At 68.1% G+C, this 56,981-nt stretch carries 53 protein-coding genes, 1 pseudogene and 2 CRISPR repeat arrays (2 of these 56 cut by a window edge); of the genes and pseudogenes, 21 read left to right on the top strand and 33 right to left on the bottom strand.

Going from position 1 to position 56,981, the window contains the following annotated elements:
- The 4 genes in view from GUY59_RS01230 to GUY59_RS01215 are tightly spaced (each overlapping or abutting the next) and all read left to right on the top strand, a layout consistent with a single transcriptional unit that may run on beyond the window.
- Positions 1-202: the 3' portion of a TadE family protein gene (locus GUY59_RS01230; protein ID WP_161714327.1), read on the top strand. 173 nt of this gene lie to the left of the window's left edge; the window shows 202 of its 375 coding nt (coding positions 174-375); the start codon falls outside the window, past its left edge; it ends in the stop codon at positions 200-202.
- The gene (locus GUY59_RS01225; protein ID WP_201760375.1) at positions 199-624 is read left to right on the top strand and encodes a TadE family protein; all 426 of its coding nucleotides are present in this window, start codon (positions 199-201) and stop codon (positions 622-624) included. Before GUY59_RS01230 ends, GUY59_RS01225 begins: the two co-directional genes overlap by 4 nt.
- Positions 621-1,031 (top strand): pilus assembly protein TadG-related protein, encoded by a 411-nt coding sequence (locus GUY59_RS49745; RefSeq protein ID WP_161714326.1) that lies wholly within the window; start codon positions 621-623, stop codon positions 1,029-1,031. Before GUY59_RS01225 ends, GUY59_RS49745 begins: the two co-directional genes overlap by 4 nt.
- The gene (locus tag GUY59_RS01215; protein ID WP_138198577.1) at positions 1,028-3,811 is read left to right on the top strand and encodes a LysM peptidoglycan-binding domain-containing protein; all 2,784 of its coding nucleotides are present in this window, start codon (positions 1,028-1,030) and stop codon (positions 3,809-3,811) included. Before GUY59_RS49745 ends, GUY59_RS01215 begins: the two co-directional genes overlap by 4 nt.
- An 84-nt stretch (positions 3,812-3,895) precedes the next feature.
- A CRISPR array of direct repeats spans positions 3,896-6,784; the repeat unit is 30 nt; unit sequence GTTGCGATCCCTCCAGGGGTGATGAGCGAC.
- 103 nt (positions 6,785-6,887) lie between these two features.
- Here GUY59_RS01215 and cas2 read toward each other — a convergent pair.
- The 14 genes from cas2 to GUY59_RS01150 all read right to left on the bottom strand — a co-directional run bounded on the left by cas2 (position 6,888) and on the right by GUY59_RS01150 (position 21,977).
- Positions 6,888-7,151 (bottom strand): CRISPR-associated endonuclease Cas2, encoded by a 264-nt coding sequence (gene cas2 / locus GUY59_RS01210; RefSeq protein WP_138198576.1) that lies wholly within the window; start codon positions 7,149-7,151, stop codon positions 6,888-6,890.
- Positions 7,152-7,153: 2 nt separating this feature from the next.
- Positions 7,154-8,134: a type I-B CRISPR-associated endonuclease Cas1b gene (cas1b, locus tag GUY59_RS01205; RefSeq protein ID WP_138198575.1), complete on the bottom strand. Its 981-nt coding sequence runs from the start codon at positions 8,132-8,134 to the stop codon at positions 7,154-7,156.
- Positions 8,131-8,622 carry a CRISPR-associated protein Cas4 gene (locus tag GUY59_RS01200; protein ID WP_212746121.1) on the bottom strand — a complete coding sequence of 164 codons (492 nt, stop codon included), beginning with the start codon at positions 8,620-8,622 and terminating at the stop codon, positions 8,131-8,133. The genes cas1b and GUY59_RS01200 overlap by 4 nt, the downstream gene beginning before the upstream one ends.
- Positions 8,619-11,633 carry a CRISPR-associated helicase Cas3' gene (gene cas3 / locus GUY59_RS01195; RefSeq protein WP_138198574.1) on the bottom strand — a complete coding sequence of 1,005 codons (3,015 nt, stop codon included), beginning with the start codon at positions 11,631-11,633 and terminating at the stop codon, positions 8,619-8,621. The genes GUY59_RS01200 and cas3 overlap by 4 nt, the downstream gene beginning before the upstream one ends.
- Positions 11,634-11,638: 5 nt before the next feature.
- Positions 11,639-12,703, bottom strand: a complete 1,065-nt coding sequence (gene cas7i / locus GUY59_RS01190) for a type I-B CRISPR-associated protein Cas7/Cst2/DevR (RefSeq protein WP_138198573.1) — start codon at positions 12,701-12,703, stop codon at positions 11,639-11,641.
- Positions 12,703-14,115 (bottom strand): hypothetical protein, encoded by a 1,413-nt coding sequence (locus GUY59_RS01185; RefSeq protein WP_201760374.1) that lies wholly within the window; start codon positions 14,113-14,115, stop codon positions 12,703-12,705. The genes cas7i and GUY59_RS01185 overlap by 1 nt, the downstream gene beginning before the upstream one ends.
- Positions 14,103-14,792, bottom strand: a complete 690-nt coding sequence (gene cas6, locus GUY59_RS01180; protein WP_138198572.1) for a CRISPR-associated endoribonuclease Cas6 — start codon at positions 14,790-14,792, stop codon at positions 14,103-14,105. The genes GUY59_RS01185 and cas6 overlap by 13 nt, the downstream gene beginning before the upstream one ends.
- A 916-nt stretch (positions 14,793-15,708) precedes the next feature.
- Positions 15,709-16,520: a CRISPR direct-repeat array (repeat unit 29 nt; unit sequence GTTGCGATCCCTCCAGGGTGATGAGTGCC).
- Positions 16,521-16,629: 109 nt separating this feature from the next.
- Positions 16,630-17,400, bottom strand: coding sequence for a DUF2637 domain-containing protein (locus tag GUY59_RS01175; protein ID WP_236666709.1), 771 nt, complete (start codon positions 17,398-17,400; stop codon positions 16,630-16,632).
- Positions 17,401-17,740: 340 nt separating this feature from the next.
- A complete protein-coding gene (locus GUY59_RS01170; RefSeq protein WP_138198571.1) occupies positions 17,741-19,123 on the bottom strand; it encodes a recombinase family protein in 1,383 nt (460 codons plus the stop codon).
- Positions 19,120-19,269, bottom strand: a complete 150-nt coding sequence (locus GUY59_RS01165) for a hypothetical protein (protein ID WP_161714325.1) — start codon at positions 19,267-19,269, stop codon at positions 19,120-19,122. Before GUY59_RS01165 ends, GUY59_RS01170 begins: the two co-directional genes overlap by 4 nt.
- Positions 19,270-19,498: 229 nt before the next feature.
- A complete protein-coding gene (locus GUY59_RS01160; protein ID WP_138198570.1) occupies positions 19,499-20,353 on the bottom strand; it encodes a TRM11 family SAM-dependent methyltransferase in 855 nt (284 codons plus the stop codon).
- Positions 20,350-20,595: a hypothetical protein gene (locus tag GUY59_RS01155; protein WP_138198569.1), complete on the bottom strand. Its 246-nt coding sequence runs from the start codon at positions 20,593-20,595 to the stop codon at positions 20,350-20,352. Before GUY59_RS01155 ends, GUY59_RS01160 begins: the two co-directional genes overlap by 4 nt.
- Positions 20,483-21,220, bottom strand: coding sequence for a DNA methyltransferase (locus GUY59_RS51195; protein WP_354532620.1), 738 nt, complete (start codon positions 21,218-21,220; stop codon positions 20,483-20,485). The genes GUY59_RS01155 and GUY59_RS51195 overlap by 113 nt, the downstream gene beginning before the upstream one ends.
- Positions 21,221-21,602: 382 nt before the next feature.
- Complete coding sequence (locus tag GUY59_RS01150) at positions 21,603-21,977, bottom strand: hypothetical protein (RefSeq protein ID WP_138198568.1); 375 nt, start codon at positions 21,975-21,977, stop codon at positions 21,603-21,605.
- 2,415 nt (positions 21,978-24,392) lie between these two features.
- Between GUY59_RS01150 and GUY59_RS01145 the strand changes: the two genes are divergently transcribed.
- Both GUY59_RS01145 and GUY59_RS01140 read left to right on the top strand, forming a co-directional pair.
- Positions 24,393-25,367 (top strand): PrgI family mobile element protein, encoded by a 975-nt coding sequence (locus GUY59_RS01145; RefSeq protein ID WP_138198567.1) that lies wholly within the window; start codon positions 24,393-24,395, stop codon positions 25,365-25,367.
- 552 nt (positions 25,368-25,919) lie between these two features.
- On the top strand, positions 25,920-26,528 hold the full coding sequence (locus tag GUY59_RS01140; RefSeq protein WP_161714324.1) for an NlpC/P60 family protein: 609 nt from the start codon (positions 25,920-25,922) through the stop codon (positions 26,526-26,528).
- Positions 26,529-26,655: 127 nt separating this feature from the next.
- Here the strand turns inward: GUY59_RS01140 and GUY59_RS01135 are convergent, their stop codons facing one another.
- The 3 genes from GUY59_RS01135 to GUY59_RS01125 all read right to left on the bottom strand — a co-directional run bounded on the left by GUY59_RS01135 (position 26,656) and on the right by GUY59_RS01125 (position 28,803).
- Positions 26,656-27,675, bottom strand: coding sequence for a hypothetical protein (locus GUY59_RS01135; RefSeq protein ID WP_138198565.1), 1,020 nt, complete (start codon positions 27,673-27,675; stop codon positions 26,656-26,658).
- A 173-nt stretch (positions 27,676-27,848) separates the two neighbouring features.
- Positions 27,849-28,175 (bottom strand): hypothetical protein, encoded by a 327-nt coding sequence (locus tag GUY59_RS01130; protein WP_161714323.1) that lies wholly within the window; start codon positions 28,173-28,175, stop codon positions 27,849-27,851.
- Positions 28,176-28,245: 70 nt separating this feature from the next.
- A complete protein-coding gene (locus tag GUY59_RS01125; protein ID WP_138198563.1) occupies positions 28,246-28,803 on the bottom strand; it encodes a hypothetical protein in 558 nt (185 codons plus the stop codon).
- An 88-nt stretch (positions 28,804-28,891) separates the two neighbouring features.
- On the opposite strand from GUY59_RS01125, the gene GUY59_RS50460 reads away from it, so the two are divergent.
- The 5 genes and pseudogenes from GUY59_RS50460 (at position 28,892) to GUY59_RS01100 (ending at position 31,647) form a co-directional block, all read left to right on the top strand.
- Positions 28,892-29,065: a DUF1905 domain-containing protein gene (locus tag GUY59_RS50460; protein WP_201760373.1), complete on the top strand. Its 174-nt coding sequence runs from the start codon at positions 28,892-28,894 to the stop codon at positions 29,063-29,065.
- Positions 29,062-29,436 (top strand): VOC family protein, encoded by a 375-nt coding sequence (locus GUY59_RS01115; RefSeq protein WP_138198562.1) that lies wholly within the window; start codon positions 29,062-29,064, stop codon positions 29,434-29,436. Before GUY59_RS50460 ends, GUY59_RS01115 begins: the two co-directional genes overlap by 4 nt.
- Positions 29,364-29,966 (top strand): annotated as a pseudogene (locus tag GUY59_RS51190) (hypothetical protein); the annotation flags it as partial. The gene GUY59_RS01115 and the pseudogene GUY59_RS51190, both read left to right, overlap by 73 nt.
- 223 nt (positions 29,967-30,189) lie before the next feature.
- The gene (locus tag GUY59_RS01105; RefSeq protein ID WP_138198560.1) at positions 30,190-31,056 is read left to right on the top strand and encodes a hypothetical protein; all 867 of its coding nucleotides are present in this window, start codon (positions 30,190-30,192) and stop codon (positions 31,054-31,056) included.
- Between the two features lie 72 nt (positions 31,057-31,128).
- Positions 31,129-31,647 carry a hypothetical protein gene (locus GUY59_RS01100; RefSeq protein ID WP_161714322.1) on the top strand — a complete coding sequence of 173 codons (519 nt, stop codon included), beginning with the start codon at positions 31,129-31,131 and terminating at the stop codon, positions 31,645-31,647.
- A gap of 27 nt (positions 31,648-31,674) precedes the next feature.
- Here GUY59_RS01100 and GUY59_RS01095 read toward each other — a convergent pair whose 3' ends face one another.
- Together GUY59_RS01095 and GUY59_RS01090 are read right to left on the bottom strand one after the other, a co-directional pair.
- Positions 31,675-31,848, bottom strand: coding sequence for a hypothetical protein (locus tag GUY59_RS01095; RefSeq protein WP_201760372.1), 174 nt, complete (start codon positions 31,846-31,848; stop codon positions 31,675-31,677).
- 206 nt (positions 31,849-32,054) lie between these two features.
- Positions 32,055-32,345: a hypothetical protein gene (locus tag GUY59_RS01090; protein ID WP_138198558.1), complete on the bottom strand. Its 291-nt coding sequence runs from the start codon at positions 32,343-32,345 to the stop codon at positions 32,055-32,057.
- A gap of 332 nt (positions 32,346-32,677) precedes the next feature.
- Between GUY59_RS01090 and GUY59_RS01085 the strand changes: the two genes are divergently transcribed.
- From GUY59_RS01085 to GUY59_RS01055, 7 genes are all read left to right on the top strand, one after another.
- Entirely contained in the window at positions 32,678-33,337 is a 660-nt protein-coding gene (locus GUY59_RS01085; RefSeq protein ID WP_138198557.1) for an RraA family protein, read from the top strand.
- Positions 33,334-34,530, top strand: a complete 1,197-nt coding sequence (locus tag GUY59_RS01080) for a pyridoxal phosphate-dependent aminotransferase (RefSeq protein WP_138198556.1) — start codon at positions 33,334-33,336, stop codon at positions 34,528-34,530. The genes GUY59_RS01085 and GUY59_RS01080 overlap by 4 nt, the downstream gene beginning before the upstream one ends.
- 107 nt (positions 34,531-34,637) lie before the next feature.
- Complete coding sequence (locus tag GUY59_RS01075) at positions 34,638-35,255, top strand: TetR/AcrR family transcriptional regulator (RefSeq protein ID WP_138198555.1); 618 nt, start codon at positions 34,638-34,640, stop codon at positions 35,253-35,255.
- Between the two features lie 379 nt (positions 35,256-35,634).
- Positions 35,635-36,444, top strand: a complete 810-nt coding sequence (locus GUY59_RS01070; protein ID WP_138198554.1) for an alpha/beta fold hydrolase — start codon at positions 35,635-35,637, stop codon at positions 36,442-36,444.
- 67 nt (positions 36,445-36,511) lie between these two features.
- A complete protein-coding gene (locus tag GUY59_RS01065) occupies positions 36,512-37,660 on the top strand; it encodes a DUF3500 domain-containing protein (RefSeq protein ID WP_201760371.1) in 1,149 nt (382 codons plus the stop codon).
- Between the two features lie 387 nt (positions 37,661-38,047).
- Complete coding sequence (locus GUY59_RS01060) at positions 38,048-39,442, top strand: MFS transporter (protein ID WP_138198553.1); 1,395 nt, start codon at positions 38,048-38,050, stop codon at positions 39,440-39,442.
- Positions 39,439-40,653, top strand: coding sequence for an FAD-dependent monooxygenase (locus GUY59_RS01055; protein WP_138198552.1), 1,215 nt, complete (start codon positions 39,439-39,441; stop codon positions 40,651-40,653). Before GUY59_RS01060 ends, GUY59_RS01055 begins: the two co-directional genes overlap by 4 nt.
- A gap of 52 nt (positions 40,654-40,705) precedes the next feature.
- On the opposite strand, the gene GUY59_RS01050 is transcribed toward GUY59_RS01055, so the two are convergent.
- Positions 40,706-41,167 (bottom strand): MarR family winged helix-turn-helix transcriptional regulator, encoded by a 462-nt coding sequence (locus GUY59_RS01050; RefSeq protein WP_138198551.1) that lies wholly within the window; start codon positions 41,165-41,167, stop codon positions 40,706-40,708.
- Positions 41,168-41,275: 108 nt separating this feature from the next.
- On the opposite strand from GUY59_RS01050, the gene GUY59_RS01045 reads away from it, so the two are divergent.
- A complete protein-coding gene (locus GUY59_RS01045) occupies positions 41,276-41,893 on the top strand; it encodes an NAD(P)-dependent oxidoreductase (protein ID WP_138198550.1) in 618 nt (205 codons plus the stop codon).
- Between the two features lie 121 nt (positions 41,894-42,014).
- Here the strand turns inward: GUY59_RS01045 and GUY59_RS01040 are convergent, their stop codons facing one another.
- A complete protein-coding gene (locus tag GUY59_RS01040) occupies positions 42,015-42,884 on the bottom strand; it encodes a ferredoxin--NADP reductase (RefSeq protein ID WP_252374788.1) in 870 nt (289 codons plus the stop codon).
- Here GUY59_RS01040 and GUY59_RS01035 point away from each other — a divergent pair.
- Positions 42,768-43,412: a LysR family substrate-binding domain-containing protein gene (locus tag GUY59_RS01035; RefSeq protein WP_252374790.1), complete on the top strand. Its 645-nt coding sequence runs from the start codon at positions 42,768-42,770 to the stop codon at positions 43,410-43,412. The two genes, GUY59_RS01040 and GUY59_RS01035, sit on opposite strands and share 117 nt — an antisense overlap.
- A 204-nt stretch (positions 43,413-43,616) precedes the next feature.
- On the opposite strand, the gene GUY59_RS01030 is transcribed toward GUY59_RS01035, so the two are convergent.
- From GUY59_RS01030 to GUY59_RS00975, 12 genes are all read right to left on the bottom strand, one after another.
- Complete coding sequence (locus tag GUY59_RS01030) at positions 43,617-44,321, bottom strand: IclR family transcriptional regulator (protein ID WP_138198547.1); 705 nt, start codon at positions 44,319-44,321, stop codon at positions 43,617-43,619.
- Positions 44,322-44,403: 82 nt separating this feature from the next.
- A complete protein-coding gene (locus GUY59_RS01025; RefSeq protein WP_138198546.1) occupies positions 44,404-45,915 on the bottom strand; it encodes an FAD-dependent oxidoreductase in 1,512 nt (503 codons plus the stop codon).
- Positions 45,916-45,925: 10 nt separating this feature from the next.
- Positions 45,926-46,795: an amidohydrolase family protein gene (locus tag GUY59_RS01020; protein WP_138198603.1), complete on the bottom strand. Its 870-nt coding sequence runs from the start codon at positions 46,793-46,795 to the stop codon at positions 45,926-45,928.
- The gene (locus GUY59_RS01015) at positions 46,795-47,217 is read right to left on the bottom strand and encodes a MaoC/PaaZ C-terminal domain-containing protein (protein WP_138198545.1); all 423 of its coding nucleotides are present in this window, start codon (positions 47,215-47,217) and stop codon (positions 46,795-46,797) included. The genes GUY59_RS01020 and GUY59_RS01015 overlap by 1 nt, the downstream gene beginning before the upstream one ends.
- On the bottom strand, positions 47,214-47,651 hold the full coding sequence (locus tag GUY59_RS01010) for an FAS1-like dehydratase domain-containing protein (RefSeq protein WP_138198544.1): 438 nt from the start codon (positions 47,649-47,651) through the stop codon (positions 47,214-47,216). Before GUY59_RS01010 ends, GUY59_RS01015 begins: the two co-directional genes overlap by 4 nt.
- The gene (locus GUY59_RS01005) at positions 47,648-49,282 is read right to left on the bottom strand and encodes an AMP-binding protein (RefSeq protein WP_161714319.1); all 1,635 of its coding nucleotides are present in this window, start codon (positions 49,280-49,282) and stop codon (positions 47,648-47,650) included. The genes GUY59_RS01010 and GUY59_RS01005 overlap by 4 nt, the downstream gene beginning before the upstream one ends.
- Before the next feature lie 16 nt (positions 49,283-49,298).
- Complete coding sequence (locus GUY59_RS01000; RefSeq protein WP_138198542.1) at positions 49,299-50,471, bottom strand: acyl-CoA dehydrogenase family protein; 1,173 nt, start codon at positions 50,469-50,471, stop codon at positions 49,299-49,301.
- 22 nt (positions 50,472-50,493) lie between these two features.
- The gene (locus tag GUY59_RS00995) at positions 50,494-51,693 is read right to left on the bottom strand and encodes an FAD-dependent oxidoreductase (protein WP_138198541.1); all 1,200 of its coding nucleotides are present in this window, start codon (positions 51,691-51,693) and stop codon (positions 50,494-50,496) included.
- On the bottom strand, positions 51,693-52,808 hold the full coding sequence (locus GUY59_RS00990; protein WP_201760370.1) for an alpha/beta hydrolase: 1,116 nt from the start codon (positions 52,806-52,808) through the stop codon (positions 51,693-51,695). Before GUY59_RS00990 ends, GUY59_RS00995 begins: the two co-directional genes overlap by 1 nt.
- Before the next feature lie 85 nt (positions 52,809-52,893).
- Positions 52,894-53,394 carry a VOC family protein gene (locus tag GUY59_RS00985; RefSeq protein ID WP_138198539.1) on the bottom strand — a complete coding sequence of 167 codons (501 nt, stop codon included), beginning with the start codon at positions 53,392-53,394 and terminating at the stop codon, positions 52,894-52,896.
- Between the two features lie 93 nt (positions 53,395-53,487).
- On the bottom strand, positions 53,488-54,573 hold the full coding sequence (locus GUY59_RS00980) for an alcohol dehydrogenase catalytic domain-containing protein (protein WP_138198538.1): 1,086 nt from the start codon (positions 54,571-54,573) through the stop codon (positions 53,488-53,490).
- A 27-nt stretch (positions 54,574-54,600) separates the two neighbouring features.
- Positions 54,601-56,103: an aldehyde dehydrogenase family protein gene (locus GUY59_RS00975; RefSeq protein ID WP_138198537.1), complete on the bottom strand. Its 1,503-nt coding sequence runs from the start codon at positions 56,101-56,103 to the stop codon at positions 54,601-54,603.
- A 147-nt stretch (positions 56,104-56,250) separates the two neighbouring features.
- Here GUY59_RS00975 and GUY59_RS00970 point away from each other — a divergent pair, with 147 nt between their 5' ends.
- Positions 56,251-56,981 carry the 5' portion of an aldo/keto reductase gene (locus GUY59_RS00970; RefSeq protein ID WP_201760369.1) on the top strand. It continues 289 nt past the right edge of the window, so the window shows 731 of its 1,020 coding nt (coding positions 1-731); its start codon is at positions 56,251-56,253; its stop codon lies beyond the right edge, outside the window.

Genomic DNA, 56,981 nt, shown 5'->3' with positions numbered 1-56,981 from the left:
CTCGGCGGGGCAGGCGAGTGCCGAACGCTTCATCCGTCAGGCGGGCGGCTCCTTCCTCACCCACCCCGACGTCGCCATCACCCACGACACGGACACCCTCGAAGTGTCGGTCAGCGGCCAGGCCGTCAGCCTGGTCCCCCTGCTCACGCTCCCCGTGACCCAGGTCGCCCGCGCCCCCATCGAGAAATGGACCACCGGATGACCCACGAGCGCGGGTCCATCGCCCTGGAGATGGCGATCATCGCACCGGCACTGATCGCGCTGCTGGTGATGGTCATCGGGCTGGGCCGCGTCTCCTTCGCCCACAGCGCCATCGAAGCCGCCGCCCGGGACGCCGCCCGCCAGGCCTCCATCTCCCGTGACCCGGCGACCGCACGATCAGCCGCCTTGAGCAGCGCACGGGCGGCGCTCGCCCGCGAAGGGCTGGCCTGCACGCCGTCGGTGACCGTGGACACCACCGGCCTGTCCGCCCCGCTCGGCAGGCCCGCGACCGTGGTCGCCCGGGTCTCCTGCGAGGTGCAGCTGGCCGACCTCGCCGTACCGGGAATTCCCGGCACCAAGAACCTCACCAGCAGCTTCACCAGCCCGATCGACCCATACCGAGCCCGCGGAAACCAGTCGTGAACGGCGAGCGAGGTTCGGTCACGGTGTTCACCGCAGTGATCGCGTTCGCTCTGCTGCTGTGCGCGGGCCTCATGGTGGACGGCGGCGCCAAGATCCGCGCCTACCGGGAGGCGTACGCCGCAGCAGAGGAAGCCGCCCGCGCCGGAGCCGGACAGCTGAACACCGCACGCGCCTACGCTAGCGGCCAGTTCGAGACCGACCCCGCCCGAGCTTCCGCCGCGGCCCGCGCCTACCTGTACACAGCCGGCCACGCCGGCGCCGTCGCCACGACCGGCAACCAGGTCCGGGTCACCGTCACCGTGTCCCGGCCCGCCTTCCTGCTTTCCCTGATCGGCATCGACACCGTTACCGCCACAGCCTCCGCCGCCGCGCGGATGTTCCACGGCATCGAACAAGGACAACCATGACGATGTACGGGCTGCGTCATCCGCTACTCGCCAGAACCGCCGCCGGCACGGCACTCATCGCCCTGCTGGGCGGGATGCCCGCCATCCTGCTGATTTTCTTCTGGCCTGTCGACCTGCCCACGCTCGATGACCTGGCCACGCCAGGCGAGCCCGTCGTCATCAAGACCCTGCTGCTCGCCACCGTGTGGACCTGCTGGGCGCTGTTCGCCTTCGCCGTGGCGGTGGAGCTGGTGGGCACGGTCCGTGCCCGGCGCAACCACGTACGCCTGCCTTTCCAGCGACTGGCCGCGTACCTGATCACCACCATCACCGTCGCCGCGACCGCCCCCATCGCCGCGCCCCGCGCCCTGATCCCAGCCGCAGCGGTCACCGCCACCTCCACGGAACTGCCCGAACACGCGGCAACCGTGGAACCGGCCGGCAGCGTCGCCGAGAAGCCCTACGTCACCTACGTCGTCCAGCAGCGGGACACCCTGTGGACCATCGCCGACAAGCAGCTCGGCGACCCGATGCGCTACCGCGACATCATCGCCCTGAACCAGGGCCGCACCATGGACGACGGCCGCCCCTTCACCCGCGGCGAGTGGCTCGAACCCGGCAGCACCCTGCGCCTGCCCGCCGACGCCAGAAAGCCCGAGCGCGCACGGACGCATACCGTCGCTTCCGGCGAGACGCTGTGGGGCATTTCCAAGCAGCATCTCGGCAAGGGCAGCCGCTACAAGAAGATCTTCAAGCTCAACAAGGGACGCCCACAGCCCGGCGGGATGCGGCTGACCGACCCCGACGTACTGGAGCCGGGATGGCGTCTCGTCCTGCCCAAGCAGGGGCGCGACGCCCGAAGAGCGAAGCCGGTCCTGCGCCGTACCCTTCCCCGGCTCACCACCAAGCCGCATCACCAAGCCCCCACGAACGAGCCGCCTCACTTCTGGGCCTCCTCGTCGCGCCTCATCACCGAGCCGGAGCCCCACCAGCCATCCCGCGGCGAAACCACGGCTACCACCGAGGCCCTCTCGCCACGCCCTCTGGCCGCACTCGCGAAGCCCAACGCGGAAGCGACCTCTTCCGAGGTGGTCGTCCTCCCCCAGGGCGGGATGATGGCGCTCTCCTTCGCCGCCGGCATCGCCGTCGCACTCGCCGCCACCCGGCTCCACCGCAGACGCCGTCTGACCACTCCTGCCATCGACGAGCCCATCAGCGTCCCCGCCCCCGAGCCCCAGCCTTCAGCCGTACGGGCACTGGAACAGGCGTACCGAAGCACCCGACCAGAGGCGGCACCACCAGCCGATCTTGACCTGGTCAGTTCGGCCTTCGAGATAGACCCACCCGTCACGCTCAAAGCCGGAACCCGCGACGACAAGCCCGTAAACCTGCCGCTGTCCGGGCTGAACCTGGCCCTCACCGGCCCGGGAGCCGACGACTGCGTCCGAGCCATCGTCCTCGACCTGCTCACCCAGGCCGACGCCTACCGCGCCGACGTCCTCATCCCCGTCCAGGACGCCGAACGCTGGTTCGGCGACACCATCACCACCCTGACCGCCCACCTGCCCGAACTCCAGCTGACCGCCACCCTCGACGAAGCCCTCAACCACCTCGAAGAACAACTCGTCGGCCGCCGCGGCCTCCTCCAGGACTACGAGGCCGACGACATCCACCAGCTCCGCCAAACCGAACCCGGCGAGCCCTTGCCCGCGCTGCTGCTGGCCGCGTCCTGCCCCGACGGCCAACCGTACCTCGACAACCTCCTGACCATGGCATCCAGCCTCGGAGTCGGCGCCGTACTGACCGGCCACGCCCCATCAGGAACCACCTGCGAGCTCAACCAGAACCACCGCATCACCGAAGCGACCGGCCCCATGGCCGCAGAACTCCGCGACGCGACGCTCTTCCACCTACCGCCAGGGGCGGCGACCTCGCTGCTCCACACGCTCGCCACCGGCAACGGCATGCCGGTCGACCACCCCGAACACCCAGCCGACTTCCCCGTCCCCGAGCCGTCCACAACACCACAACCGGTACGGGTCACGCTCCTCGGCGAACCCGCCATCGACGTACACGGCACCCCCGTAGACCTGTCCCGGCGAACCAAGGCACTCGAACTTCTCGTCCTCCTCGCCCTCCACCCAAAGGGACTGAGCCGCGAACAGATCTGCGACCACCTCTGGCCCGACCTCGAGGAAACGCTGGCCGGCTACCGCTTCCACGCCGCCCTCAAGGACCTGCGCACCGCCCTGCGCGACGCCTGCCCTCCGGACGACAAGAAGGCCCACTTCATCGAACGCAGCGGCAGGACCTACCGCATCGAACCCCAGCACATCCACATCGACCTGTGGACCTACCACCAGGCCCTCGCCGACGCCCGCACCGCCACCGACGAGCACGCGAAACGCGCCGCCCTCGAAACCGCCGCAGCCCTATGCCACGGACAACTCGGCCAGGGCCTGCGCTACGACTGGCTCGACCAGGACCACCGCTGGCCACTCACCATCTCCAGCGTCAAAGCCCTGCTCCAACTAGGCGCCCTCCACGAACGCGCAGGCCACAACGAACGAGCCCTGGAAATCTACGACCAAGCCTGCGCCCTCGACCCTGACATGGAAAGCGCCACCCGCTCCGCCATCCGCCTCCTCCTCGATCTCGGCCGCACCGACGAAGCCCGCCAACGCGCCCGCCACCTCGACGCCCGCCTCAACACCCTCGGCGTCGCCCCCTCTCCCGAAACCCAGGCCGTCCTACAACGACTCAACACACGACGCGCATCAGGACCCGGCCAGCAGCACTAATGCCGTGGACTGCGTGGCAACGGTGACACTCAGTAGCCAGCGATACGTCCTCGCTCCTGCGCAATACCCAGGCGAAAGGCCATTGACGGAATCCCTCCAGGGGTGATGAGCGACGCGGAGCACGACGCGGCCGTGATCCGGCAGCTCATAGGTTGCGATCCCTCCAGGGGTGATGAGCGACGCGAGCCCTCGCCGATTTGGGGGCCGTACTGATGGCAGTTGCGATCCCTCCAGGGGTGATGAGCGACGCGGCTGCCGAGCCGGCCGTGGCCGCTTCCCCGCTGTTGCGATCCCTCCAGGGGTGATGAGCGACGCGTGACGTCGGCGATCGTGTGGAACCGGCGGCACACCTGTTGCGATCCCTCCAGGGGTGATGAGCGACCACCTCACAGAACGGGGCGGCGATCCGCGCCATCGTTGCGATCCCTCCAGGGGTGATGAGCGACTCGCCCGCATGGCGATGCCCCAGCACGAGAGCTGCGTGTTGCGATCCCTCCAGGGGTGATGAGCGACTTCCACCCAGGCACAGCATCGGAGCTGCGAACCGACCCACCGTTGCGATCCCTCCAGGGGTGATGAGCGACCGGCCAGCAGTTCGCCCGCACCACCTGCCGGGACTGGTTGCGATCCCTCCAGGGGTGATGAGCGACTGGTTCTACGGCACCAGCCCCGAAGACGGGCACGGGTTGCGATCCCTCCAGGGGTGATGAGCGACCTGCGAGAGCTGACCATGGGGTCGGAGATCCTCGTCACGTTGCGATCCCTCCAGGGGTGATGAGCGACGGCGACGCGGGATGCTCCCTCAGGTGATTCCTCGCCTTGTTGCGATCCCTCCAGGGGTGATGAGCGACGGTAGTCGGGTTCCGCATGTTGAACATCAGGTGGTCGCGTTGCGATCCCTCCAGGGGTGATGAGCGACGGATGGCCGAAGAAGAGGGCATCGACCTCCAGGTGTCTCGTTGCGATCCCTCCAGGGGTGATGAGCGACGGGCGTCCCGAGCCTGGCACGCACCCAGCTGCCGCCGCTGTTGCGATCCCTCCAGGGGTGATGAGCGACCTCACTCACCGTAACCGAGGAGAGATGACTTCCAAGGTTGCGATCCCTCCAGGGGTGATGAGCGACCGGAGTCGGTGGCCGCGTACGCGCTCGCGTCGCGGTTGCGATCCCTCCAGGGGTGATGAGCGACGGTTTGACCCGGTGCGACCAGCCGCCAGGCCGCACCGGGTTGCGATCCCTCCAGGGGTGATGAGCGACCTGTGCGGCGAGCCGATCCTGCACCGCACGGTTGTTGCGATCCCTCCAGGGGTGATGAGCGACGGATGGCCGCGCTCACCGTCACGGGGACGCTCGACGGCAAGTTGCGATCCCTCCAGGGGTGATGAGCGACTCGCCTTGGATGGCGTTGGCGGCTTCCTTCCACGGTTGCGATCCCTCCAGGGGTGATGAGCGACACCGCGACCGCCCGGTCCGGCTCGGCGGGCAGCTTCGTGTTGCGATCCCTCCAGGGGTGATGAGCGACAAGCACTCGGCAAGCACGCAGAACCCACCCCCTGACTCTGTTGCGATCCCTCCAGGGGTGATGAGCGACGGTCCGACAGCCGGATCATGCTCCAGGCGTCATCGCGTTGCGATCCCTCCAGGGGTGATGAGCGACAGCGACCGCTCACGTGGGCCAAGCAGAGCATCGGCACGGGGTTGCGATCCCTCCAGGGGTGATGAGCGACCGTCATCTTTGGCTCCGCAGCCGGACACAACCGCCGGTTGCGATCCCTCCAGGGGTGATGAGCGACCGACGCCCCGAAGCGGCGGCCCGAAGCGGCAGACCGGTTGCGATCCCTCCAGGGGTGATGAGCGACCCGATATGGCAGCGGAGAAGAAGGGCCCGCTGACCACGTTGCGATCCCTCCAGGGGTGATGAGCGACCGGACGTCGTCCACCCGATGGCCCCAGTGGTGGACGGGTTGCGATCCCTCCAGGGGTGATGAGCGACCCACCGCCATCAGGTGGCCGCCGCAGACCTGATCAAGTTGCGATCCCTCCAGGGGTGATGAGCGACCGTGAACCAGCCGCTCAGCGGCCAGATGAGCCTGTTGTTGCGATCCCTCCAGGGGTGATGAGCGACCCCGGGAAGGTTGGGTACGTCTGCGGCCTCCGCAAGTTGCGATCCCTCCAGGGGTGATGAGCGACCGTCAGATGTATCGGGTGATCGCCCTGGTAGCCGCACGTTGCGATCCCTCCAGGGGTGATGAGCGACGCGGGCAGCGCGTCGAGGACAGCGCCGGACCCGCAGTTGCGATCCCTCCAGGGGTGATGAGCGACGCAACAGCCCGTCGTGGCGGCTGGTGTTGGACACGGCGTTGCGATCCCTCCAGGGGTGATGAGCGACCCGGAGCGCTCGCCGTCGTCGAGGCGGACTACCGGTTGCGATCCCTCCAGGGGTGATGAGCGACCGGAACTGGGCGCCGTCATGGCCGCACTCGCGGCGTTGCGATCCCTCCAGGGGTGATGAGCGACCCGGGCCACGCTCGGCGTCGCACGTGAACGGCTGCGGTTGCGATCCCTCCAGGGGTGATGAGCGACCTTCGAGGGTGACGGGGACGGGGTCTATGGACATGTTGCGATCCCTCCAGGGGTGATGAGCGACTGCGCGGCGCGGTACTCGTCGGCCACGTCCTGCGGCAGTTGCGATCCCTCCAGGGGTGATGAGCGACCTTGCTGCTGCCGACCTGCCGGTCTACGTGTACCCGGGGTTGCGATCCCTCCAGGGGTGATGAGCGACCTGAAAATGGGGCACCCCTCGGCTGATCGCGGGTTGCGATCCCTCCAGGGGTGATGAGCGACCTGGAGGTGTTGGCCGACTGGAGACACCGTTGGGGTTGCGATCCCTCCAGGGGTGATGAGCGACCACAGAGCTGGTTCCGCTCACTCGGCGAATCCGGTCAGTTGCGATCCCTCCAGGGGTGATGAGCGACCCCAAGGTAAAGTCGCAGGTCAGAGACACCTTGCATGGCGCCGGAGCGAGGTGTTTTGCAGCGACCCGCCGGTAGTGCAGAAGCCCAGGTCAGAAGGGGTGGTTCACAGAACGGGGTCGGTGTTGCCGAGGGCTTGGCCGATGAGGTCGGTCTGGATGTTGTGGGGGCCTTGGGTGCGGTATATGAGGATGCTGTCATAGCTCGGGTCGATCTGGGCCGTGATAGCGCTGACGAACTTGCGGTGCTGTGCCGTGGAGAGTTCGCCTTGGAAGACGCTCCGCTGCACCCAGTGCAGGTATTGCCGGCAGGTTCTGAGGACGGCGGGATTGCGTTCAGCGAGGGTGTCGTAGACGACGATGACGAACACGGTTACCACCAGGGCCGGAACGGCTTGTAGGCGGCGTCCTCCAGGCAGAGCCGGACCAGTTTGAGAGCTTCGAGGTGAATGAGCTCCTCGTAGGAGACTTTCCGGCGTAGCGCCCGATGGTGGACGGTGGTGGCCAACTCGGTGCGGATGAGTTCGGAGACCTTCTTGCGGCCGTCCCGGCTGAGGGAGGCGTTGCCGACGTCGGACTCGAAGTCGCTGGGACGCAGGTACTTCTGGGCGGCGGCGCGTTTGAGCAGACGTTCGGCGAACAGCGGTTTGAAGGGTTCCGCCAGGTCCAGGGCGAGGGTGTTGCGGCGCCGATCGGTGTCGGCGTGGAGGAAGCCGAGGGCCGGGTGCAGGGGTGTGCAGCGGAGTGCGGTCAGCACTCGGGCGTAGGTGATGGCGTTGGCGTAACTGATGAGGGCGTTGCCTGCGTTGGCAGGTGGGCGGCGGCTCCGGCCTTCGAGGCGGAGCCATGTAGGGAGGATGGTGTCCAGAACGCCCCAGGCCGTACGGCGGTAATTGCCTTCTGCGCCCATGAGTTGCTCGCTGGTCTGGCAGGTGGGGAGTTGTTCCTCCAGCCGGGCGAGCGGGGTGTCGAGCAGGTCGGTGTCCATGGCCCACCGGACGTTGGCCGCTGTGGCGGCGATGAGCGCGCGGCCGATCTCCAGGCGCTTGTCTTCCGTGCTGGCGAGGGTGACTTGGCGGCGCAGGACATGAGCGGAACTGGTGTCTTCGGCGGGAGCGATAGCGCCGGCGTAGTTCCCGTAGTGGTCGAGAATGTGCACCATGACGCCGTGGCGGCTGAGTAGTGAAACCGCCGAGGTGTTGATGTCGACGTGGTCGAAGGCGATCAGGTCGCGGATGTCGGTGATGGGGACGCGCACCGGGGCCTGGTCGGCCCGTTCGATGCGTACGCTGTTGTCCTCGCGGCGGATGCGACAAGGCTGGGTGAGCCAGTAGGTCCGGCCGGCGGCGCTCATGAGTCTCCCCAGCAGTAGTCGGTGTAGGAGCACCCACGACAGCGTGGGCGGTCCAATCTGAGTGGTGTGTCGGAGGCGCTGATCACGGTCCGGGCCTGCCGTTCGGTGTCTTCGGCGAGGGCGCGGGCCTGCCGGTCCCAGGCGACGGTGACCGTACGGCGAATGAGCGGGTAGTGGATGATGCCGTGCTGGACAGTCACGCCTCTGCGTTCCAGCAGCAGGCAGTAGTGGCGCACCTGGGCCTCATGCTGTTCCGAGGGCGCTCGGGATGACTTGGTTTCGTGGATGACGGCGCCTGTCGTGACCCAGTCGATCTTCGCCTCACCGAGGTCGATATCCCGTCGGCGCGTATAAGTGGTGTCATCCACAGCTTCGCCGTAGGCGACCGCGTCACTGCGCTGCTCGGGGCGGTAGCCACGCATGTAGAGCCAGAGCTGGCGCGGGCAGTGCAGCAGGTACTTGATGTGGACCCCGCCGATGTCGCTCACAGAACGGTCTCCGGAACAGGCGCGGGCTGGACCTGCAGATCCAGTCCGAGGACGGGACTGTATTCGGCGTCGATGACCCAGAGGCGCAGGTCGCCTTTGACGAATTCGGCCCGCCCTGCGGCGCGGAGAGCTGCGAGTTGCGTGTAGCGGATGGGGATCAGCAGGCCTGCTGCGAGGAGTGGATTTTTCTCAGCTTCGGTCCGGTACGTATCCAGGTCCGCGCTGAGCAGCACCTCGACGGTGTCAAAGGCCTCATCAAGTTTGGCGGCGAACTCACTGCGGTCGTGGAACGGGTCGGGGAAGGTGAGGAAGTCCCGGCTGAATTCGTCGCGGTGACGCTCGGCCTCGGCGGCCCAGCGCTGGCCCCATGCCGTGGAGTAGGCGACGTCCAGCCAGGTTTCGATGGTCTCTTCCGAGATCTCCGGCCCGGGTGCACTGGTCAGTGCGGTGAGCGAGGCGTCCAGTGCGCCCTCGTCGTACGGCCGGTTGGGAACGACCTTGGTGTGGACCCGGAACTCCACCAGGCCGTCGGGGTGCCGGCCACGCCGGTTGATGCGCCCGGCTCGCTGGGCGATGGCTTCGATCGGCGCGAGTTCAGTGACTCCCCGGTCGAAGTCCAGGCACAACGAAACCTCCACGGCTTGGGTGGCCACGACCAGTCCACCGCGCAGGGTGGTCTCTCCTGGTTTTCGTTCGGGGTAGCGCTGGAGGATGCGGCGTTCTATCTCAGCCCGGTCCTGGGAGCGGAAGCGCGAGTGCAGCAACATCACGTCTGGATGGTCGAACCTCGTGTAGAGCTCCTGCGCCGTAGCGACCGTATTGGCGATCACCAGGACGCTCTGTCCCTCCTCCAGCCACCTGCGGATGCGCTCAATGCTGGGGCCGGAGTCGATCGGGTCTTCGTCCAGTGTGAGCCGATGACGCGGGGGCGCCGTGCCCGTCGGAGCCCGGCGTACCTCGACCGAGCCGAGAGTGTCGCGAATCAACGTGATCATCGGTTGGGCAAGGGTCGCGGACAGGACCGCCACCCGGCTACCCAGCTGCTGCCACAGCCGCATGCAGGCGCAGATCCGGCCGAACGTCGCAGGATCGTAGGCATGCAGCTCGTCCAGGATCATCAGGGCATTGGCCTGTTCGAGCAGGACGCTGGAGTAGCGGGTTCCTGCGATGGCCGCACGCAACAGTTGGTGCGGGGTGGCGACCCTGACCTGCTGGCTGAACAGCCGCATCGCGCCGGCTCGGGCCCGGGCACGGCGAGCGTCGGCCGGGCCGGGCGTGCAGTCGTCGGCGATCGCCCGGGTCAGCAACGTGCGTGCCGCGGTGGCGTGGAGCACGCCGATGTCCGGCCGCTCCTGGCCGGGGGCGGGGTCGAGGTTGGCGATGAAGCGATCCCGCGCGGCATCGATGGAGGCCCGGTACGGCAGGAGCCAGACCAGGCGCGGCTGGGCCGGCATGTCATCGAGCTGCCGCGAGGCCCAGGACAAGCCGGCCTCCGTCTTACCGCTCCCCGTGGGGGACACCAAGATGAGATGTTGTGCGGTATCTGCTGCCTGCCGCTGGTGGGGATACGGCGTCGGTAACCGGCTCAGGAAGTTTCGGGGCAGCGGCATGTGCGTCTGCAGAGGTACGTGAGCCGAGCCGGAGTGGTCCGCGAGGGTAACGGCACCCTGCAGCAGCACAGCGACCAGGCCCTCCTCTTCGCTGACCGGATTGATCCACTCGGCAGACAGCCGGGCGAAGGCATCACGGGCGAGCTCCCACAGGCGGCGGTCGTTCGCTGGGACGGGAACAGCAAGCCGGCGCGCGAGCCAGGCCAGCCATTCTCGGTGGCGGGCAGCCGGAACCTGTATGCGGGCCCGCCCCAGTACCGGAGCAGGATCGTGGCCGAATTTGCGCTCCCACGCCGCCACTGGGGGATACATGGAACGTAGGTCACCGCTGCGGTGCGAGACGAGCGGCCGGTGGTGGAACGCCACACCGGCCGCGATCATCTTTCTGTCGTGTCCGTCCAGGTTGCGGGTGAGCAGGTCCACGTAGGCGAGCGAAAGGACCTCATGCCGTTCGCCCCAGCTTTCACCGCCAGGGCGGAGCTGGCGTTGGAAGCCCTCAGCGACCTTCCCGGCGTCGTGCAGCAGCGCGGCGCTCTCCGCCCACGACCAGAATCGCGGATGGGTGGCAAGCACTCCGGGAGAGCCGATCCGGCCCGCGACCGCCCTCGCAGCGTCCCGAACGGCGAGGCTGTGCTCGGTCAGCAGTTCCGGCCGCCCCAATCCTGACCCGCTGGCAGACTTGGCCAGCACTTGGGACAGCTCCGTCCCGTCCTCATCCGAGGCGACCGGCGAACTCAGCCAGACCGCCTGGTCCTCGTCGCGGTACGCCTCTGCAACGGCATGTTCACCCGCCGGCTCGGAACACCACTGGTAGCTGCGGTACTCCGTGCGGCCACGGTCGGAACTGATCGATTCAGCCAACCTCAACGTGGTGGCCAGCGGTGCTTCGTGCCCTCCCACCGGAGCCAGAGCGTGCCCCACCGTGGCCCGCTCGGTGGGCTGCAGGGTGACCTGTCGGATGGAAACGATGTGCACGAGGTCTTGGGTACGTCCCAGCCGCAGACCCCACACCGGCCTGCGCAGAGCCTGCGCTATCCGGTCTCCCTCGGGACCGGGAATCCAGATCGTCAGGCGGACGCCGATGAGAAACGGCCTGTCCCGGATGGTCATGCCACCTTTGCCGGCCGCCACCCTGCCTGCGACGGCAGGGTTGGAACCGTCGGCGGCTATGGGGTGGTAGGTCTCGGCATCGAGGCCTCGTCCTTCGGCCCACGCAGCCAGCCCCAGCGCGACCGGCTCGCTGGCGCGGCCGGTCGCGGCGGCAAGCATGCCACGGACAGTGGAAGGCGGTGGCACCGGTAGGCATCGGCTGACACCGGGGAACATCGGATCCCGAAAGGAGGCGACCGGCGCGTACAGCTCAACCCGGACCGCCTGGACGGGGCCCGGCCTGCTGCTCATCTGGCTCACCTGGCCGGGTCGTCGAACCAGGCGTCATGCTGCCCGGTACGGATCTCCTCCGCCAGGCTGCGCAGCATCGATCGCGGATGGTCGATGACGATCTGCCCCTCCTCGACCAGATCGGCGAGGTCGTGTTCGAACTCTTTCCGGCTTCTCTCCTGGAAGCCCGGCCGCCACCCCAGCCGTACGGGTGCCTCCCATTGCCCCTGCCATGCCTGCAGTTCCTGGCGCAGCACCTTGCCGCTCACCGTCAGACCGGTGCCGTCGGTAGCACCATCGATCGCAAAGGTCAGCGGATTCACCCCACCCGCCATCGGAAGCGCGGCCACCAGCGCCGGGGTGCGGTCGCCGTAGTGCAGCGCCTTCTTGGCTCCACCGGTCAGCTCGGCCAGCGCCTCCAGCAGCATCGCCACGCGTTCCCTGCGCGTCTCCAGTGGCAGCCGAACCGCAGGATGGCCGCGGAAGGTGATCACTTCGGCGCCCATGTTCACGGCCTGCGCCACGCTCAGAGCCGCATCGGCCGACAGGTAGTTCGCCCTCCCGCTGCCGTTGGAAGCGGGCAGGGTGAAGGTGCCCACCCGAGGTACGTCGAGCAGGAACGGCGCGGCCAGGTCAGCGGTGTAGAACTCGTGGCCGTGCAGCACCGGGTCCTCGACGCCGCGAGACATCACGCCGAAGTCCTCGGTTGGGCGTGCCGGCTCCACCGACATGAACGTGCCGACCATGAACGGCGTGTCCCGCAAGGTCGTCGCCTCATCGGCGCTCTTGGCACCCGCCTTCATGTAGCCGAACAAGTCATCATCGGCGTAGCGGATGGGGTCCGCCGCCGTGTTCGCCTTCTGCGCCTTGCCCTGCGCCTTGCCCACCCGCTCGGTCGGGGAGGCGACCATGCCCATGCCGGTCATCGTGTCGCGCAGCCATCGCCGGAACGCCTGAGCCGACACGTACGGATACAGCTGGCCTCGAATACGGGCCTTCTTCACCGGTGTGGTCGTGGTGTTCTCGCCACGTCCGTTGTTGGGCGCGCCCGCGCTGACGGCCAGCGCTATCTTTCCTGCCAGATAAGCCATCAGGCGTACTCCTCGACCTCGTCTTCGGTGGTGTCGAACCTGATCTCGCTGTCGTCCTCGTCGCTGCCGCTGTCCGTCCCGATGACCACCTTCCTGTCATGCAGGGCCTCGATCACCTCGAAGAACAGCAGCGTGCGCTCCCGCCAGCCCTGCGAGCCGCCTGCCAACAGGTCGCCCAGCAGGTCAGGGTTGACCCGCTGCTCCTTGCCGTCCAGGTAGAGCCTCGCCGCTGCCATCATCAGCAGCTTGTGCAGCTCGTAGCCACTACCGGCGGCTCGGTGGTACAGATTGAACCGGCCACGATGCGAATCCTGGGCGATCCAGTCGGCCAGCAACTTGGCGACGGGCTTGAGCCGATCAGAGTCCATGTCGTACATCACCTCCGTATAAAGGCGGCACAAGGCTCTCCACCGCACATGCGTGTAGCGCGAAAGCTTCTCTACGTCTGCCGACCGCGCCCACAACTCCATCGGCAGCCGATCCGACCCATCCCCCTCGCGGTCGAACAGCAGCCGTGCCGCAGCAGTCGCCCCGTTCACCACAACTTTGTCTTGCCGGTCCCTGCGTTCCAGCATCCGCTTTAGGTCTCGCCAGCCCTTCGCGCAGTCGGGGTCGGCCAGCATCCGATGCACGAATCGGGCTACGCCCGTCCGTGTACCCGTCACCCGAAGCCAGGGCTCCTGGTTGTCGTTCTTGAACATCCACAAGTTGGTCGCCGCCGGTGCATCGCTGGCGTGCTCGCGCAGCGCCTGCAGAGTGACCGCCTCAGGGCCTGCCGCAGCCGGCAGGCTCTCGAAGCCGAACTGACGAATTCGACCCGCCCGCCGTACGTTCCGTACCACAAACTGCCGCTCGACCAGCGGATTGTCACACATCAGCACCGTCGCTGAACCCGCGGTCAGCCAGGCTCCGTACGGCAGCGCCCACAACGCCAGCCGACAACCCCGACACACCGGCCACCCCGCCGTCCCTGGAGGCAACGTGTTCAGTGCCCGGATCGAATCGAACATCGGAAGCGTCGACTTCGCCCACAGCACACCACTCGCCTGTCCGCAGAACGTGCAGGCCCGCACAGGCCCGTCCACTCTGTCCGGAGCAAACAACTGGGCTACTTCTTGGCCCAGTACCGTACGGTCTCTTTCCCGCTTCGCATGGGTCGGCTTGGAGTTCGGGTATAGCGCGAACAACACCTTCCACCAGTCGTAGGCGCCGCTGCCTTGCCGGGCCACAGCCGCCTCAGCTACATCACCAACGATCCGTTGCGCAACGCCTTCGAAGGACTCCGTTGTGACGTGCTCGACCTGCTCGCAGCCGGCCAGGACCGCGACCGCCCATGCCCCACAGCGTTGCAACGGGTGTTCCGTGAGCTGCAACGAAAACAATGGAATCTGCGGCTCCCTCAACGGATCCACCCGAAACCCTCGACGGTGGACAGCCCCAGCCCCCACTCATACAGCGTGTCCAGTAACTGTGGCGTCCCTACCACACGGACGCGGGCGGTCGCTCCGACGCGAAAGCCTTTCGGCATATCGAACCGGCGACGCGGACCAGAATCCAGCACCTCGACCTCCACCTCGTTCGGCAGACCAAGTACATCCGCCTTGTGCCGAAGGTTGTGCCTCAACCTCTCCTGAAAATGTGCGTCCTCAGGAACTAGATAACGATCTTCACGTTTCACCAATACGGGAGAAACTGTCTCAAAGATCGCGATTCCGTCCATATAGTCCGTGGCACCCGCCAACTGGATGCCTCTAACCGACAAGGTCACCGGCCCCCACCGGATCTCACTTCGCCCCGCCAGTCCTGCCAGCAGGCAGGCTGCAATCCGGGGCACGGGCGACCCCATCGAGATCGTTCCGTGCGGGGAGGCAGAGTACGCGCCCGGAACCCTATTCGTCCGAGAGAACAAGGGTGGAGAAACACCCAAGGGTCTGAGCGAACTCCCCTGCCAGCCGACATCGTGCAGCTCTTTAGCCAGACCCGGATCCTGGCCCTCGATGAGGCCATAGATCACAGCCCTGGCCGGGCCGTGAACATCACCCCAGGCCATAAGCGGCACGCTTGCCGCGACATCGACATGAAACCGCACCAACCTGCTCCTCCTAGGCCGTACCGATTCTGAGACTTAGTAGTAGCAGCAAGCTCCGACAATTTCAGAGCTACCGCTAACTTGATACCGATGATCACTTATAAAGATCAACATCCATGGATTCGGAACACCGGACACGAAGCCCCACAAGTTGCACATTCAGCTCATCGCAGCGCACACCGCCCGAATGAGCTACGGTTGCAGTGAGCGACGATAGCCCTCTCCTCAAGTCGAATCCAGATAATCGGAAGGACCAGATACCACCTAGAGGAATCCAAAAGGGATGGATGTGCGCGTGGCGATGGTATAGAACCCGCACACCAGAAAACTACCGATCATCACCCCTAGAGGGACAGTCAGGGTGGTACCGCCCACCGGCGGGACCACCCTGATGGCGTTTAAGCCTTCGCGTCGCCTATACGAACTTCCACGTTGATCTCACCGTGGAACGACCGCCGCCGCAGATATACCGAAATAGCGATAACAATCGCGGCCCATAACCACAGAGTCGGATCCAAAGCCATAAATTGGACATATTGACTGTCCATATCACCCCCCCTTCTTCGAGTCGGAGCGAGACTCTAGCACCGGCGATGTTGACGAGTTGTGGAATCTCAAGACTTTCTCGAAGCGCTGGACCGCACTATTCTGTTCGCGACGCGAACACCTATCCCCGATGCCAGACTTAGTCCGATCAAGCAGCTGGCCGCGTATGGAACCGCCTGGCTCCAATACCTTTGCTGCGGGCCGCCCAACGCCCGGGCATGTCTGGGTAGCGGTCACGGTGGATTCCGGTTTTTTGACGATGAGTGGCACCGGACGCCCAAGCCGTAGGCGCGGATCTCGTCGACGGGGCGAGCCTTCAAGGTGTTGGGTGCCCCGGTATCAGCCCTGTCGCAGAGAGGCTCAGATGCACGTTGCGACCCCTCCAGGGTGATGAGTGCCGCATGTATCGTCTTGCGTCGTAAGGTTTCGTTCCGTAGGTTGCGATCCCTCCAGGGTGATGAGTGCCCTGCCGCAGCTGCAAAACCCACGCCCTCCACGGCGGCGTTGCGATCCCTCCAGGGTGATGAGTGCCGCCGATGGGGTGGCCGATCCACGTGGTGAAAAGGTGTTGCGATCCCTCCAGGGTGATGAGTTCCCCGGTCCTGGCCGGGATCCTCGTCGAAGCCGGCGACGAGTTGCGATCCTTCCAGGGTGATGAGTGCCTTGGGCGGGTATTACCTGCGGCCCGTGTGGGACCGGTTGCGATCCCTCCAGGGTGATGAGTGCCAGGGGCGTCGAAGACTTTCGGGTGGTCGTAGAAGTTGCGATCCCTCCAGGGTGATGAGTGCCCATCACGGACGTTGCAGACGTTCACGAGCTGATGGGCGTGTTGCGATCCCTCCAGGGTGATGAGTGCCCCCACGATCACGGTGGCGAGCTGGGCTATCCACCGTTGCGATCCCTCCAGGGTGATGAGTGCCGCGGCCCCTTGTGGTTCGTCCGTATGGAACTACGGGTTGCGATCCCTCCAGGGTGATGAGTGCCTCGGGTCGTCGCGTGCGGGCCGGCCGGTGCGCGCGCTGTTGCGATCCCTCCAGGGTGATGAGTGCCCGCGGGCCTCCCCTCAATCCCTCTGGAGAAGCCCCGTTGCGATCCCTCCAGGGTGATGAGTGCCCTGCGCCACAGCGGCGTCCACCTCGGCCACCGGGACCACGTTGCGATCCCTCCAGGGTGATGAGTGCCCCCACGGTAAAGCCCCAGGTCAGAAGCCCTAGCATCCACTACAGATAACACTATTTTGCAGCAGTCCGCCGGTAATGCAGAAGCGCAGGTCAGGGCGTTGATCGATTCCCTAATCACGAGGAAGCGCACGACGCTCTTCTTCCTGCGCTGTGGCCGCCGCCGTGCTGATCGCAAGAGCCGCACTACTTGGTGGCTCACTGGGTGATGCGGCAGTGGAGTGATCGTACTTTGCTAGCTTTCCCTCGAGGCCTACCCGCTTGATCCAGCGGCCCCATCGAGCGCTCCGCGCGAATTGCTCAGCGATGGCCCTCCCCGATGGCAGAGCCCCATCGGGCAAGCGGTGCTCCAACGCCCACTGCCAGGCCATTCGACGTAGGTCGCCCGTTCCGCAACGATCAGGAACCTCCGATCCCGAGGCATGGTGGTCGTCGGCGTCAACCGGTCCCTTCGTCTCCGATGTATCGGCTCGCTCGGCAGCAGGTTCGTCAGCAGTCCGGCGGATCTGGGACATCAACAGCTCGTAGCTGCCGATCAGAGCGACGCTCGGCCAGGCCGCGATCATGCGCCCGATCAGACTTGGCTCGGCTACGGCGATGTTCGCCCCGAGGCTGGCCAGGCTGCCGACCATCAACATGGTCCACGCCAGGACACCGCCCCGCGAACCGTAGCGGTTAGCCAGGAGGATGGACATCGAGGCGACGACGATCGCGCCGTCCACCGCGAGCGGGATGAGTACCGCAGCCAAGTGATCCTCACCGTGCCGGAGACAGAGCGCGTGCATGTGCCGGAATGACACGACCGCCGCGATGCCCGCGAGAAGAAGAACCCCCGTGATCGTTGTACGCCGGATGCGGCGCACGGCCCCCATGTCCGGTTCCATAGCTCACCCCTCCCGACCAGGGAGAACGAGCGTGGTGGAGGCGCTGAAGGGTATGTACGTATCGACTGTGTCCCCCCTCGGACACACACCGCTCGCACATGTGGGGGTTCCGGTTCGATCCGGGCCTCCACATACTGCTTTTCTGGGTAGTACGTGAGCTTCAGTCCAAGCTGGCTGTAGAGCTGGGCCTTGTCGTCCGGGTCCGCATCCGAGACCAGCCGCACGAGATCCCCGATCTCCTCGATCATGGCCCTGACTTCGGCGGCGCTGATGCGTTGAGCGGCCGGAACGGCCTTCAATTCACCTTCCAGGCGGGCGCGCTCGCTCTTGGTCTCGTTGATCATGAAGAGATCTCGATCGGGTCGCCTCCGGCGTCGAGGGCGGATCGGTACTGGTTGAGCTTGCGATCACACTGCGACAGCCGCTTCCGCAGACCGATCAGAGCCGCCTCGTTCGGGTCGATCACTTGCTCGGCCATCGCCGCGATCGTGTGCTCCAACCTGTTCGGGCCGAACGCGGTCCCCAGCCAGCCATCGACCTCACCCAAGATCTCCGACTCCCGCAGGTAGACGACCTTGGGATGGTCGAGGTCGTTGGTGATGGCGTACTGGGCAGGGAACCGGCACCGGTAGTAGGCCTGCCGGTTGTTCCAGTTGCCCTGCATCCGGCGCTCGCAGTACCCGCAGAACAGCACACCCCGGAAGGCGTACGGACGCCGCGTAGGGTGAGGACGCTGGCTGAATGTGCCCCTGGCACGTGTGGCGAGAATCTCTTGGACCCGCTGGTACTCCTCGACGCTCACGATCGCGTCGTGGACGGGATGCTCCGACCAGATCCACTGATCCTTGGTGTTCCACCGTTGCTTGGTCGTCGTGCCGAGCGCGACGTTCTCCACGTCCAGCAGGATCTCGTCCTTGCGTTGCTTGTTCCATACCTGGTGGCCGGTGTAGCGCGGGTTGGTGAGGATGACTCGGATGGCGTACTTCGACCACGCGTTTTGATTGCGGTGCTTGTTCCGGCCGGGATCGCTGGCCGACGGTGACAGGATGCCCTGCAACGTCAGGTCCTCGGCGATGTCCAGGTAGCCCCTGCCTTTGAGGAACTCGCTGTAGATCCACCGCACCACCCGTGAGGTGACCGGATCGGCAACCAGCCGCCGCAGCCTCCGCCCGTCGGCCGCTTTACCCGGGTTCGGGTGCGGGCCTGCGTCTTGGAGGCTGTACCCGTACGGCGGACGACCGCCGAGAAACCGGCCTTCGGTCGCGGTGATCGCCGCCATCGCGGCCCGCACACGGATCTTGATCCGGTTTCGCTCGCCCTTCGACAAGCCACCGAACACGCCCATGATCATGTCGTGGGCTTCGTTCGCCGGATCGATCGGCCCGCCAACCTCGGGCACCCACAGCGGCACACCGAAGTGCTCGAACAACGGGAACGTCAGGCTGTACTGGTTGCCGTAGAACGCCCGCTGCGGTTCCCCGATCACGACCGCGTCGAAGCCTCGCCGCGTGTCCTTCAGCTCTTCGATCAGCGCCGCCGCGTGCGGCCGCAGTTGCCAGGGAACCGAGCGGGACTTGTCGACGTCGAAGAACTCCGCGACGATCTCCCCGCCTCGCGATTCGATCAGCGCTTGTGCCCGATGCAACTGCCAGGCCCGTGACGCCTCCGGGTCCTGGTTGTCCTCGGTCGACACCCGGCCGTAGAAGCCGAACCTGATCGTCATCCCTGCTGCTCCTTCGCGGTCTGCGGTTGCTTCACGCGGGCGGCGGCCTTGAGCAGGATTCGCAGCAGCACGCCGGCCGCGCCGGGGGTGAGCTTGAGCTCTTCCCCCGGCACCACCAACCGCAGCCCGTGATCTGCGCCGCTCACGACCCGTCCCCGTTCGGAACAGGTCCCCGCGTCCACCGGCGACCGGATCGGGCCCTACGGGCCCGCCCACCCCCGGCGGCCCTACATGACCGCTCGCCTCGACTATCGATGTCAACGACCACCTGGACACGACTTCTCATCCGGCGAGACCCGGACGGTCGTGCACAGCCTGTGGATGACGAAGGCACACTCCCTGTGAGGGCCGCCGAGCTACGAGAGGGAGCCGCCCTCAACCCTCATCACCCCGCTTGCGCAGAATGAGAAGATCCTCATGCGCTGCAGCGCACACCGGCTGCCCCTTCTCCTGGCCCCTCCAGGCCTCGAGCATCTGGAAGAACGACGCCCGGGGCACCAATCGGCCATCACGTAGCCCGCACAGCAAGGCTGCCAAGCGGTGAGTGAGGACCAGACCAGCCGCCTCCGCGGTCTCGATGACCTGGCCGGGGAGGTCAACGAGCCGCCCGCTGACCCGGATCGGCCGAACGGTGATGGCGACGACTCCGCCGGGCCGCAACAGTTCCCCGCATCCGGCGAGGATCCGCCCGAAGCCCTCCATCAGCTGAGGCAACGGCCGGTGAGCGAGGTTCCCCTTGTCCTTGGAGTACCGGTGGTTCGACTTCTCCACCGGCCCGCCACCCTCCCGGCTCCCGCAGCGGACATGCCCGTGCGTCCGCACCCCATAGGGCGGAGAGGTCAGCACCAGTGCGACCGTACCTTGCAGGTTCGCGAAGACGGTCGCGATGTTCCGCGCGTCGCCGCAGGCTACCCGAGCGAATCCCGTCGCCCCTTGCGAACGAGCGTGCTGAACATTGGCAGCAGTGAGACCGGCGAAGTCCGCCTCGTACTCCATGCCCGCCGCGTGCCGCCCCAGATGCGTCGCCTCCACCAGCGTCGTCCCGATCCCGCACATCGGATCCACCACCAGCTCACCCGGCTCAGTGAACACCGAGATCACCTGGGCGGCGATCGACGGGAGCATCTTGCCCGGATGCCTCATCGACTCCGCGACATACCGACCACGCCGCTGCACCCGCGACTGCAGCTGACCCGTGGTCAGGACCGACGGCAGAACGCTCTCGTTCATCGAGCACCTCCGGCGCTACGAGCGAACAGGCAGACGTCCGCGTGCACCGACACGACCGGCGGCAACTCCGCCGACTGGGCACGGCGAAGCTGTCCCAGCTCCGCCGGATCGGCCTGGACAACCAGCGCGTCACCCTCCACCGGGACGCGCACCGCGATGACATGCTGCACGTAGGCCAGCCCGGCCGCGCCTGCTCGCCGGATGATCCCCGGCGAGCAGGTCCACCAGCCTCCCCCGCTCATGCCGCGCCGTCGTGATCACCGCCAAGTGACCGCCCGGCGCGAGAACATGCCGCGCATCCTCCAGGAACCGACCGAGCTGCGGCATGGCAAGCGTCGGTTGCTCCGCCTTGCACGAAGGACAAGACGCCGACGCCGGACCGGCCGGTCGTCCGGTCTCCGGGTAAGGCGGAAGCGCCGCGATCAACAGCTCAACCCGACCTTGGAGACCAAGCAGTGCCTCGCGGAGTTGATGTGGCCCGTAGGGACGTAGCCTCACCGCCGCCCGCTGATCCGCCGCGAGTTCCTGCCGCAGACGTCCGGCGAGCTGCTGCGCATCCGGGAGACGCGGAACACATCCGACGCCCAGCCGCTCCATGCCTGCCGCTGTGACAAGCACCGTCTCGCTCGTCGGGAAGACATCCGCTACGACGCCACCCGGACGGGAGCAGGCGCCGATCAAGTGCCGGGACAGTTCCCGCCCTACGGCCTGGCGATGCCGACCGCATACCGTCTCGGTAACGCGCGGATGCTCCTTGATGCCGGACTCTCCGGGGGTGGCGTCGGGACACAGCCACACCGAAAGCGGCACCAACCGCCTCTCAGCAGTCCGCGACCGCTTCGACTGCGGTTTCTCGTTCTCGCTCATCTACGGTGACCCATGACGGTCACCCGCTCCCATGTACTGAAACACTCACTGGCCAGTGCTGATTGGAACCGTCCGCGTCCTTCAAGTCCTCCAGCAGCCACAGATCCGATGTCTTGAGGCCATAAACTCTTCCGGCCCAAGCACATGGCATCTCAACCTTCGTTGTGCATCGGTTCTGTAAGACTACGTCCAGCCATCGATTGGAGGGCAGCGGGCGTCCGAGAACAGGCTCCAGCATCACCACATCGACGCTGCGCAAGCTGCGCTCTGCGAGTTCCAGCTCACTGACGTCTCAACTGCTCGCTGATCATGGTCGACGCCCATCCGCCCTTCGGCGGCTACACGAGAGGGCTGCTGCTGCGGGTCGCCAATGTGCGACACGTCAGTTCTGAGAGCCGCCTCGAAGCCGCTGAGTGACGAATGCTCCGACGATCGAGGCGGCGCCAACCCCGAAGAGCGACGCCGCCTGCGTCGCGGCACCTTTGTCGACGAAATACATGGCCAACAAGCACAAGGCGATTACATACGCCAGGCCGCACACCGTACCGGCCACTCGCAGCCAGTACTCCGCCCAGTACCGCTGGTTGTCACGACGCTCCGCCTGCTCGATCATCTCAATGATCCGATCTAAGGTGCCTGGTTGGACCTTCTCCCACGCCTCTGCATTGGTTACCTGCAACAGGTCAATCCAACGCGTAGCTCGACCGTTGCCGCTGGATCCTTCGGCAGAGGTGGTCTCGGGCTCGCTGGCGGTCATCGCGGGTCCTCTGGTTCTTCGGTACGAGCGGGAACCCTCCCAAGGGCTGAGTACGCCTCAAGCAGCTGATAAAAGATCCGGTCCTCGGCGGGGAGATTCCCAAAGCTCCCCAGGGGTCGCCTGGGTGCCGGAAATGGAGTTAGTGCTCGACTTAGTCCATCGACGAAGGCTCTCCAGAAGGTTGACCGGCTTCCCCTCGACTTACGAGCATCCGCGTCAGCGGGCGCTGGAGTTGGTGGACCTACACGGCCACCGGTGGACGCGCGAGGCGGTCCTTCCCCATCGTGCGCCGGTTTGGCCAGCTCCATACGAGGCCCGAGAAGTCCTGCCACGGTGCGCTCGCGCATAGTGGCGAGGGCGTCCTGGGCGCAGTCGAGCTCGTACGCCAGTTTCGCCTGGGCGACATGAGTGCTGGGAAGGACTGCGAGCGCCTCTTGAAGAAGTGGTACGGCCTCTTCCAATAGGGCCGCCTCACCTCGCACCTCGTACAAAGCCCGCAAGGAGATACCGAGCTCGCCGACGATGTCGGGCCGGGCACTGCCAAAGGCGGGCGCGGCTGCGACAGCTCTCCCGCCAATCTCCACTGCCTCTTCCAACAGGCCAACGTCACCCCGCCAGATAGACAGTGTTCGTAGGGACACACCGAGCTCACTAGCGATCTCGGGCTGCGCTCGACTGCCGGGCTGAGCGGCTGCGACGGCTCTCCTACCGATACGGACCGCTTCCTCCAGCAACGACCCATCACCCCACAATCTGGACAAGTCCCGCAGTGATGTCCCCAAGGAGCTCAACCAGCCGGCTAATGCGTAGTGGCCCGGGGCGGCGGCCGCGACTGCCTCACGGGCCATGTCCACCGCTTCCTCAAGGACGGCCGCCTCCCCCTCAATCTCGTGGAGCATGCGGAGCGAGACGCTGAGCACGCTCAACACGTACGGACGCAGAGAATCCGTCGGCGAGGTGTCGGCAACACCTCGGCGGCCGACGTTCACGGCTTCAGCGACCAGCAGGGGGTCCGATTCCTGCTCATACAGCAGGAGCAGGGCCAGGGCCAGATTGGTCAGCGTCGTATGGCTACTTTCGCCGGGATATGCATGCGAGGCGGCCGTCCGTCCAGCCCGGACCGCCTCTTTGAGGGAGGTCAGGTCACCGTGTCGCTCAAAGACTGCGATCAGCGCGACGGCTAGGTCGCTCAGCCTGGTGGGGTAATGAGGGCTGCTGGGGGCAGTCGTTTCGGTCGCATAACGGAACATCGTCAGTGCGGACTGAAGGTGCTTACTGCCCTGCGGCCACGGCAGGCGCTCGCTCAGTAACCAGTGCAGCCTACCCAGCGCAACCGCAATGTCGGGACCGTCAACAACATCGGCCACCCGATTAAGCAACTCATGCGCTGCCACCAATGCACTTCGCTCCCTGTCCGAAGAGACGTCGGGAGCCCGCAGCAAATCTCCGTATCGCGCGCGCAGTTCACGCAGGAGCCGAGTCCGATGCACTGGCCAGATGTGCTCGCCAAGCGCGCCAAGCCCGGCTTCCATGTCGTGACCGGGACCACTCACTGCCATGATCACCAAGGCCACTCGTACGATGCATGGTGGCCCCTCCACGCTCGATGGTGACTCGGCAGCTTGAGCGAGACAAGTCCATGCTCAGTACTAGTCTCGGTTCCACAACCGCTACGTCGTCCTCAGGCATTTGTAGGTCAGCGTTGAGCGCCAGGTTTTGTAGCCTGACCCGCGCCACAGCGAGGACGCGAGCCCGCCGTTGATGATGGCTGACGCGGTGCTTGCCGCAGATGGACGCGTATAAGGCAAAGGCAGCGCTGACGGCAGAGTGAACCGCTAGGCCCACCAGCGTCGTTCGTGTAACGCGAGACCTTGGCAAGAACTTCACCGGTTCGCTCAGCAGCGAACATACGAGCAGGTCAGCTGCTAGATGACGTCCCTGGCGTAACCTTGATCGTGCTTTCGAGTCCGGTCTATTGCCACTGGTCAGACGGTGGATGAGAGCGTCGCAGCAAGTCCATGGTGTCTGCGCTTCTTCCGTTAGTGCTCCGAGTTCTCCCTCCGAGCTCGGGCGGGCCGAGCGGCGGGGTACAGCGCCGCCCCCGTCCGTCCCGGCGGCCCACCACGGGCTGCGGCGGCAACGGAAACGCCCGTGTGGGACGTACGAATCGCCCATCCCGTCATGACCACCCAACGCGCCCTGACACGCCGGACAGCCCCGTCAGAAGGCAGCCAGGCCCGGTAACCCATCCCCGCCCGCAGCCGGGCCGTCGTGGCCGACCGCCTGTCCGCAGCGACCAGCAGGCGAACGCCACACGCCTGCCGCAAGTGTCCGCCGCACGCCGTGCGCAACGCGGTCAGTCGCAGGTCACGGTGCGGCTCGACGTGCCTCGTCCTCGCAGAAAGGCAGAACGCCGTGCGACACGCAAGTAACGAACGGCTGGTCGCGACGATCCCGGCCGACGTGGAGATGCCGGACAAGATCCTGGCGAAGCTGACCATCCGGCAGGTCGCGATCCTGGCGGGGACGGGGCTGCTGGCCACGTGGGTCTACCTCATGGCCGGCGACCGGCTGCCGATCCCGGTGCTCGCCGCGATCGTCGTACCGGTGATCGCCTGTGGGTGCGCGCTGGCACTCGGCAAACGCGACGGGCTCGGTCTCGACCGGCTCGCCCTTCATGCCCTCGCATGGCTGCGCCGGGATCGCAGGCTCGTCACGGCTGAGGAGGGAGTGCCCGAGCCGCCGGCCTGGTGCCGAGTACGAGGCCGGCTCCCCGGGCGCTTGCGGCTTCCGGTCCGGGCGATCCGTGAGGACGGCGTCATGGAGCTGGCCGAAGGCGGAACCGCGGCGGTCGTGCGAGCCGGGACGGTGGCGTTCGGGCTGCGGACCGGCGAGGAGCAGGCGGCGCTGGTGGGGGTGTTCGCCGGGTGGCTGAACTCACTCGACGCACCCGTACAGATCCTCTTGCAGGCCCGCCCGGTCGACCTGTCCGACCTCGCCGACCGGATCAGCGGCACCGCCGAGCGCCTGAGCGATCCAGCACTCGAGCAGGCGGCACACCAGCACGCCGACTTCCTCACCGAACTCAGCGCGACCCGGGATCTGCTGACCCGCGACGTCCTCGTCGTGGTCCGTCATCAGGACAGCGAGCAGCCGCCAACGTGGAAGCGCGGGCCTCGGCGAGCCGCACACCGGAACAGCTCGGCGGCGATCGTGGCTCGTCGCGCAGAAGAAACCGTCCGCTCGCTGCTCGCACTCGGCATCCACGCCTCCGTCATGGGCGCCGACGACGCTCGCGAGCTGCTGGTGCGGTCGTTGTCACCGCGCCGCGCGGAACCGGTCGAAATCGCGCGCCCTGATGAGCCGATCTCTCGTGGAGAAGACGCCTGATGATGTTCAACCGACTCTCTGACCACGCGGCGGAACTTGCCAAGACCGCCGCCGCCTTGCCCGGCCCCTCATCGTTGAAGATCAATGCTCGTTCGGTCGAGTTCCCCGACGGAGTCAGTGCGTCGTTCGCGATCGCCGGATACCCGCGCGAGGTGGGCGCAGGCTGGCTCGAACCGCTGACCAGCTATCCCGGACACCTTGACGTGTCCCTGCACATCGAGCCCGTGCCTCCACTAGTCGCCGCTCAACGGCTCCGCCGCCAGCTCGCCCGCCTGGAGTCGGCCTCCACGAGCGGCCCGCCCTCGCCGAAGCCACCGGCATCACCACCCCGGTCCTGTTCTGGCTCCCGAGCGCTGCCCGCGAGGCCAACCTTCGTAAGCTCCTGACCAGCGGCGACGTCCCCACGGCCACCGCCGTGCACACCCCCGCAACGGCCCCTGACGGCCCCGCCGGACCCGTATGGCTACCAGCCGGATCAACGGGCCCCCGCCGTCCGCTGATCGCCCTACGGGACGCATGGGGCACCATCAACCCCCACAGCGAGCCTGTTTGATGGCGGTCATCGCCACGACAGTGACCGGCGTGTTCGTCCTGGTCGCCATCATCGTCGGCGTCGTCGCAACCATGCTGCCGCACAACAGCGTGCCGACCCCCGACGTCCTGTGTGCCACCGTGGTGCTGCGTACCGCCGAACCCGATGCGACCGCGCTCACACGGCCCGCATGCGCGCCACCCCGGAGCACCGGGACAGGGCACGGCGCAACAGCCCTTGCAGCCGCTGCCCGCTGGCTCGGCACCCCCTACTCATGGGGAGGCGGCGGACTCGACGGCCCCAGCCGGGGGATCGACCAAGGGGCGAACACGGTCGGCTTCGACTGCCCCGCCCTCACCCGCCACCCCTGGCACCAAGCCGGAGTCGCCCTTCCGCGCACCGCCGCTGAACAGTGGCACGCCCTTCGCCACATCGGACCCGGCTACCAAGCTCCAGGAGACCTCGTGTTCTTCCAAGGCTCCGGCGGAGGCCCCAACCATCCTGGACACGTCGGCCTGGTCCTCGACACAAACCGCATGATCGAGGCTCCCCGTACCGGCCTACGCGTCCGCATAAGCCGGTACACCGTCCGCCAGGACATCATTGGCTACGCACGTCCAGGCAGCTAGTGCCTGTCCGAAGTTGAGCTCCCGCCAGGCTCATCACCACTGAGATCGGCGCGAGACTGACCACACAGCCGGATGTCGCCGACGTAAACGGCCTCCCCGCAGGGGGGTTAGCACCACGAGCGGCGGCTCACTTCCTACCCTTGCACTCCAGCTTGTGCGCCGCGCGCGCGATGGGCTTGACAGGCTTCCCGCAATCGGGACACGCGCTCGCAACGGCAGGAGCCTTATATTCAGGGAGTGCTTTCAGGGCCTCTGCCACCTTAGCGAGGAATTGCGGGTTGGGAACTTGCTGGTCCTTCAGCTCGTCGTCCCAGACCTGCTGGCACAGAACCACGATCTCCACCGGCTTTGTCTTCACGCCGCTCTTGTTGGTCTGGTCATCCGCCGCCTTGAAGACGCGGAAGGGGCCGTGACCCTGCTGTCGAATCTCCCCCACCACGTACTGGTTCCCGACGTCGTCACCTTTCGGCGTCTTCGTGGCCACGTCGATGTTGGGCGTGGCGGCCTCGAAGCCATCGCCGTGGATGGAGGTGATCGTGTTGAAGTGTTTCTCAGCAGGTTTTGTACGCAGCCCGCGTTGGCCGTCGAGGTTTTCCCTGATCCTTCCCTCGAACGCCTTGGCGTACATGCTACGGAGCGTGTCCGCCTCCTCCATCGTGCCGATGCACTGGTTCTCCGGCCGCTCTCCTGGCGTATTTCCGCCGCGGGTGTAGCTGACGAACTTCTGTTTGAAAACTTCCTCGTAGGCGGCGAGGTGCGGGCTCGGGCCGACCTTCAAGTCCAGGACGATGCCTTGGCACGTTCCACCGATGTAGGACTTCGTGAGATCGACCATGTTGTAGATGACGTCGGTCTCGAGAGGCTTCTCCTTGTTCGTCGCCTCGATCCACCCCTTCAGGAGCGCCCGCGTTTCGGGGAGCGTCTCGGTCCGCTTGTTGTCGTCCTCGGCGAGGATGGTGCTCAGGTTTTCGACCTTGACGCCGGAGCCCGACAGCCCCAACGATGCCTCGTCGTGAGGGGTGCCGTTCCAGCGATGCGCGTAAATCGTCACCTCGTGTCCCAGAGCCCTCCACGTGTAGACGTTGAACTTGTCCAACGCCCCCAGGGGGTCGTCGCCGAACCAGACGTGATTCACCTTCACGGCCATTGCGTCACCGGCGCTTTCTGCGGTTCGTGATCCTTGCGTGTGGCGATCCTTCGCACGACGAAGGTCGCTCGAAGGATCTGCCGCTTCGCCGAGGGTGTCAAGAGATTCGGTAGTGATAGATAGTGGGGGCGGGGCCAGCCCTGGCTGGCCCCGCCCCCACGCGCGTTGCACTGTCAGATGTCGCCGCCGCGTAGGCGGCAGGCGCGTTCGTCGGCCGGGTCCAGCAGGATCACTGGCAATTGCTCCAGGCCGAGGTCGAGGGCGCGGTGGATGCGGTGCCAGCCGTCGATCACCAGGCGGTGGCCGGGTGGCTGCGCGCACGGCAGTGGCACGACCAGGAGAGGTTTGGTCAGGTCGACCGTTGCGGCGTGGTCGGGGTCAATGCGGATGAGGTCCTTGACGCCGGTCAACGTCCGGATAGCAGCCGGGCGTACTGGGTGGCGTCGGGCCAGGCGGGTGGCCAGGTCCACATCCCATGCCCACCCCAGAAGAGCGAACATCTCATCGGACGTTACTGCTCCTCTTCATGACGGGACCCGGCCGAGCGGCCGGGACCACTGGGATGGGTGGTCAGGCGTCCTCGGGCTTGGCCACGCGGAACCGGTTGGGGCGCTCGCTGACGAGTTCGGCCTCCCCGTTCCTCGCGAGAGTGTCCAGGGCGTTGGCGACCGCCCCGGAGGAACGCTTGAGGACCTTGGCGATCTCATTGGCGGTGAAGGCAAGGTCGGGGTGCTTGATCAGGTGGGCGAGGACGTCCGGGCGCAGGGGACGAGGGGCGTTGCGGTCGCCGCGTGAGGAGCCCCAGGTGGCGGTACTTCCGTTGGTCTTGGGCTGGGTGATGCGGGCGGCCCTGCGCACGTCTGTGGTACCGGCGTAGATGGCCTCCAGACCGGTCGTGAATGCCGTGCCGTCGTCGGCCAGGAGAGCCGCGTAGGTGGTGGTGACAGCGCTGAGAAGGTCGGTCAGAGCGCGGCGGCTGTCCTCGATCATGCGCGCCTTGGCCAGGGCCTCGGCGGCCTGCTGACGGCGGGCCTCCTCCTCGGCCTGGGCTCGGGCCAGCTCGGCCTCAGCGATCGCGCGACGGTCGGCCTCCTGCTCCAGGATGCGCATCGCGTCCTGGATGGACATGGCGGTCGTCGGGGCGGAGGTGTCGTCCGGGACGCCCGAGTCGTCCTGAGCCGCTGCGTCGGGAACGTCCGGGGTCGTAGGGGTGTCAGTGGGCGAGCTCGGACACGATGAGCCCGGCGTCGTTCTCGCGACCCGTTCCGGCGAACAGCGCCTCGACCATGCGACGCGCAAGCTCGCGTTCACCGCCGACATCCGCGCCCGCATCGGCAAGCAGGCCGGCGACACCGTCACCGTCACCCTCGACGAGCGGATCGCACGATGACCGCGCCGAAGCCGGTCGTCACGGGTGTCCGAACCGTCAGCGTGCCGGTCGACGACCAGGAACAAGCGCTGCGGTTCTACGTCGACACGCTCGGCTTCACGGTACTGCGCGACGAGTCGATCCCGACCGGACGGTGGATCGAGCTCGCACCCGGCGGCGACAACGTCGTCGTCACGCTGGAGCAGGCCACCGAAGCCGTCACCCGCGGCCCCATCACTATCCGGTTCACCACCGACGACGCAGCGGCCGCGCACGCGGCCCTCAACGCCGCCGGCGTTGAGACCGATGAGATCCTTCAATGGCCCGGCGTACCACCGATGTTCGCCTTCCGCGACCCCGACGGCAACGCCTTCTCCATCACCGAGACGTGACAGCCGCCGACATACGGGCGCAGGTCGGGGAACAACAGGCGCCAGTCGTGCTAGGTCGCCTCGATGACCAGCTTCTCGACAGCGGCGTCGTCCTCGACGTGGAATTCCAGGTGGCCAAGCCCGCTGGCGCTCGGTCAACGGCGCCCACCTCGTTCCGCTCGTCCGCGCTGGAGCCCGGAATCCTCGGTGGAGGTCCGCGCGTAGAGGGCCAACCGCAACGGCCCGTCCTTCGAATGACACGAGAAGATCGCGGACTGATGACCTTGTGCTGGACCCAGCTGTCGCAAAGAGGACACGACGTGATCCAGGAGGTGAGCATGGCCATCGATCGGTTCACCACGCCGCTGTACGGCATCGCCGAAGCTGCCGGCTACCTCGCGATCCCCGCCTCCACCTTCACCAGTTGGGCCTTCGGTTATCAACGCCGTCAGCGCGACGGCCGTGCGATCCGCGCCAAGCCGGTCATCACCGCCACCCGGGCAGAGCAGCCGAACGAGGCGTCCGTGCCGTTCATCGGCTTGGCCGAGGGCTATGCCCTGGCCGCGTTCCGGCAGGCCGGCGTACCACTGCAGCGCATCCGGCCGGCAATCGACGCACTGCAGCGGGAACTCGGCCTGGATCACGCCCTGGCCAGCCGCCGGCTCTTCACCGACGGCGCCGAAGTCCTCTACGACTACGCCGAGCACGTCGGCGACGACCCCGCCCTGCGAACTGGTCGTCGTCCGCAACAACCAACGAGTCTTCACCGAGATCGTGCAGAACTACCTGCGCCGCGTGCACTTCGCACACGACGGATACGCCGAAGTGATCACCCTTCCGCAATACCGCGTCGCCGAGGTCATGATAGATGCCCGCCACGCCTTCGGCCGGCCCCGATTCGCCCGCGGGGGCGCCGAGATCGAGGACGCGATCGACCTGTTCCGGGCCGGAGAGCCCGTCGATGTCGTGGCAGAGGAGTACGGGCTCACCCGCGACGAGATCGAATGCGCTGCGTGTCGCCACCCGAACAGCCGCGTAGGTGCATGGACTGCGGCGTCGGCGTGGCGAGCGGTGGACGTGTGGGACAGCGAACAGGTGCTGCTCGTCGATTACGACGGCCCGCATCCCCACACGTTGATGGCCCAGGTCCTCAAGCCCGGTGGGCTGATGATCGGCAAGATCGCCGTCCTGGAGCCCGGCGCCGCCGCGCAGTGGGACCAGCGGCACGAATCCGACGAGGTTCCCATGCCGATCAGCCAGGCTCCGGTGGCTGAGGTGCTCGCCGATCTGGCCGACGCGTTGCGCACCACCGATATCACCTGGCCGCGCAACGACGACGAGGACTTCGTCGACAATCGGGCGCTGGCCTGGTCCCGCTGCCGCGACCACCTGCCCGCCTGGCCCGAACAAGACAGCCTGCCCGAGGCCGAACGCCACCGCCTGATCCAGGAGTTCACCGCCGCCAACCATCTGGACGTCGACGTGAGCAGGTCACCGGCCGAGCTGTCCCTGGACTACGGCGAGGGCTGCATGGTCTCCGGCCCGCTGGCCTGGAGCCCGGACGAGGTCATGCTGCTGCTCACCGACTGGCTGCCCCGCAAGGCCGTTCTCGATGCCGTCGGGCGCCGAAACCGCCCCTGATGTCGCGGTCCGTCCCAAGATCACGTTAGTGTGCGGGAGGTCCGTACAGCCGTCATGGGAGTCACTCCGTTCATGTCATATGTCGAACCCCTGCGCCCGGAAGCTTCCCAGGCCCGTTTCCGCCTGAAACCACGCTTCCCGGTCATCTCCACCGTGGCCGCCGCGTGCCTGGCAGCGGGCGCCATCGTCGGGAACACCTCTACGACGGCGTATCTTGACCTGCCCACCATGGCAGCCCACCCCAGCAAGGCGGTCAAGAAGAGCGCCAAGGCCGCCTCGTTCACCCTCGCCTACGTACGGGTCGCCGGCAAGTCCAGGATCAACCAAGAGGGTGTCACCTGTTACACGGGCCCGGTGAGCTTCGGCGTGGGATTGGAGGCCACCGAGATGGGAGCCCGGTTCTCCTACAGGTGGCTCGTCGACGGCAAGGTCGTCGAGAAGGGCTCCAGAAGCCTGCCGTCCTACAGCCGGAGCGACTACTTCGGCTCCAAGAAGCAGGTCACCATGGACCTGGGCACCTCGCACAAGGTCGTCTTCCAGCTCACGTCACCGGGGCGGCGGTCCAAGTCGTCCTCGTGGGTCATGTGCTGATGCGGTAGCACGGTCGGTTCGTGGTGTTCATCGGCCGAGCGCGTGGTAGATGGCCTGGACGTAGGCGGCGGAGCGGGAAGAGCCCAGGATGTCGGCGCCCATGTTGTTCATGACATAGGTGATCGTCACGCCCCGGTCGAGATCCGTGAACGCCATCGATCCGCCCCAGCCGCCCCAGAACGCGATGCGGCCGTCCGGCAACCACGGTCAGGCCGGCGGGCCGGGTCCGCTGTTGTTGTTCCCGTCGGCGGCAGCCCTTGGCCATGTTATGACAAAACTGGAATCCTCAGCCTGTCACCACACTTGAATCTCCTGGACAGACATTCACCTCGATGATTACAGCAGATGCCGTGGTGGCGGACTTGATGTCAAGCAGTTCCAGAATGCCCTGATGGCGTGCCAGACGGTCAGCATTGAACGAACTCAGCGCTAAGTGCTCCACGGCGAGCAGATTCCACGGACACCGTCCATGGCTGCTTCTTGCCGACGATCATCCACCCGCGCTGCTGGAGGAGACTGGCGGCCTTGTCGACCGCCTCCTCCACTCGCGCGCTTCCAACATCCATGACGAACGTATTCGTTACGACGACACCATCGTCATAACCGACCTCGTCACTGGCCTCTGCTTGAACCACGCCTATACCGCGTACGTCGCTGAGAGCAGCAGGACTCGCCCGATACACCACATCGGACTTCATACCGCATCCGAGCGCCAGGAAAGCTGCACTCGCGATTACAGCACCGAGTGTTCACATGTGACTTCTCCAACCATAACGCTCTAACCTCATCTCCGCCCATGACGTCGGGGACGCGCTCTCGGGGTGAGCAGGTGGCAGGCCGCCGGATGGCCGGCCGTACGTCCGAACGGGCGTCTTCGGACGGCCTGCGGACGACGGGCAGGGGATCGATCGTGCCGGGCGCGTCGCCGCCGAGCGCGCCCGATGGCCGCGGCGGCATTGTAGGTCGACACCGCAGGGGCTACGATCGCCCTAACTGATAAATTTATATCATTTGAGATTGGGGAATCATCTTGTTCATTGCTGCGGCGACGGACAGCGTGTCCATCGCTCCGAGCTGGGATCGCGTGGTGGCGGAGGAGACTCACCGCCTGGGGGAGGTGCCGGCCGCCAATGTCGGCGACGCGCTGCAGCGGATGACCGTCATGGACGGCGGCATCCGGCTGGTCACCGAGCGCGCCACGCTGGTCGGAAACGCCCTCACCGTGGACGTGCGGTCGGGGGACAACCTCGCCATCCACCGGGCGCTCGACGAAGCCCGGCCGGGCGACGTCCTGGTCGTCAACGGGCACGGAGACCTGACCCGTGCGCTGGTCGGCGACCTCATCGGCGAGATCATGGTGAACGCCGGGGTGACCGGCGCGGTGGTCGACGGCGCCGTACGCGACGTCCGGGCGCTGTCGGCGATGGGCTTGACCGTCTACGCACGGGCGGTCACCCCCGCGGGACCTTTCAAGGACGGACCCGGGGCCATCGGTGTACCGGTGGCGGTCGGCGGCGTGGTGGTGGCGGCCGGTGACGTGCTCGTCGGCGACGCCGACGGCGTCGTCGTCATCCCCCGCCACCGCGTGCGGGAGGTCGTGGACGCGGTCTCCGGGATCGTCGAGAAGGAGGAGGCGCTGCGGCGGCGCATCCTCGCCGCGCGCGCCGGCCGGCCGGCGGTGACCCGATGACCGGCCCGACGACCGGCCCGACGACCAGCCCGACGACCAGCCCGACGACCAGCCTGCCGCCCGCCTCCCGGATCGGGGACCTGCGCCGCCAGTCGCTGCGCCCGGCCCTGACCCCGGCCCCGCCGGGCGCCGTCTCCCTCGCCATGGGCGAGCCGGACTTCCCGACACCGCCGCCGGTGATCGAGGCCGCCGCGGCCGCCCTGCGTGCGGGACACACCCACTACGCCGACCAGAAGGGCCTGCCGGAGTTGCGCGCCGCGCTCGCCTCGCGATTGCCCGCGCACCCCGCCCGGAACTGGACCGCCGACGACATTCTGATCACCCACGGCGCCACCGCCGCGCTGGCGGCCGTCGTACTCGCGATGATCGGCCCCGGCGACCGCGTGGTCATCCCCGAGCCCGCCTACTCGCTCTACGCCGACCTGGTCGTGCTGGCCGGGGGTAGCGTGGACTTCGTTCCGCTCGCCCCGGACCTGCACTGGGACCTCGACGCCTTGGCCGCGGCCCTCCCTGGGGCCGCGATGATGATCTTCTCGAATCCCGCGAACCCGACCGGTATCGTCCACCGCGAGCAGGAGCTCAAGGCCCTCGGGGACCTCCTCGACGGCTCAGGCGTCCTGGTCGTCAGCGATGAGGCGTACCACCGGCTGGTCTACCCGGGGCATGTGCTGACCTCGGCGCTGGAGGTCGAGTCGCTGCGCGACCGCACGGTGTACGTACAGACGTTCTCCAAGACGTACGCGATGACCGGCTGGCGGGTCGGGTACCTGACCGGGCCGCGCGAGGTGGTGGACGCGGCCGCCCACGTGCACCGGATTCACAACGGCTCGTTGAACACGGCGGTCCAGCACGCGGCGCTCGCCGCGCTAGAACTGCCGGGCGGCGTCGTGGATGCCATGGCCGAAAGGTACCGGCAGCGTCGCGAGCTCGTGGTCGCGCATCTGTCCGGCGTTCCCGGCCTGCGCCTGGTCCCACCGGAGGGAGCGTTCTACGGGTTCCTCCGCTACGACGCGGACCGGCCCTCCGAGGTGGTCGCCCGCGAGCTCGCCGAGCGGAAGGTAATGGTTCGGGCCGGGGCCGAGTACGGTCCCTCGGGCGAGGGCCACGTCCGGATCTCGTTCGCGGCCTCGGAGGACGATCTGCGGACCGGGCTGACCCGCGTCGTCCGCCACCTCGGCGGCGGACGATGCTGACGAGACCGGGCGGGCGACGCCTCGTGCCGCACAGGTCCTGGCGGCCGGACGCGAGTCGCTCACAAGGGATATCCTTCGCCTGCACGTGGATGTGGGTGGAGTAGCCCGTGACCGGCCGGCAGGGCGCCCGACGTGGGGAGGACAAGCTGCGTAGTGACACCCGCCGCAACCGCCGGCGCCTTCTCGAGGCCGTCGGCGAGCTTGCCCGGGAAGCGCCCGACCAGCTCACCATGCATGCCGTCGCGTCCCGTGCGGAGATCGGCCCGGCCACCGCCTACCGCTACTACTCCACGGTGGACGACGTGCTCGCCGCCTACGTGCTCAGCGTGGTCGAGGAGCTCCGCGATTTCAGCGCGGCGTCGACGGCGGAAGGGCAACCGCTGTTCGATTCCGTCGTGGACAAGTGGATGGACCTGCTCGACGAGTACGGCCCGGCGTTGGTGCAGATCCGATCCCGGCAGGGTTACCTGAAGCGGCTGCACAACGGGAACGAGATCATCGTCGCCATGCGGGATGCCTGGGCCAGGCCGGTGCGGGGGCTGCTCGACGACCTCGGTCTTCCCGACGAGATGCTCGAGTACGCCCTGTTTCTCAACAACATCATGTACGACCCGCGGGAGATCCAGGACCTGTTGCGCGAGACGGGCCTGTCCCGCCGGGAGATCGTCATTCGGCTGGCCGAGGCCTACCGAGGCGCGTTGCGCGGGTGGGCGCGGGCGGGCTGATCACCTCCTGACGCCGGCGCCACCGGCCCGGCCCGGGCGAACTCGGCGCCTCGCTCCCGAGTGCTTCCCCTGGCCTGCGACGATGAGCGGCCGGCTGGAGCCCGGCCGAAGGCAGGCGCGCGTCAGGTTCCTCCGCGGCGTCCGCTCCCGCCGGGGACGCCGTCCGCATGGCCGGGGCGGTTCGCACCATAACGGCGATGAACAGCAAGGATGTACCGTTCCGGGCAGGCGTGCGTGGTGTACGTCCGGCAGTTCGGCGAGGTGCCTGCCTCGACATCGGATCGTGTGTGATGCGGGTCTCCCTAAGCGAGGAACGAACTGATACAGTTCTCTCAATTCAGATGGCTGTCTATCTAGGCTTCGACAAAGGAGGCCAGCAATGGCCATACATCAGGTAGCGGACGAGCCGGCCGAGCCGGCCACGACCATTCGGGCCGGCGATCTCGAAGTCGGAATCATCGACGATGGTGGCAGTGGCGTGCCGCTGGTGCTCGTCCATGGCGGCGAGAGCGACCGTACGCAGTACGCCACGCTCCGCTCGCACCTCGACCCGGGCATACGGGCGATCTCCTACGATCAACGCGACTCGGGGATCACCGTGAACCCGCCGGTCCCGTACACGATGGGCGACCTCGCCGATGACCTCGCCGCCTTGTTGGATGCGCTGGGGCTCCAGCGTGCGCACCTGCTCGGCACCTCCTTCGGCGGCGCGGTCGTACAGCACACCGCGCTCCGGCATCCCGAGCGGGTCGCCTCCCTCGTCCTGATCGCCACCACGCCGAGCTTCGCGCTGTGCCCGCAGAACGTCGGGGAACTGTTCGACATGTCCCACGACGACCGGCAGAAGGCGGTCAAGGACTTCTTCGTCACGCCCGAAGGTCAGGCCGAGCTCCACAACCGGGCCGCCCAGACGCTCACCTACCGTGACCCCGACAAGGCCGACCGCCGCCACGACGCCGCCCGGCCGCACGAGGTCCGCGACCGCCTGGGGGAGATCACCGCACCCACGCTGATCGTGCACGGCACGGCGGACCTGCTGGCGCCCTACTCCGCCGCGCTCCTGATGCAGGAGCGGATTCCGAACGCCCGGCTGAGTTCGATCGAGAACGGGCGCCACGCGATCGCGATGGAGTTCGCGAAACCGATCGCCGGTTACATCGGCGAGTTCCTCGGAGTGCCGGCAACGTGAGCGACGCGACGCACGCCCGCCGCCGGCAGACGCTTCGCGCGTCGGTTCGCTCTTCGCCCTCGTGTCCGTGGCGGTGTTCGAGCCGTGCGCGGTCCGCCGGGCGACAGCGGTGATCGACCCCCGCCGCGAGGTCGCCAACCGGATGGCCGAAGCGGCCCTGGCCTGGCTGGACAGCCTCGACGCCGACCAGCGCGAGATGGCGGTCGCGCCGCCACCGGGCACCGGCGCGGAGGACGAACGCACCCGCTGGTTCTACACGCCCACCGACCACGGCGGCCTCACCTTCCACCAGCAGCGCCCCGCCCAGCACCGGCTGGTGATGCGGCTGGTCGCGAGCGGACTGTCCGAAGCCGGGTACACCACCGTCGCCACCGTGCTCGGCCTGGAGAACGTACTCGACCGCGTCGAGGGCTTCTCGGTGAACTGGGGGCGGGAACGTACCCGCGACCCCGGCATGTACTACCTGCGCATCTTCGGCGAGCCCGGCGGGCCGCGGCCCTGGGGATGGCGGTTCGGCGGCCACCACGTCTCGCTCAACCACCTCGTGGTGGACGGGCGCGTCACCGCCACCACGCCGTGCTTCCTGGGCGCCGACCCCGCCGCGTCGCCGCTGCTGGGCGGGGCGACGCTGCGCCCGCTGGGGGCGGCCGAGGACCTCGCCCGCGAACTGGTCCGCTCCTTGCACCCCGAGCTCGCCGCCCGCGCGGTGCTGCTGGCGCACCCCCCGAACGACGTCGTGGCGGGCAACAGCGCCCGGATCGACGACCGCGTACTGACCCGCCGTGAACTCTGGCGCCGCGGCCGGCACACCCCCGACCGTGCCGATCAGCCGGCCACCGGCCTGTACGGTGCGGACCGGCGGGCGCTGGCCCTCACCCCGACGCCCAAGGGCGTGCCGGGCGCGGAGCTCGACACCGCGCAGCGGGAACTGCTGCGCGCCCTGCTCGGCACCTACCTCGGCCGCGTCCCGGACGGGGTGTCCCCGCTCCCCCGCTACGACGACCCGGCGGCGCTCGACGCCGTACGCCTCGCCTGGGCCGGTTCCACCACGGCGGGCGAGCCGCACTACTACCGCCTGCAGGGACCACGGCTGCTCGTCGAGTGGACCAACGTCCACCGCGGCGCCAACCACGCCCACGCCGTATGGCGGGACCCGGAGACCGACTTCGGCGGCGACGTCCTCGCCGCTCACCACGCCACCCACCACGCGCCATAGAACGGGATGTGAAAGACATGGCCGGTCGACAGCCGTCACCGACCGACGATCCTCTCCGCACGACGTGCCCCGGACCGCGGCGGTCCTCCGGTGGCCGCTCCGGCACTCGGCTGAGCGACCCGCTGTGCGACGGCATGTGACCCCACTTGGTCTGATGCTCGCTCTCACCTTCGTGACGGGCTGCCGGGTGCTGCGCGCCGCCGGATCGTGTCCGTCACCGCGACCGCGTCGGCCCGTCGGCCACGTTCGGCACGTCGTACACGGCCGGATGGGCGCTTCGCGTACTTCATGCACTCGACCTTCATGCACCCGGCGTGAGCTCCCCGGCAAGCGGCGGTGCCACGCACGCCGACGACCTACACGCCCGGCAACGAGGAGAGGACGTTCATGAGCACCACCGAAGCTTCCCCGCTCCGCATCGGGAAGGCCGCCGTCGCGGCTCTCGGCATGCTGGCCACCTCCACCGGCGCCCTTGAGTCGGCGGTGTCGCCGACGCTGCCGCTGTTGCAGCGCGAACTGTCGCTCACACCTGCCGAAGGGGCGCTGCTCAGCATCGCGATGCTCATCACCGGTGCCCTTCTCCTGCCCATCACGGGCAACCTCGGTGACCGCTTCGGCGGGAAACGGGTCATGATCCGGCTGATGGGGGTGGTGGTGGCCGGTGGCCTGGTGTCCTCGCTCGCGCCGAGCCTGCCGGTGCTGCTGCTCGGTCAGGTACTGCAGGGCGCGATGCTGGGCGCGATGCCGCTCTCGTTCATCCTGGTGCGCAAGTACCTCTCCGAGGGAGAGTCCTCGGTGGCCATCGGAGTGGTCAGCGGGTCGTTCCTGGCCGGCGGCATGCTGGGCACGCTGATCGCCGGGCCGATCGCGGAGGGGCTTTCCCGGCACTGGATGTTCGCGATCCCGACGATCGGGATCGCCGTGACGACTCTGCTCCTCCACAGGCTGATGCCGGACGACCCGCCGGGCCGGCCGGACTCCAGGATCGACTGGCCCGGCCTGCTTCTCATGAGCGGCATCCTGCTGACGCTCATGCTGGTGCTCGCGACCGTGCCCGAGGCCGGCAGCCAGCCGATCGTGCTCGGCGCCCTCGTCGTGTTCCTGGGCGTCCTCGTGGCCGGATGGGTCGCCGTCGAACGCCGGTCCCGGGCGCCGATGGTCGATCTGCGCTTGCTCGCGCAGCCGGCGGTCTGGAGTTCGTACGCGATCACATTCGCCGTCTGCCTGGGCACCTCGCTGTCGATGTATCTCGTTCCGCAGCTGCTCGCGGTGACCGGCGACGGGTACGGCTTCGGCGCCAGCGCCACCGACATCGGCTTCTACCTGTTGCCCGGGGCCGTGGCGGCGGCGGTCGCCGGGCCGGTCGCCGGGGTCGCGGTGCGGCGTTTCGGCTCGCGTCCCGCGGTCACCGTCGGAGTCATCTTCATGATCACCGCGCTGCTCGCCCTGGTATTCCTCCACGGCGAGATCTGGCACCTCGTCGTCGGCAAGGTGCTGGTCGCCCTGGCCAGCGGCGTCTGCGTCACGGCGGTGGTCGTCAAGACCGCCACCGCGGTGAGCCACGGCGACACCGGCACCGCCACCAGCCTGCTTCTGGTGATTCGCGTGGTCGCCTTCGCCGCGGGCGCGCAGATCGGCGGCGCCTTCCTGACCGCCGGGATCCCTGCCGGGTCGGACATCCCCACCGAATCGGCCTTCATCACCGGCTTCGTCATCGGCGGCGCCATCGCGGTGCTGTCCCTGTTGACCGTCCGAAATCTGGACAAAGGAGTCAAAGAATGACGTACAACCGTACGGCACCGAGGTGCAAGGTCCTGGTGTCGGGCGCCAGCATCGCGGGCCCCACCCTCGCGTTCTGGCTGAACCGCTATGGATACGACGTCACGGTGGTGGAGAGAGCGGGCACGGTTCGTGCCGGCGGCTACCCCATCGACGTGCGCGGCACCGCGCTGGAGGTCATCCGGAGGATGGGAATCCTGCCGCGGCTACAGGACGCGCACATCGACCTGCGGCGGCTCACCTTCCTGAACGAGGACGGCAGCGAGGTGGCCTCGATCCACCCGAACAACGTCACCGGCGGCGTCGCGGGGCGGGATTTGGAGCTGTGGCGCGGCGACCTGACCGAGGAGCTCTACGCCGCGGTCCGTGACGACGCGGAGTTCCTGTTCAACGACTCCATCGAGACCCTCGACGAATCCGGCGACGGGGTCGACGTCACCTTCCACGGGGGCGGCAGCCGCAGGTTCGACATGGTGCTCAGCGCGGAGGGCATGCACTCCCGTACGCGGGAGATGCTGTTCGGCCGGGAGGAGCAGTTCCACCGGTACCTCGGCTACTGCTTCGCCGTGTTCACGATGCGCAACACGTTCGGGCTCTCCCATGAGACCGTGATGTGGAACACCCCGGGCCGGGCCGCGGCTCTGTACGCCACGAGGGACGACGACAAAGTGCACGCCTTCCTGAACTTCGCCCGGCCGGAACCGCCGTTCGACGCCTTCCCGAACCCGGAGGCCCAGCACAAACTGCTCGCCGAGGTCTTCGCCGACGCGGGATGGGAGGTTCCGGGCATGCTGGCCGCCATGCGCGACGCGGACGACGTGTTCTTCGACGCCGTCGCCCAGATCCGCATGCCCCGCTGGTCCAGCGGCAGGGTCGCACTGGTGGGCGACGCCGCGCACGCACCCTCCTTCCTCACCGGACAGGGCACCAGCCTCGCGCTCGTCGGCGCGTACATGCTCGCCCACTCCCTGGCGGGCCGGGACCACACCGCGGGCTTCGCCGCCTACGAACAAGGAACCCGCGAGTTCGTCACCCTGAACCAAGGGCTGGTCGGCGAGGGCGGCGCAACGCTCTTCCCCACCACCGCCGAGGCCTTGGAGCAGCGCAACGACAAGCTGCGCAAGCTCACCGCCATCCCCTCCTCAGCGGGGCGACCGGCCCACTCGGCCCTCACCTTGCCCGAACCGCCCGTGATGCCTGGGCACGCGCGCTGATGGCGGGCCTCACCGGCGGCGGTGGCGTTCTCAGACGCCGAACGGCTCATCCTCAATCGGCGACTTCGGCCGCCCACGCGCGTAGCCCGGCCAGGAAACCCTCCCGCTGCCGCGGCGTGAGCGTGTCCATCGCGCGCAGCAGCGGGGCGGCCCGCATGTGAAGGAACTCCTCCACGGCAGCGCGGTGCTCGGAGCTGAGGTGGACGAGGGTACGCCGCCGGTTGGCCGGGTCGGGCGCGCGGTCGGCCAAGCCGGCCCGACACAGGTCGCTCACCAGGTCGCTGGCGTTGGGCAGGGAGACGCCCAGCCGGGCGGCCAGTTCGGAGACGGTCAGGGGGGACTCGATGCCGAGCTGCGTGACAACCGCGCCGTGGCGCCGGGTGAGGGAGTGGCTCTCGAAGACGGCGCGCAGGTCGTCGGGCATGCCCGGCGCGGGGTGCCGGCGGAAATAGACGGCCACCTGCGGGATCAGTTCGAGGATCTCGCGCCGGGCCGACTCGGAGTTGCTGGACATGAGGAGGAAGTATACAGTTCAAAAAATCAAACAGTTTAAATATTTGAACTATGGAGGTGGCGTGTCACATCAGCATGCGCTCCAGGTCAGCCGGGCGGAGGGTGCCCGATGAAGCTCGTCGTCTTCGGCGCCAGCGGCGGCACGGGACGCGAACTGGTCGGCCAGGCACGGGCGGCCGGCCATCAGGTGACGGCGGTGGTGCGCACGCGGGGAGATCTCGCGGACACCGTCGTGGCCGACATCTTCGACTCCCCGTCACTGGTCCCACTCCTGACCGGACACGACGCCGTTCTGTCCGCGCTGGGGCCGCGCGGGCGTACCGCGACCTCGGTCTGCTCGACCGCGGTCGCGGCGATCTCGCAGGCCATGACCGAGGCAGGAGTGCGGAGGATCGTCGCCATCAGCGCCCAGCCGGTGCTGCGCGGCGGGGCGGGAGAGCCGTGGTGGCATCGCCTCACGATCCGGCCTCTGGTGCGGACGATCTATCGTCACGTCTACCGCGATCTGGAGCGCATGGAGCACGTCCTCGCGGCAGGCGACACCGACTGGACGGTGCTGCGACCGCCCTACCTCACCGACGACCCACCCTCAGGCCGCTACCGTACGGCGATGGAGGCCAACCTCCCCGGCTGGAGCCTGACCCGGGGCGACCTCGCCCGCGCCATGCTCGACACCCTGGACGACCCCGCCACCATCCGCCGGGCCCTGGGCGTCGGGCCGGCCTGAGGAAGCGCACACCCACTGCTCGCCTTCGCCACACTGCAGGCACCGAGGTCACCGCTTCTCGTCGGTTCGCGGCCGCGAGCGGGTCGTGCCGATCCGGGGAAGCTGCGGAAGCGGCCTGACGTCACACTCCGCTGATCGCGGCCGTGGCGATCGTGACCTCGGTGAGCGGGCGGGAGGCGCAGGCGAGAATCTCGCCGGGCTCCAGGCCGGGGGCGTCCATGGTCTCCACGTCGCCGCGCAGCAGGTTCACTTTGCCCTCGCCGCAGCTGCCGACCGTACACGAAGAGGACATCGCGACGCCCGCGGCGAGCCCGGCGTCCAGCAACGTCTGCTCGGCCGCGACCATCACCTCGCCGACGCCCTCCACCGTCATGGTCTGGACGGTGGTCTGCGCCGTGGCGGGCGCGGTGGCGGGCGCGGTGGCGAAGCGCTCCTCGTGCAGGCGCTCCGGCGGTACGCCGAGGGCGGTGAGCGTCTCGCGGACACTGGTCAGCATGCCCGCCGGCCCGCACACGTAGTAGTGGGCGCGATCCGCGTAGCGAAGTAGGTCCGGCCCGATGCGCCCGGTGCGGCCGCGCCAGCCGGGGGCGGGCTTGGACAGCACGTGGTGCACGGTGAGCCGGCCGGGGTGGGCCTTGCACAGCGCGGCCAGTTGCCGGGCGAAGATGATGTCCGCCTCGGTCCGGTTGCCGTAGAGCAGCGTGATCGTGGCGTCCGGCGATGAGGCGAGCACGGTACGGATGATGCTCATCATCGGCGTGATGCCGCTGCCGGCCGCTATCAGCACGTACTGTGCGCCCTTCGCCGCCGGCTCGGCCACGTGGAACGTTCCGGACGGACCACGTACGCGCATCCGGGCGCCGGCACGCACCCGATCGTTGAGGTAGGACGAGCAGAGGCCGTCGCGCTTGACGGTGAGCGTGAGCGTCTTCGCGCCGGGGACCGAGGTGGCGGAGTAGGCGCGGCGGACCTCGCGACCGTCGATCTCCACGACGAGCGAGCCGAACAGCGGGAGGCGCTGCGCTCCGGGGAGATCGCGCTCGGCTACGGCTTCCACCGGCCCGACGACCCGGCGCTGGCCTCGGCCGTCATCGCCCGGAACCGGCTCGGCGCGGTCCTGGCGCACGACCACCCGCTCGCCGCCCGCGACGTGCTCCGCGTCGAGGACTTCCACGAACAGGTCGTACTGCTCCAGCCCTGGATCCTCAATCCCCGGCCGCACGACGACCTGCTCGCCACGGTACGGGCGCGCGGCGTGCACCCGGACATCCGTACCCACGTCACCGACCTGGAGGCCATCATCACGCTGGTGGCGGCCGGCGACGGCCTGACGTTCCTGCCCGAGACCCACGCCGCGAACCTGGCCCTCGGCCCGGCCGTCTGGCGGCCGGTCGCCGACATCCACCACGAAACACACGAGGTCGTCCTGTGGCGCACCGCCAACGCCGGCTCTCCACTGCTGCGCCCGCTGCTCGACGTGGTCCGCGACATGACGCTGAACGGGCTGGAAGGGGACTGACCTCTAGGCCATGGACGTGAACGGTGCCCGCTCCGGGTCGATCAGCGCGGGGCAGCGAACGACACAGCGGATTTCGGTATGTCAATCTCGGTCATTTGACGGAGAGAGTCCGGTCGTTCAGAATCGCCATTGCGCCAATTAAGTCGCCGTTCTTCAGCGTCTTCGGACTCGTCCGCGGGCCGCCCGCGGGTTCGGCTCGGACCGCTACACGCGGGCGGTGATCTGCTCCGCGGTGGCGAGCAGGCGTTTGGCGGTGCGCTCGACGTCCAGGTCGACCATCGACACTATGCCGAGACTTGCCTCCAGCGACTGCCCGTCACGGTCGTAGAGCGGCACCGCTATGCCGACCGCGCCCGGTGTCAGGTTTCCGCGTGACACCGCGTATCCGCGCTCCCGCGCTTCGACCACCCCGGCCGGGTCGTCGGTCTCGGGCGGTCTGGCCAGCATGATGGCCAGACCGCTGGCCCCCTGGTCGAGCGGATGGCGGGCGCCGCTGCGCTGGGACAGGTGGAAGACCGCGTCGGACGGCTCGACCACCGCCAGCACCACGGCGTCGGCGCCCTCCGACACGACGCACTGCGTGGTGACGCCGAGCTCCTCGGCCAGCGTCCGCAGGTAGGGGACGACCGCGCGCCGCAGCTGCGGGTTGGCCTGTCTGGCCAGCTGGATCACGCCCAGCCCGAGCCGGTAGCGGCCCGAGCTGCCCTCGGCGGCGAGGCGGTGGTTGCGGAGCGTGGTGAGCAGCCGATAGACCGCCTGGCGGTGCATGCCCAACGACGTGGCCAGCTCCGCGACGGTCATGTCACGGTCCTCCACGGCGAGCAGCTCCAACAGTTTCAGACCCCGATCCAAGGTCTGGGACCCGTTGCCCTGACTCCCGCTGTCCCCGGCGCGATCACCAGTGCTCACGTCAAGCCATCCCTACCGCTGTCAGTTTTTACAACGCGCATTATGCTGATTTTGATCAGGCCTGTTATCACTCGCATGAGAGTCAACTTCCGACGGTCCGGTTTGCTGCGGCATTACGCCCAGCGATCCGGCCGAACGCGAGACATTCGGCGATACTGCCGCCACCCGTCGGATAAAGCAGGCCGTGCATTGATCCTAGCTCACCTGCGGAGTACAGATTGTCTATCCAACCTCCGTGAATCGAGGCCACCCGCGCTTTCGCGTCACGGCGCGGCCCGCCCGCGGTATGCGAGCCGCCCGGCCACAGTGGAACCGCGAAATAGCGATCACCGCTGATCGGCGTGAGCGTGCCGGGGTCGCGGCCGAAGTCGGCGTCGACGCCCGCCGCGCAGTGCTCGTTGTAGCGGGAGACCGTCCGCTCCAGCGTCTCCGGGTCGAGCCCGCAGGCGCGGGCCAGCACGGGGATCGACTCGGCCGACTGGATCCAGCCGCGCCGCAGTTCGGCCACGTTGTCCGCGCTCCAGGTGTAGTCCTGGACCGGTCCGGCGGGGCCCGAGTAGGTGGGGACCAGCGTCGCCCGCTCGAAACGTGCCTGATCGAATATCCACCACGTCGGAATCCGGGGGTAAGTCAGCTGATCAGCGTCCATTGCCAAAAGCGACAGATGGGCGGTGTGCTGCTTGCCCGGCTCGCGGATGAATCGCCGGCCCGACCCGTCGACGAAGATGGAACCGGGGGGCGTGACGCCCTCGGCCGGTCCGAACCGGCCTGATCCCCACAGGTCGACGGCCGTTCCCCCGGTGTACCCGGCACCAGGGAATCTCGCCACGAAATGACCTGGCCAGACATTCATGTGCCACAGCTCCGCGCCGATATCGGCCGCCATGGTGATGCCGTCCCCGGTGTTGTGCTCGGTGCCGTAGAAATGCACTGGAGTGACCGGCAGGTAGTGCTTCTTGAGCCGTTCGCTGGCCTCGTAACCGCCGACCGCCAGTACGACGCCGCGATGCACGCCGATCCGCTGGGCTCCGTCCGCGCCTTCGGTCTCCACCCCGACGACCGCGCCGCGGTCGTCGGTGAGCAGTCTCTTGGCCGCCGTGGCGTACCGGACCTCGATCCCGCGCTCGGCCACCAGGCTCCGGAGGAAGCCGTGCATCGGGCAGCCGGTGTAGCCGTCGGGGGCGCTGGCGGGCTGCGCCTTGTAGACCCTGATCGACTCGTGACCAGGCAGAGAGGGGTGCTCGCCACGGATGTTCGTCTTCTGGTACGCGCCGCCGTGCGCGTCGAGCCAGGCCGGGTTGGCCGCCGTCTCCTCTGCCCAGGTGCGGATCAGGCCGGGATCGATCAGGGGCAGTTCGCCGTTGACCGCGTACATCGCGGACAGGTACTCCACCGCGCCGTCCACGTCCTGCGGCACGAGGAAGTAGCCGGCGGCGTAGCGGCTGTTGGGCCGGTGGTCGTCGGCCCGCTGCTTCTCGATGACGAGCACCTCGGCGCCCTCGCCGTGCGCGGTCACCGCGGCGACCGCGCCCGCGTCACCCAGACCGAGCACGACCACGTCGACGGTCCTGTCGAAGGGACCTGTGCAGTGCATCGCGGCCTCCCTAACCGAGCCCGAACAGTCTGGCCGCGTTCCCCTTGAGGATCTTCGGGCGGATCTCGTCCCGGATGGCGATCTTGGCGAAGTCGGCCAGCCAGCGCTCCGGGGTGATCATCGGGAAGTCCGAGCCGAAGAGCACCTTGTCCTTGAGCAGCGTGTTCGCGTACTGCACCAGCTGTGGCGGGAAGTACTTCGGCGACCACCCGGACAGGTCGATGTACACCTTCGGCTTGTGCATGGCGACCGACAGCGCCTCGTCCTGCCAGGGGAACGACGGGTGCGCGAGGATGATCTGCAGGTCGGGGAAGTCGACGGCCACGTCGTCGATGTGCATCGGGTTGGAGTACTTCAACCGCAGCCCGCCGCCGCCCGGGGTGCCCGCGCCCGCGCCGGTCTGGCCCGTGTGGAAGAGCGCGGTCAGCCCGTGCCCGGCGATGACCTCATAGAGCGGATAGGCCATCCGGTCGTTCGGGAAGAAGCCCTGCGAGGTGGGATGGAACTTGAAGCCGCGGACGCCGTACTCCTCGATCAGCCGCCGCGCCGCCCGCACGCCCGCCGCGCCGCGATGCGGATCGACGCTCGCGAACGGGATGAGCACGTCGCTGTGCAGTGCCGCCTGCTCGGCGATCTCCTCGTTGCCGGGAGACTGCTCCTTGCCGCTGACGTGCATGGAGTCGACGCCGAACACGATCGCCGCCATGTTCCGCTCGCGGTAGTACTCGGCGATCATGGGCACGGTGAACTTCCGGACCGCACCGGCCTTGAAGTAGTCGGCCATCGCCGAGAACGTGTCGTCACCGGATCCCGGAGTGTCGTGGACGGAGATCTGCACGTGGGTGTGCACGTCGATCGCGTCGAGCGCGGTGATGTCCATCACGCCTGCTCCCCCTGGTCGGCGACGATCGCGGTGGCGCTGCCGGACAGCACCTCCACGCCCGCCGCGTTCACCGCCGAGAGGGTGAGCTCGGCGCGCCGCTGCCCGTCGACCGTGTCCACCGAGGTGACGGTCGCCGTCGCGGTGATGGTGTCGCCGGGCCAGACGGGCGCCTTGAACCGGGCCCGGTAACGCCGGATGTTCTCGTGCCCGAACCAGTCGGTCAGCACGCGGCCGGCCAGGCCCATGGTGAGCATCCCGTGGGCCATGACGGTCGGGTGGCCGGCGATCCGGGTGGCGAACGGCTCGTCGGTGTGCAGCGGGTTGAAGTCTCCGCCGGCGCCGGCGTACATCACGATCTGCGTGCGTTTGAGGTCCGTCACGACGACCTGACGTACTTCCTGGCCGGCTGTCACGGTCATCGGCCCGCCTCCGGGGTGTCGCCGGTCTTGGGGGTGACCGTAACCGAGACCGTGGTCGAGCGGGCGACCAGCTCTTCGTCGGCGTCGAAGAAGTCGACGTGCCGCTCGGCGAAGTTGAGGACGCCGCGCCCTCCGGTCTTGCTCCACGTCCGGCCCTCGCGCTTGCGGGCCGTCAGCGTCTCGCCGACCCGGATCGGGCGGAAGTACTCGAACTCCTGCTCGGCGTGCAGGCCGCCGCCTCCGCCCGATGACACGCCGGGCCCGGCCCCGGAGCCGTTCCAGGGCGCGCCGGGGCGCATCCGCAGCCCCCAGTCCGGGTCGAACTGGGCGAAGGCGATCGGGAAGGTGGGGGGGACCACGTCGGCGTCCTCGCCCAGGGCGCGAGCGAAGGCCCGCACGTGGCCCTGCTCGATCGGGAACGGTATGCCGGTCACGACGCTGTCTCCTCTGCTTGCAGGTAGCGGGTGGCCACTTCACGGGCCGACACGCGGTTGATCTTGCCGGCCGGGCTCCGGGGGAGCGAGTCGACCCGGACGACCCGGCGCGGGCGCTTGTATCCGGCGAGCCGCTCGGCCACGAGGCCGCTCAGCGTCTCGTCCCCGACGTCGGCGAGGGCGCTCGCCGGGGCGACGACGGCCACCACGATCTGGCCCCAGCGCGGGTCCGGGACGCCGACGACGACCGCGTCGGTGACCTTCGGGTGCGTCAGCAGCGCCTCTTCGACCTCCTCGGGGAAGACCTTCTCGCCCCCGGTGTTGATCACGCCGTCGCCCCGGCCGAGCAGGATCAGCTTGCCGTCCGCGTCCAGCGAGGCGAGGTCCCCCGGCACCGAGTAGCGGACGCCGTCGACGACCCGCCAGACCCTGGCCGTCCGCTCCGGGTCCTTGAGGTACCCGACCGGCTGCGGTCCGGCGCTGGCCAGGATGCCGATCTGACCGGTGCCCGGCTTGATGTCCTGGTCGTTCTCGTCGAGGATCCGGGCCACGGGGGCCAGCGTGAACCGCCCGTCCGCCAGGTCGGACTCCGAGCGTGCCGCGGCCGTCCCGAACGGGCCGCCTTCGGAGGCGGAGATGTTGTCGATCAGGGTCAGGTCGTTGCCGTACCGCAGCAGCCGGCGCTTGACGTCGGCGCTCCAGATGACGCCGGAGCTGGTCATGGTACGCAGGCTGCGGATGTCGTACGGGTGCCCGGAGCTCTCGGCGGCGGCCAGGGAGTCCACCAGGGGGCGGCCGAACGCGTCGCCGACGATGACCATGTCGGTGACCGCGTGCTGCTGGACGGTCCGCCACACCTCGTCCGCGTTGAGGGACTTGGAGGTGCAGAAGCAGATCGTGCCACCGCCGTACAGGCTGCGCAGCGTCTGCAGCAGGCCGGTGCCGTGGATGAGCGGCGACATCGGCAGCACGGTGGGGGCGAGGCCCCTCTCGTGCAGCTCCCGGACCCGCGCCCGCACGTCGCTCGGCGTCTGCGGCGCCGGGAGACCGTGCTGGCGGAAGACCGAGGCGATGATGCCCAGCAGCCCGTCACGGTCCCAGACGACGCCCTTCGGCCGGCCGGTCGTGCCGCCGGTGAGCAGGATGATGCCGTGCGGCGAGTCGGTGTCGATCTCCTCGTGGACCGGGCCGTGCTCGGCCGCCCATTCGAAGGACACCGCCGGCGCGAGCGGCTCGGTGGCCGATCCGGCTTCCAGGAACAGGCCCAGTTTGGGAAGGTCGCCGTCTATCTGCCGGACCTGGGCGGCCAGGCTGGTGTCATAGACGAAAGCGGCCGCATCGGTGTAGTTGAGCACGTAGTGCAGCTCTGGGGCGAGATAGCGGTAATTGATGTTGACCGGCTGCGCGCCCAGCTTGAACACGGCGTACATGATCTCCAGGTACGCGAACGAGTTGTACAGGGAGATCGCGACGGTCGAGCCGGGGCCGACCCCGCGCTCCGCCAGCGCCCCGGCGAGCCGCGAGGAGCGGGCGTCCAGTTCGGCGTAGCCGACGGACCGGTCACCCTGGATCACCGCGGGCCGGTCGCCCACCACTTCGGCAGCGGCGCGAAGGGCCGTGGCAACGCCCATTGTGCGGTCGGTGGAGTCAGGCAAGGTGGCCTCCGATTCGGGTATGGCCGCGCAACAGGTCGCGCGAAAGGATGAGCCGCTGCACCTCATCGGTGCCTTCGAAGATGCGCATCGCCCGGATGGCGCGATACCAGCCTTCAAGGGGAAGTTCCTTGGTATAGCCCATCCCGCCGTGGATCTGGAGTGCCCGATCCACGACTCGGCCGACCATCGCGGTGCAGAAGAGCTTCGCCATGGCCGACGCGTGTCTGGCGTCGGCCCCCCGGTCAACGTCCCAGGCGGCCCGGAGGGCCAGCCAGCGGGCCGCTTCGAGCTCGGTCTCGGAGTCGGCGATCATCCATTGGATCGCCTGGTTCTGGCCTATCTTGCGGCCGAATGTCTCGCGCAGGCCAGCGTAGTCCACCGCCATCCGCAGACAGCGCTCGGCGATGCCGACACACTGCGCGGAGATCACGTAGCGGCCCTTGCCGACCCACCGCATGGCCAGCTGGAACCCGCCGCCGACCTCGCCGAGGACCTTGTCGGCCGGCACCCGTACGTCGTCGAAGGTGAGCGACGCGGGCTGGTGCCAGCTGCCCATCGTGCTGATCGGCGAGGAGGTCCAGCCGGCCTCCCGGTCGACGAGGAACGCGGTCGCGCCGTGGCGGGCGCCCTTGTCCCTGTCGGTGAGCGCGATGACGATCGCGTAGTCGGCCTCGTGGCCGTTGCTGATGAAGGTCTTCTCGCCGTTGATCAGCCAGTCGTCGCCGTCCCGCCGCGCGTAGGTGCTGATCGCCCCGGCGTCGGACCCCGCGCCCGGCTCGGTCAGCGCGAAACAGCCGAGGCGCTCGCCCTCGATCGTCGGCTTCAGGTACTCCTCCTGCTGGGCCGCGTCCGCGCCGTACAGGATGTTGTCGGCCTCCCCGCCGAAGCGGAAGGGCACGCAGGTCTTCGCCAGCTCGGCGTGGATCAGCGATTGGGTGACCGCCGGAAGCGCCATCCCGCCGTACTCCTCGGGTGTGCTGAGCCCCCAGAAGCCGAACTGGCGTGCCTTGGCGCGCAGCCGGCGTTCCTCGTCCCGGGGCAGCCGCGCGCCGCCGTCGCGCACCAGCCGGAGGAAGTCCTCCTCCAACGGGAGGATCTCCTTGGTGACGAAGGCGCGCACGGTGTCGCGGATGTCCCGCTGCTCGTCACTCAGCTCGAAGTCCATCGGCCCTCCTTCGGTACGCCGGTCATCCGGCCCGCGGCGGCAGGTCGTGGGCGCGTACGTTGGAGATCATCGCGGCGTCCATCATCCAGTCGTGCGCCCGCAGCGGATCGGCCACGATCTCCGACATCTGCAGCTGGAACTTGCGTCGCTCCGACTCGTCCTGCTCCGCCATGGCCGTGGTCGTGCGGTGCGTGAGCTCCTGCACCGCCTCGACGGCGGCCTTGCGCCTGCGGTGCGCCCAGGCGTCCAGCACGTCGGCGCCGGCCTCGCCGCGGAGCACCGCGCTGAGCTGGATGGACAGGTCGAAGGCGTCGTGAATGCCGCCGTTGAGGCCCATGCCGCCCATCGGGCTGTTGACATGCGCCGCGTCGCCGAGCAGCAGCACCCTGTCCTTGCGAAAGGTGTCGGCCACCCGCTGGTGCACGGAGTAGATCTTCCGTTCGCGCAGCGGCAATTCGGGATGGTCGCCGAAGACGCCCCGCAGCCGGTCCGCGACGTACCGGTCGGAGAGGGCCTCATCGGTGGTGACGTGCGGCGGCACCGAGACGACGATCCGCCAGACGTCCGGCACCCGGAGGATCAGCAGGTGTTCCACCGGGTCGGCGATGTAGTTGACGTCACAGATGCCCGGCAGCAGCGTCTCCACCGGATAGTCGATGCTCAGCACCAGGTAGCGGTGCTCGTAGGTGAGCCCCTCGAACGAGCTTCCGAGCGCCTTGCGGATGGTGCTGCGCGCGCCGTCGGCGGCGAGCACCCAGCGGGCCGCGACCCGCTCTCCCGAGGCGGTGCTCAGCACCGCGCCGTCCTCGTCCTGGCTCACGTCCGTCACACCCATGGCCAGCCGTACGTCGACAGGGGCGGGGCATGCGTTGATCGCATCCTTGATGATTTGTGTGTACTTGTACTGTTCGAGCTGCAATCTGAAGGGATAGGCGGTCTCGTCGGCGAGCATGCCGAAGTCGAACTCCGCGATCAGGCCGTCGCGGCGATCGTGCACCTGGTACTTCCGCGCGACGATGCCGGCCTCCAGCATCGTGGAGACGACGCCGAGGTCGCGGGCGATCTCGATCGTCGGCGGGTGGAAGGTCGAGGCCCGCCACTCGGTGCTGAGCCGGTCGGCCTGCTCGAAGACGGTGACGGACGCGCCGCGCCTGGCCAGGGCAAGGGCCGCGGTGAGCCCGACCGGGCCTGCGCCGACCACGGCCACGTCGAGGATGCCCATCACTTGCTCCACTCGGCGATGTGGTCGCACATGATCCTGGCCAGATCGGGGCGGCCCTGGAAGTAGTGGTCCGCTCCCTTGATCTCGACCAGCTCACGCCTGTCGTGCGCGACGGCCTCGTACATGGTGCGGGCGTGGCTGGGGAAGGCCGCGCAGTCGGCTGATCCGTAGATGACCATGACCGGCGCCTGCACCTCTGGGAGGGCGACGTAGGCGTTGGCCCGGCTGTGGTCGTAGCTCCACTGGCTCAGCCAGGACCGCAGGCTGGTGAGGTGGCCCAGCGACGCCGGCCGGAAGTTGGCCGCCCAGGGGCTGCCCCACAGAGTGCCGGCCCGCCGGTCGGACGGGTCGAGGGTCAGGTCCAGGAAGCGCGGGTCGGCTGCCGTGCCGTGCACGACGAAGGGGAGGTCGTCGGGGGCCACCTTCTCCCCCGCCGACTCGCGGACGTACCCGCGCAGCGCTTCTATCTGCTCGCTCGCCCAGGCGGTGATCCGGCGGTTGCGGTCGATCTGGGCGAGGCGGTAACGCTCGACGAACTCCTCGCCGTAGGCCGGGCCGTTGGCAGGATCGAACATGTCGAGCGAGGCGTCCCGGTCGAAGGGCCGCTGCTCGTCGGTGATGGCCGGGTCGAGCCCTTCGGTGTAGACGACCGCACGGCCGGGGTGCGCCATGGCCATGACGATCTTGTCAGCCGGGATGAGCCCGACCCCGGCCAGGTCGACGGGGTCGCCGGCCGGGGTGTGGGTGATGGTGGGGTTCTCCGCCTGCGCCTGATAGAGCGCGGCGAGCCCGCCGCCGCCGGAGTTTCCGACCAGGACGACCCGCTGATAGCCCAGCTCGCGAAGGTGGCGGATCGCCGCGCCGATGTCCAGGAGGCAGTTCTCCATGATGAGCGCGGAGTCGTTGCCGACGTAACGCGTGGCGAGCCCGACCGCGGCCACCCCCCGTGCTGCGAGCTCTTCCAGGGCGTAGTGACCGATGAAGTTGGACGCCGGGTGCACGATCAGCACGGCGGTCGACGGCGTCCGCAGATCGTTCTTCCAGAGGGTGGCCCAGATCTTCCCGCTCATCCGGGCGACGCCGGAGTTGATGTCCAGGCGTCCACCAGGCGTCATCGGTATGGGGAGTAGTTCGCGGGACAGCACGGGGCGGCTCCTGATCAGCGCGGATGAGGCAGGGGTGGGATCGGCGGGTCGTGCGCTACCCGCGCGCGGTCCACTTCCGCAGCGTCTCGGCGCCCGCGCGCGCGTCGGCGTCGTCGAGAGGGCGGGTCTGGAACGTCAGCTCGACCCGGATCCCGTTCGGGTCGAAGAGGTACAGCGACTCCCAGACCCCGTCATGGTCGACGATGCCCACCGTCTCCACGCCCTTGGCCGCGAAGTGCGCCTTCCACTCGTAGAGCTCCTCCATGGAGTCGACGTTGAGCGCGATGTGCCGCACCCATGAGGGCACCGAGTCGGGTCCGGGGTTGGGCATGTCGTCGACCTCGAAGAAGGCGATGGCGCTGCCGTCGCCGAGCCCGAAGAAGGTGTGCAGGTAGGGCGTGCGGGCTCCGTTGGAAGGCACCTCGTCCAGCTGGATCGCGGTGAGCAGCTCGCACTTGAGGACCTCGGTGTAGAAGTCGTGCGTGGCTTGGGAGTCCCACGTCGGATAGGCGATGTGGTTGAGCGAGCGCGGTGCGCGGAGATCGGCTGTCGCCATCATCTGATCCTCAGTGTGTGTCAATTATCGGACAAGTAGTCCGGAATTTGAATTGATTGTCCGGCCGTGGATGTCAACTTGTCAACCACGACCTCAGGGAACGACCACGCTGCGCAGCGCCTCTCCTGCCAGCAGCCGGTCGTAACCCTTCTGCGCGTCGGCGAGCTCGAACGTCCCCGAGACGTACTCGTCCAGCGGCAGCCGGCCCTCCAGATAAAGGTTCGCGAGCAGCGGCAGGTCCCGTGCCGCGACGCAGTCTCCCCAGATGGAGACCCTGATCGACCCTCCCGTCAGGAACAGCCGGCGCAGCGGCACCTCGGCCACGTCGCCCTGCTTGGGGGCGCCGACGATCACCAGGCGCGAGCCGGGGGCCCGCAGGCCGTCGGCCGTCGCGAAGGTCGCGGGCCCGCCGACCGCGTCCAGGACGACGTCCGCGCCCAGGCCGTCGGTCAACCCGCGGACGCGTTCGCCGGGGCCCTCCTGGGACGCGTCGATGAGGTGGGTGGCGCCGAACCGTTCGGCGACGGCGAGTTTGCCGGGATTGGTGTCGATCGCGATGATCCGCCGCGCCCGCGCGTACGCAGCCCCGGCGATGGCCGCGATCCCCACGCCACCGCAGCCGATGACCACCACGTCGTCGACCGGCCCGGTCTCCGCGGTGTTGACGGCCGCGCCGAAGCCGCTGGGCACGCCGCAGCCGAGCAGCGCGGCGATGGGCGGCGGCACCCGCGGGTCGATCGCGATCGCCTGCCGGGCGGGGACGATGACCCGTTCGGCCAGGCCGCCGACGCCGAGCACCGGAGTCGCGGCGGCGCCGTCGCCGAGGGTGACCTCCGGCCGGCGCGGCAGCTTCGACGCGCACGCCTCCGGCCGTCCCGAACGGCAGTGCTTGCAGTCCCGGCAGGCCACCATCGGCGCGACGACGACGCTCTCACCCGGCGCGACGCCCGTCGCGTCCGGCCCCAGAGCCTCGACGACGCCGGCCACCTCATGGCCGACCAGGTAGGGGAAGTCCGTTCCCGACGTGCCGTGCATGAAGTGCACGTCGCTGTGGCACAGCCCGCAGGCGGTCACCCTGATCAGCGCCTCGTCGCCGGTCAGGTCCCGCAGCGGGATGTCCTCGAAGCTCAGTGGCCCGTGCGCCTCCCGTACGACGGCGCCTCGGTAGTGCTCGTACATGGATCACTCCTGGGGTCGGGCTGAAGGTCAGTACCAGCGGGGCGCGTCGGCCGCGGCGGTGTCCACGATCACCGTCTTGAGCTCCGTGTAGGCCTCGTGCCCCACCCGGCCGAGCTCGCGGCCGACACCTGACAGGCCGACGCCGCCGATGGGGGCGTCCAGCGCCAGTGCCCCGTACGAGTTGATCCAGAAATAGCCCGATCGCACCGCTCTGGCGGTCGTCAGCGCCCGGTCCAGTTCACGGGTCCAGCAGCCGCCCACCAGGCCGAAGGGCGAGTCGTTGGCGAGCGCGACGGCCTGCTCCGCGCCGCTGAACCGCTGGACCGTGAGCACCGGCCCGAAGACCTCGTCGTACACGATGGCGGGCACGCGCGGCAGCCCGGAGGGGATCTCCAGCACGGTCGGCGCGACGAACGCGCCGCCGGGATGGACGCCGGGCGGCCGGCCGCCGCCCGCCAGGACGCGCGCTCCCTGCTCCACCGCCGTGTCGACCATCGCGCGGACCCTGTCGGCCTCGCCGACCGAGATCAGCGCGCCCAGCTGGGTGTCCGGCGCGAACGGGTCGCCGACCCTGATCGAGCGCGCCACGTCGGCGACCTGCTCGGCGAACGCGTCCGCGATCGGCTCCTCGACCAGGAGCCGGGAGCCGGAGAAACATCGCTGCCCGGCGTTGCGGAAGATGCCGCCGACCGTGGCGTGCAGGGCGGCGTCCAGGTCCGCGTCGGCGTAGACGATGTTCGCGGACTTGCCGCCGAGTTCCAGCAGCACGCGTTTCATCCCGTCCGCCGCCGAGGCCATCACCTGCCGGCCGACCGCGGTGCTGCCGGTGAACGACACCATGTTCACCCCGGGATGCTCGACCAGCCGACGGCCGACCTCTCCCGCGCCCTGGAGCACCTGAACGAGGCCACCGGGGAGTCCGGCAGCCGTGAGGATCTCGGCGAACACGGGCGCCGCCAGCGGGCTGAGCTCAGGGGACTTGATCACGATCGCGTTGCCCGCCGCCAGCGCCGGGCCGGCCTTCTGCGCCGCGAACATGAACGTGGTGTTGAACGGGATGACCGCCGCCACCACCCCCACCGGCTCCCGGAAGGTCATCCGCAGCGTGGAGCCGTCCGCCGGCAGGGTGCTGCCTTCAAGGGTGGCGGCCCACCCCGCGGCGGCACGCAGGTGGGCCGCCGCCACGAAGACGTCGCCACGCGCCTCCGCCGGCGTCTTGCCGTTGTCCAGCGCGATCAGGTGGACGAGTCGTGCGGCCCGCGCCTCGATCAGGTCGGCGGCCGTGCGCAGGATCCGCGCGCGTTCGTGCGGGGAGGTGCGCGCCCAGGCAGGCTGAGCCGCGACCGCGCCCGCGACGGCTTCGTCGACGAACCCGGCCGTGGCCGCCTCGACCTGTGCGATCAGCGAGCCGTCACCCGGATGACAGGTCGGGAAGACCGCTCCTCCGCCACCGCGGAGCGCCCCTCCGGCGAAGCTGTGCGCCGCCGGCAACTCCGCGACGGCGATGTGCTCGGACAGGTTGGTGCTCATCGAGGAATCTCCTTGGGCAGATCTGTGCCATGGCCCAGGTACACATGCGGCCAGAACCGTGACTGCCTGCCGGACCAGCGCTCTTTACCTCGTCTGCACCGGAACGCTACCATCATAAATTCAAATATAGGACTCATCGTCCGATAAATGGAATTTGGAGATCTCGTGGAGTTCAGCCATCTCGGTCGCAGCGGTCTGACCGTCAGCCGTCTGGTGCTCGGCACGGACAACTTCGGCACCCAGACCACTGAGGAGGACGCGTTCCAGATCATGGATCGCGCCCACGAGCTGGGGATCAACCTGATCGACACGTCCGACGTGTACGGCTGGCAGTTCGGCGAAGGACTGACCGAGCAGATCATCGGCCGGTGGCTGTCCACCGGCGGGGGCCGCCGCGAACGCACGGTGCTCAGCACCAAGCTGTACGGCCGCATGTCCGCCTGGCCGAACGACGCCGGCCTGTCCGCGCTGCACATCAGGCGTGCCTGCGAGGCGTCGCTACGGCGGCTGAACACGGACTACATCGACATCTACCAGATGCACCACATCGACCGATCGACCCCGTGGGAGGAGATCTGGGAGGCGATGGACGTCCTCAAGACCCAGGGCAAGATCGTCTACGTCGGGTCCTCGAACCACGCCGGCTGGCACATCGCCGCCGGGCAGGAAGCCGCCGCCCGGCGCGGTCACCCGGGCCTCGTCAGCGAGCAGACCATCTACAACCTGCTCGAACGCACCGCCGAGCTGGAAGTCCTGCCCGCCTGCGCGCACTACGGCGTCGGCATGATGCCGTGGTCGCCGCTCGACGCCGGCCTGCTCGGCGGGATCCTGCGCAAGGAGCGGGAGAACCGGATGGGCGCCCCGCTGCCCGGCGCCAA

It is taken from the genome of Nonomuraea sp. K271 (assembly GCF_009908215.1).
Classification (GTDB): Bacteria; Actinomycetota; Actinomycetes; order Streptosporangiales; family Streptosporangiaceae; genus Nonomuraea; species Nonomuraea longispora.
This window is presented reverse-complemented; position numbering and strand designations above follow the sequence as displayed.

Excerpts from the sequence above, each read along its gene's own strand:
- GUY59_RS01225 (WP_201760375.1), top strand. The coding sequence starts at position 199 with ATGACCCACGAGCGCGGGTCCATCGCCCTGGAGATGGCGATCATCGCA.
- GUY59_RS01215 (WP_138198577.1), top strand. The coding sequence starts at position 1,028 with ATGACGATGTACGGGCTGCGTCATCCGCTACTCGCCAGAACCGCCGCC.
- cas1b (WP_138198575.1), bottom strand. The coding sequence starts at position 8,134 with ATGAGCGCCGCCGGCCGGACCTACTGGCTCACCCAGCCTTGTCGCATC.
- cas3 (WP_138198574.1), bottom strand. The coding sequence starts at position 11,633 with ATGAGCAGCAGGCCGGGCCCCGTCCAGGCGGTCCGGGTTGAGCTGTAC.
- cas7i (WP_138198573.1), bottom strand. The coding sequence starts at position 12,703 with ATGGCTTATCTGGCAGGAAAGATAGCGCTGGCCGTCAGCGCGGGCGCG.
- GUY59_RS01175 (WP_236666709.1), bottom strand. The coding sequence starts at position 17,400 with ATGGAACCGGACATGGGGGCCGTGCGCCGCATCCGGCGTACAACGATC.
- GUY59_RS01170 (WP_138198571.1), bottom strand. The coding sequence starts at position 19,123 with ATGACGATCAGGTTCGGCTTCTACGGCCGGGTGTCGACCGAGGACAAC.
- GUY59_RS01160 (WP_138198570.1), bottom strand. The coding sequence starts at position 20,353 with ATGAACGAGAGCGTTCTGCCGTCGGTCCTGACCACGGGTCAGCTGCAG.
- GUY59_RS01155 (WP_138198569.1), bottom strand. The coding sequence starts at position 20,595 with ATGAGCGGGGGAGGCTGGTGGACCTGCTCGCCGGGGATCATCCGGCGA.
- GUY59_RS51195 (WP_354532620.1), bottom strand. The coding sequence starts at position 21,220 with ATGAGCGAGAACGAGAAACCGCAGTCGAAGCGGTCGCGGACTGCTGAG.
- GUY59_RS01150 (WP_138198568.1), bottom strand. The coding sequence starts at position 21,977 with ATGACCGCCAGCGAGCCCGAGACCACCTCTGCCGAAGGATCCAGCGGC.
- GUY59_RS01140 (WP_161714324.1), top strand. The coding sequence starts at position 25,920 with ATGGCGGTCATCGCCACGACAGTGACCGGCGTGTTCGTCCTGGTCGCC.
- GUY59_RS01135 (WP_138198565.1), bottom strand. The coding sequence starts at position 27,675 with ATGGCCGTGAAGGTGAATCACGTCTGGTTCGGCGACGACCCCCTGGGG.
- GUY59_RS01130 (WP_161714323.1), bottom strand. The coding sequence starts at position 28,175 with ATGTTCGCTCTTCTGGGGTGGGCATGGGATGTGGACCTGGCCACCCGC.
- GUY59_RS01125 (WP_138198563.1), bottom strand. The coding sequence starts at position 28,803 with ATGTCCATCCAGGACGCGATGCGCATCCTGGAGCAGGAGGCCGACCGT.
- GUY59_RS01115 (WP_138198562.1), top strand. The coding sequence starts at position 29,062 with ATGACCGCGCCGAAGCCGGTCGTCACGGGTGTCCGAACCGTCAGCGTG.
- GUY59_RS01100 (WP_161714322.1), top strand. The coding sequence starts at position 31,129 with ATGTCATATGTCGAACCCCTGCGCCCGGAAGCTTCCCAGGCCCGTTTC.
- GUY59_RS01090 (WP_138198558.1), bottom strand. The coding sequence starts at position 32,345 with ATGAAGTCCGATGTGGTGTATCGGGCGAGTCCTGCTGCTCTCAGCGAC.
- GUY59_RS01080 (WP_138198556.1), top strand. The coding sequence starts at position 33,334 with ATGACCGGCCCGACGACCGGCCCGACGACCAGCCCGACGACCAGCCCG.
- GUY59_RS01070 (WP_138198554.1), top strand. The coding sequence starts at position 35,635 with ATGGCCATACATCAGGTAGCGGACGAGCCGGCCGAGCCGGCCACGACC.
- GUY59_RS01060 (WP_138198553.1), top strand. The coding sequence starts at position 38,048 with ATGAGCACCACCGAAGCTTCCCCGCTCCGCATCGGGAAGGCCGCCGTC.
- GUY59_RS01055 (WP_138198552.1), top strand. The coding sequence starts at position 39,439 with ATGACGTACAACCGTACGGCACCGAGGTGCAAGGTCCTGGTGTCGGGC.
- GUY59_RS01050 (WP_138198551.1), bottom strand. The coding sequence starts at position 41,167 with ATGTCCAGCAACTCCGAGTCGGCCCGGCGCGAGATCCTCGAACTGATC.
- GUY59_RS01045 (WP_138198550.1), top strand. The coding sequence starts at position 41,276 with ATGAAGCTCGTCGTCTTCGGCGCCAGCGGCGGCACGGGACGCGAACTG.
- GUY59_RS01025 (WP_138198546.1), bottom strand. The coding sequence starts at position 45,915 with ATGCACTGCACAGGTCCCTTCGACAGGACCGTCGACGTGGTCGTGCTC.
- GUY59_RS01020 (WP_138198603.1), bottom strand. The coding sequence starts at position 46,795 with ATGGACATCACCGCGCTCGACGCGATCGACGTGCACACCCACGTGCAG.
- GUY59_RS01015 (WP_138198545.1), bottom strand. The coding sequence starts at position 47,217 with ATGACCGTGACAGCCGGCCAGGAAGTACGTCAGGTCGTCGTGACGGAC.
- GUY59_RS01005 (WP_161714319.1), bottom strand. The coding sequence starts at position 49,282 with ATGGGCGTTGCCACGGCCCTTCGCGCCGCTGCCGAAGTGGTGGGCGAC.
- GUY59_RS01000 (WP_138198542.1), bottom strand. The coding sequence starts at position 50,471 with ATGGACTTCGAGCTGAGTGACGAGCAGCGGGACATCCGCGACACCGTG.
- GUY59_RS00995 (WP_138198541.1), bottom strand. The coding sequence starts at position 51,693 with ATGGGCATCCTCGACGTGGCCGTGGTCGGCGCAGGCCCGGTCGGGCTC.
- GUY59_RS00990 (WP_201760370.1), bottom strand. The coding sequence starts at position 52,808 with ATGACGCCTGGTGGACGCCTGGACATCAACTCCGGCGTCGCCCGGATG.
- GUY59_RS00985 (WP_138198539.1), bottom strand. The coding sequence starts at position 53,394 with ATGGCGACAGCCGATCTCCGCGCACCGCGCTCGCTCAACCACATCGCC.
- GUY59_RS00980 (WP_138198538.1), bottom strand. The coding sequence starts at position 54,573 with ATGTACGAGCACTACCGAGGCGCCGTCGTACGGGAGGCGCACGGGCCA.
- GUY59_RS00975 (WP_138198537.1), bottom strand. The coding sequence starts at position 56,103 with ATGAGCACCAACCTGTCCGAGCACATCGCCGTCGCGGAGTTGCCGGCG.